The organism is Kitasatospora phosalacinea (assembly GCF_030268885.1).
Taxonomy (GTDB): Bacteria; Actinomycetota; Actinomycetes; order Streptomycetales; family Streptomycetaceae; genus Kitasatospora; species Kitasatospora phosalacinea_C.
This window is the reverse complement of sequence record NZ_BSSA01000001.1, coordinates 733,811-791,029: the sequence shown is the minus strand read 5'-3', so window position 1 is coordinate 791,029 and position 57,219 is coordinate 733,811. Positions and strand designations below refer to the sequence as shown.

Here is a 57,219-nt window from a genome sequence, read left to right as displayed (position 1 = left end):
TGGCGACCCAGAGCGCGTCCGGCCCGTGGTCGACGGCGACCTTGTCGTTCCACTCGCGCACCGCGTCGACGGTGCGGTGGCTGAGCGCACGCAGCGACTCGCCGCCGGGGAAGGCCGCGGCCGAGGCGTGGTCCTGGACGGTGCGCCAGAGCGGTTCGCCCGCCAGTTCGGCCAGCGGGCGGCCGGTCCAGTCGCCGTAGTGGCACTCGCCGAGCCGCTCGTCGAGCGCGGGGGCGGCCAGGTCGGGACGGGCCGCGGCGAGCGGCTCCAGGGTCTGTCGGCAGCGCTCCAGCGGGCTGCTGACCAGGCGGGCGATCGGGAGCCCGGCGAGCCGCCCGGGCAGGGCGGCGGCCTGGGCCCGCCCGGTGTCGTCCAGGTCGACTCCGGGCGTCCATCCGGCGAGGATCCCGGCGGAGTTGGCGGTGGACCGGCCGTGGCGGACGAGCAGCAGGGTGGGCATACCTGAAGGGTACGGGGTCGAACCCGCCCCGCGGGCCGCCGCTTCGGGTCACAATGGCCAGCATGATCGTGGATTGCGGCATCTACCGGGACGGGAAGCGCACCCAGGGCCCCGCGGACTTCTCGGACGCCCTGGCGGAGGTCCGCGCGGCCGGTGACGGCTTCCTGTGGATCGGCCTGGCGGACCCGACCGCGGCGGAGTTCGACCACGTCGCCGACGAGTTCGGCCTGCACCCGCTGGCGGTGGAGGACGCGGTGACCGCGCACCAGCGCCCGAAGGTCGACATCTACCGGGACTCGGTGTTCACCGTCCTGAAGACCGCCGCGTACCACCAGGAGAACGAGACGGTCTCGATCGGCGAGCTGATGATCTTCCTCGGCGACTCGTACGTGATGACCGTCCGGCACGGCCCGGAGAGCCCGCTCAAGGACCTGCGCAGCCGGTTGGAGGCCCAGCCCGAACTGCTCGCGCACGGGCCCGCCACCGTGCTGTACGCGGTCTGCGACCTGGTCGTCGACCAGTACCTCGACGTGGCGACCGAGTTGCAGACCGACCTGGACGAACTGGAGGAGGCGATCTTCTCCCCCGGGCGCTCGCGCGGCGCGGCCGAGCGGATCTACGGCTTCAAGCGGCAGGTGGTGGGCTTCCGCAAGGCCACCTTCCCGCTGATGGAGCCCGCGCTGCGGCTGACCCGGGCCGGCTCCGACGTGCAGGTGCCGTTCGTCGCCGCCGAACTGCGCCCGTACTTCCGGGACGTGGCGGACCACCTGGCCAAGGTCAACGAAGTGGTGGAGGGACTGGACCGGCTGCTGTCCGACATCCTGTCCGCCAACCTGGCGCAGGTCAGCGTGCAGCAGAACGACGACATGCGGAAGATCTCCGCCTGGGCCGCGCTGGCCGCCGTACCGACCATGATCGCGGGCATCTACGGGATGAACTTCGAGCACATGCCGGAGCTGCGCCAGGCCTGGGGCTACCCCGCCGTGCTGACCCTGATGGCGGGCGTCTGCATCGGTCTGCACCGGCTGTTCAAGCGGGCGGGCTGGCTGTAGGGACGCCGGAGGGAGCGCCGTGGTCACGGCCGCGGGACGGCCGCGACCACGGGTCGGGTGACCGCAGGCCGGGACTCCTGGCGACGACGGGCGGCCACCAGGGTGCCCGCGCCGAGCGCGATCGCGGTGGCACCGCCGACGGCGAGGGCGCCCACCGGGGCGGCGGTGCCGGTGGAGGCGAGGTCGGCGGCGGTGCCGCCGGTGCCGTTGCCGCCCTGCCCGGCCGCTGCGTCCCGGGCGCGGGCCTCGGCGAGTCCCATGGTCAGGAACGCGCTCAGCGCCTCCGGGGTACCGGCGTCCAGCGCCGCGCCCGCGGCCTTCCGAACCTCCGGGCCGCCGACCGACATCGCCTTCGAGACCTGCAGCAGGTAGTCGGCGGACCGGAGGCGCGGCGCGGGTCGGCGGGTCAGCGGGTGCGGGCCGGGGAGCGGCGGAGGCGTGGGGCGCGGAGCAGTAGGAGGGCGGCTCCGGGGAGCAGGAGGGCGTCGACGCAGATCAGCAGGAGGTTCCAGGCGCCGTCGACGCCGTGCTGATGGGTGGGGGCGTCGTCGTCCGCGGGGGTGGCGGGTCGGTCGCCGGGGGCGGCGGCGGTTCCGACGCCGAAAGCGGTCGTGCCGGAGACCTCGCGACCGCCGTCCAGGACGAGCCGGTAGGTGACCTGGTAGCTGCCCCGGGCGTCGATGCGGACCGGGGTGACCAGGCGGTGGCCGTCCAGCCGGGGCGGGCCGTCGGTGACGGAGGTGCCGTCGGGCCCGTTGACCTGGAGGTAGACCGTTCCCGGTCGGAAGTCGTCGCCGGAGAAGGTCAGCGCGACCTCCGCCGGAGCCCGGTCCTGGGCGCTGCCGTCGGCCGGGGTGACGCCCGCCAGCCGTACCGGCTGGCGGGCGCTGACCCAGAGGAGTCCGAGCAGGAGCAGTACGACGACCCCGGTGCCGAGAGCCATGGTGCGCCGGAAGGACCTGGGCGAGCCGGTGCCGGTCACGCGTGCGCCGCAACCTCGTGGCGGCGGACGGCGTGCTGGCAGCTGCACGTCATCTCGGACAGTTCCTGGCGGTTGGGCCGCAGGTGGTAGTACATGCCGATGACCATCGGGATGAAGACGATCGTGTTGTAGAAGAGGTGCAACTCAACTCGGGGGAAGACCAGTTGCAGCACCGAGGTCGGTACCGCCTTGCCGAACAGGAAGTGCCCGGTCTGCGCCTGCAGCAGCAGGAGCAGGTGCTCGATGTGGTGCCAGAACTGGATCCCCAGCGCCACCGTCCACCAGGTGCGGCCCCGCCCGATGAACCCGGGACGCAGCAGGAACAGTCCGACGAGCATGACCAGGGCGTAGCCGTAGTGCATCCACTCGGAGGTCACCAGCCACGGGAACTGGTACCCGAGCAGGCCCTTGGACTTCGGGACCGGCCAGCCGAGGCCCCAGATCTGGTACGCCTGGGCGATGTGCTCGGCCCAGTGGCCGAGCACCACCAGCATGAAGATGTTCAGTGCGGCGCGGTGCGACCCGTGGTTCAGGTGGCCGAGTGGTCCTCTCGGGCCGGTCGCGGTCGGTGCGGTGCGTGTGGTCATGGGTCGGGACTCCCACGGGATGAGGGGGCAGGGGGGGTGTCTCGGGGCACGCCGGGGCGTGTCGCGCGCGCCCAAGCCTGGTGGCCCCGCAGCGGGTTCCGCTTCTCTCAGCGTGCCCAGGTTCCCCGTCCGGCGGGGGCGGCCGACGGCCGGAGGACCTGGGTGAGTTCGGCGGTGCACATCATGTAGCCGTCGGGGGTGGGGAGCCGGTCGAGGTAGTGGGCGAGGTCGGCGCCCAGGGAGAAGACCCGGACCGGGGTGCCGGCGGCCCGGGCGGCCTCGACGACCCGGCGGACGCCGTCGAGGACGGCGGGGTGGCGGGTCTGGTAGGAGTCGGCGACGAGGTGGTTGCCGCGGTCGGCGGCCAGGTAGAACTGGACCAGGTCCTTGACCCCGACGAACAGTTCGCTGGCGCCCGCGGCGCAGATCCCCGGGGTGGCGTGGACCGCGGCCGGGGTCTCGATGAAGGCGGAGAGCGGGACGGTCGGGGGCAGTTCCAGGTGCTCGCGCAGCTGGGCGTACTCGTCGGCGTCGTTGAGGAACGGGACGGAGAGGTGGACGCGCGCCGCCTGGTCGCCGAGCCGGGTGCGCAGCGTGTCGAGCATCCCGTGCAGGGCGTCCCGGTAGGGGGCCGAGCCGAGCAGCCACCGGGCGCCGTGCAGGCCCAGTTCGGGGTTGGGCTCGACGGCGACGGCGGACTGCTCGGTGACGCTGGCGGCGTGGTCGGAGCGCAGGTCGAGCAGGCGCAGCACGAGGCGCTGGCCGGGGATGAGCTCCTCGACGAAGGAGCAGAGGCGTTCGGCGAGGGCCCGCCCGTAACGGGCGACCTCGTCGGGGCCGCCGGCGAGGGCGTCGAGCGGACTCAGCCCGGCGGCGAGGCAGAGGAACTCCTCGCGGATGAAGAAGGTGTCGACGCGTCCGGCGTCCGGGCCGCAGGAGTTGACGGTCCGGATGTCCTGGAAGTCGGCGATGACCGCGCAGGCGGCGCCGAGGTCCGCCACGGTGGGGAGGGCGGCGCCCGACACGGGGGCGGGCGCCGGGGCCGGGTCGGGGTCGAGCAGGATCGAACCGTTCTCCAGGTCGAGGGTGACCTCGCCGACCAGGGCGGCGAGGTCGGCTTCGTCGACCCTGAGCACGGGGATGCCGCGGCCGCGGCAGAGGGACTGCATGTGGCCGGTCTGGCCGCCCCCGCCGCAGACCACGGCCCCGGCCGTGACGATGGCGTCGTACAGGCCCGCTTCCAGGTGGGGGGCGATCAGGATGGTCCCCTCCTGGGGGCGCCCGGTGCGGTTGCAGGTGCCGCGCAGGGTGGCCCGGGTGCCGCCGGTGAGCATGAAGCCCTGGATCCGTCGCCCGTTCACTCAGTCCTCCGTGTCCTCGTCGCTGTCCGCGTTGTCGGTGATCCCCAGGTGACGGCGCAGTTGGCGCGGCGTCATGGAGACGTCGGTGAGCCTTCGGACGGCGGCCCGGGTGACCGCCGCGCGCAGGCGGCGGGGTCCGGGGTCGTCCGGGGTGGTGAGGGGGCCGACCAGGGCGTCCAGGCGGGCGTCGATCCGCTCGCGCCGGGCCCGGGCCGGGGTGGCCATCCTCCGCACCTCCAGGTTCACAGCCTCCTCGAACAGGGGGTCGGACGCTTCCTCGAACGTGCCGTCAGAGGCGCCGGATCCGGCCAACTCCCGGGCCGGAACAGGAACACCGGGGGCGGGGTCGTCCGCGGGTCCGGCGAGTTCCACCTGCTCGATGACGTGGGCGGCGACCGCGATGGAGTGGTTCTTGATGGCGGCGAGGTTGAAGGCGAAGGCGCCGGTGCGGCCGTTGCGCACGATCTCGTCGCCCTCGCGCAGCGGGCCGACCGCGGTGAGCGGGCCGCCGGGCTCCCCGGACGGCGTGAGCAGCACCCCGCGGTGGTCGACCTCCAGGCCGCGGCCGGTGCGCTCGTGCGGGGTGACCAGGCCGCGGCGCAGCAGGTTGCGCCACAGCGGTCCGGTGACCCGCCGGTAGTCGGTCTCCCGGCCGAAGTTGGCGACCACCAGGTCCGCCGGGACGGTCAGCTTCTCGTCGGCGCCGGCGACGGTGACCTCCAGGCGGCCGGACCCGATGGGGACGACCGTCCGGACGGCCCCGACCAGCAGGCGGACCGGGCCTGAGCGCACGGCCCGCTCGATGACGTCGAGGGTGTAGGGCACCGCGCCGACCCGGAGGGCGGCGATCGCGGTGCCGTACTCGTCCAGCAGGCAGCGCAGTTCGGCCGAGGGGATGCGTGCGAGGGCCTCGGGCAGGTGGGGTTCCCAGGCCTTGGCGACGCGTTCGGCGACCACGTCGGGGGCGGTGCCGGGGTGGTCGCGGGCAACGGCCTCGCAGGCCGTCGTCCATTCGGCGCGGACCCGCTCCAGGAACTCCTGGCGGCCGCGGTAGGGCTCCAGTAGCGTGCGGGGACAGGGCAGGCGCAGGACGCCGTGCTCGTGGCCGCCCGGGTAGGAGCGGAACATGGTGCCGCTGCGGGAGACCAGCGTGATGCTCCCGGTGTGGCCGCGGCGCAGCAGCAGGCCCGCCGAGTCGTAGGCGCTGAGCACCGTGCCGACGATGACCACGTCGGCCTCGGGCGGCAGCGCCTCCAGTCGGCGCACGCCGTCGGCCGAGTAGGGGTGGCGGACGAACCGCGGGTGGTCCAGCACCTCGCCGGCGAAGGGCAGTTCGCGTTCCTCCAGGCCGGTGGCGAGGACCACCTGCGCGGCGGGCAGCACGTGCTCGGTGCCGTCGCCCAGCCGGACCGACAGGTCGGCCCCGGCGGGGGTGGGCACCAGGTCGAACGCCTCGCCGTCGGTCTCGGTGAGCAGGACGCCGGGGGCGGCCTGGCGGGCGGCCTCGGCGAGCCGTTGCTCCAGGTAGTCCTGGAATATCCGCCGGGGTGCCGGGCCCGGCTCGGTGAACTCGTGGTCGGCCCAGTGCGCGGGCCAGTCACCGCGGTCGGCATCCCGGTTGGCCCAGTGGACGAAGTCGAGGACGTCCTCCCGGAACACCGACATCCGCCCGGCCTGGATGTTGAAGACGTAGTCCCAGGGGTTCCCGGAGCGGTGGTAGGCGACCCCCGCGGAGCGGTAGTCGGTGCGCCGCTCCAGCAGGACGACCTCGACGGGGCGGCGGGCGAAGCGGAGCATCCTGATGGCGGTGGCGGTGCCTGCCAGCCCGGCTCCCACCACCACGATCCTGGGGCGGTGCGCTGTGCGGGTCATGCTGAAGCCTTTCGGTCGCGGAGCGGGGGCCGGGCCGGGAACCGCCCGAGCGCCGCGTCGGGGGGACGCGGCGCTCGGGCGGTGCCGGGGACGGTGCGGGGGACGGCGGTCGGCCGGGGTCAGTCGGAGGCGGCCGTCGGGGAGGGGACGGCCGCGGGGGCGGCCGGGGCGGGGCGGCGGGCCCGCAGGACGACGCGGGACAGCAGGAGGCCGGGGACCACGCCGAGCGCGGCCACCACCAGGATCCAGACCGCGCTGGTGGACATCGCGGTGCCCAGGACGTGGGCGCGCACCCCGTCGCCGGTCCGGTCGACCAGCGTCAGGTACAGGGCACCGTACACCGCGATGCCCCCGACCTGGCCGAGTTGGACGATGGTGGTGAGCAGTCCACTGGCGTCCGCCGCCTTGTCCATCGGCACGTTGACCAGCGCCTGGGTGAGCAGCGGGCTGACCGACAGGCCCATGCCGACGCCGTTGAGGATCGTGCCGATCCACATCAGCGCGCCGCCGGAGCCGCCGTCCTGCATGGCGATCGCCACCAGGCCGTAGGAGAGCGCGGAGACCGCCAGGCCGCCCGGGGCGAGCAGGTGGTGGATCCGGGCGGGAAGCTTGCGCCAGTAGAACCCGGCCAGGCCGAAGGTGATCGACATCGGGAGGTAGGTCAGGCCGGCCCGCAGCGCGGTCTCGGCGAGGCCCTGCTGGAGGTGCAGGGTGAAGACGAACAGGAAGCCTCCGTAGGTGAGTTGGACGCACACCACGGTGATCATGGCGATCGACATGCCGGGGGCCCGCAGGACGGCGAGGTTGAGCAGCGGGTCGCCGCCGCGGGCCGCGATGCCCCGTTCGACCCGGACGAACACGGCGGCGAGCACGACCCCGGCGGCCATGCAGACGAACGTCCAGGCCGGCCAGTCCAGTTCGCGGCCGAGAACGGCGGGCAGCACCAGCAGGAACACCGCCGGGACGGCCAGGGCCAGGCCCTGCAGGTCCAGCTTGCGGCGCCCGGTCGGGGCGTCCTTCGGGAGCAGCCGCGGGACGAGCGCGATCAGGACCAGGCCGATCGGCACGTTGACCAGGAACACCGGGCGCCAGCTGGCGCCGAACAGGTCCGCGTTGACGATCACGCCGCCGAGGACGAGGCCGGCCACCGCGCCGGTCGACAGCACCGCGCCGTACGCGGACAGCGCCTTGGCGCGCGCCGGGCCCTGGAACTGCATCTGGATGACGCTCATGATCTGCGGCACCATGACCGCCGCGCTGGCGCCCTGGGCGAAGCGGAACACCACCAGCGTCGCGGCGTCGGGCGCGAAGGCGCAGCCCACCGAGGTGAGGGTGAACGCGACGACGCCCAGCAGGTACATCCGGCGCCGCCCGTACAGGTCACCCAGCCGGGCGCCGGTGATCAGCAGCATCGCGTAGGCGACCGTGTAGCCGCCGACGACCAGTTGCAGGGACGCGCCGGAGGCGTGCAGTTCGGTGCCGATCGAGGGCATGGCCACGTTGACGATGAAGACGTCGACCAGGCCCATGAACTGTCCGAGCAGCAGCAGTACCAGCATCATCCACCGCCGGTCGGACTCTGCGGCGGGTGCCGCGGTCGGCTGCGTCGCCGACCCTGCCGTGGTCATGGCTCTCTCCGTTCGGTCGTTCCGTTCCCGGGACGCGGCGGGGGCCGTCGGCCGGGCTCGGTCTACATACCGGCGACGGGGCCGGAACTCATCGCCGTTCGCGCGCGGACCCGCGCGGAAGTGGCGGGCGCTCGGGGCGGAATCCGTCCGGAGGTGCCCGGGGCACTCAGGGAGAAGTGCGCCCGGGTGCGCCGTGGCTAGGCTCCCGGACGCGAACCCGCACCGCGCCGGACACCGGTCATCGGGTCCACCATGCCTTCCCTGAAAGGGAGTTGAGCTCACATGATCTACGAACTGCGTGAGTACACCGCTGTCCCCGGCCGCCTGCCCGACCTGATCCGCCGGTTCAACGAGCACGCCGTGGAGCTGCTCGGCAAGCACGGGATGGAGGTGGTCTTCATCTCGCTCACCGAGTTCGGCCCGCAGACCATGGGCCAGGTCGTCTACGTGCTGCGGCACGACTCCTACGACGCGCTCGAGCGCAACTGGACGTCCTTCTTCGGCGACCCGCGGTGGATCGAGGCCAAGCGGCTCAGCGAGCTCGACGGCCCGCTGGTGGCCCGGCTCGACCGCCGAATCCTCACCCCCGCGCCGTTCGCGCCGTGACCGGGGCCGACCACCCCGCCGCCCTCCCCCGGACACCCCACCGGCGGGTCCCGCCGGACGCCCGAAAGGTTCGCCGATGACGCACGAGTGCCGTTCCCTCACCTTCTTCGAGTCCCTGTTCTACCTGTGGCGCGTCGGACCGGTCGTCGCGAGCGTGACGCTGGAGGGCCGGGTGGACGCGGAGGTCCTGGAACGGGCCCTGGAACTGCTCCAGCGCGACCACCCGCTGGTGCGCTGCTCCTTCCGCCGCACCCCGGACGCGGTCCTTGTCGAACTGGCCGACGACGGGCCCGGCCTGGAGCTCGTCGCCCCGGGCGACAACGGGCTCGCGCAGATCCTCAACACCGCGCTGCCGGACGACCGCCGGATCTACCGGGTCACGCTCGCCCAGGGGCCCGACTCCGCGGTGCTCAGCTTCGCCGGCGACCACGCCGGCAGCGACGCCCGGCTGAACACGCTGCTGCTGCACCGGCTGCTGGGCCACTACGCCGACCTGCTGCGCGGGGTGGAGCGCCCGCCGAGCGGACGGTCCGCGTTCGAGGGGTCGCTGGAGGAGGCGCTGCTCGCCGCGTACGAGCCGGGACCGGTGCGGCTGCCGCCGGCGGGCGAGCCGCCGCTGACCCTGCACGGGGCGGCCGACGCACCGGGCGAGCTGGCGGTGCGCGCCTTCGCCTTCGAGCCGGAGGTCACGGCCGCGCTGCTCGCCGCCGCCCGCCGGGAGGGCGTCTCGCTCACCAACCTGCTGGTCGGGGCGATGGCGTGCGCGGTGCGCTCCCGGTTCCCGGAGGCCGGGCCGCTGCCGGTGGCGCCCGCCTTCGCGGTCGACCTCCGCTCCCGGGTGGAGCCGCCGATCGCCCCGGACGCGCCGTTCTGCTGCGTGGCGCGGCTGGTCTGCTCCACCGGCGTCGGCCCGGACGACCGTCCCGCCGAGGTGGGGCGGCGGATCGGTGCGCAGCTCAAGGAGGCGCTGGCCCGGGAGGAGGTCCAGCACCGGCTGGTCTCCCAGCGCGAGGTGGGCGAGGCCACCCCGCTGCCGCCGATCTCGTTCATGGTCTCGAACATCGGCGTCATCGAGGAGTACCCGGTGCCGGAGGGCCTGCGGGTCACCGACAGCCGGTGGGCCACCACCTCGCGCGGGCCGGTGCCGACGCTGTTCGGCTCGACCGTGAACGGCCGGCTCACCCTCGACCTGGTCTACGACACGGCGTTCCACCGCACCGGAGTGATCGAGGAGCTGGCTAAGCAGTTCGAGGCGCTCCTGCTGGCCGGTCTGGACTGACGGCCCGGCCCCGCCCGCGCGGAAGGCCCCCGCTCCGGACCGGAGCGGGGGCCTTCCCGCGGTGCGCACCGCGCCCGGGGGTCAGTGCGCGGGCGCCAGCATCGCGCTGTTGTGGTAGGCGGCGATGTACCAGGAGCAGTCCTTCTTCTCCAGCACCCAGGTCGCGTTGATCTTGCGGGCGTCGGGGACCTCGCTCTCCCCGGCGAACAGGATGCCGGACTCGCTGACCACGATCGCCGCGGAGTCCCCGAGGAAACGGAGGCTGAGCTGCTTGTTGTAGGTCGAGCTGCCCTTGAGCATCCCCTCGAAGCCCTTGGCCATGCTCTCCCGGATCACCTCGCGGCTGCCGCGCAGCGAGCCGGGCAGGATGGCGGTCGCGTCCTCGTTGTAGTGGGCGACGAAGGCGTCGGCGTCGTTGGCCTCCCATGCCCGGTAGGTCGCGCCCAGCACGGCGTTGATCGCGGCCTCGTCTTCGGTACGGGTGACGGACATTGGAATCTCCCTCGGAGCAGGTCCGTCTGGCTGTTCCGACGGACTCACCCGTACATACCGGCGGCGCCCGCGGAACTCATCGCGGCGGGCGGGGTTTTTTCCGCGGGCCTGCACAACGTGGGAGAAGCCCGGTGCCGGGGGCGGGAAATAGCGTCGTGGCCAGGTGTTCGACGCTTCGGGCGGGAGGTCCAGGTGGGTAGTGGGTTGAAGACCAGGCCGGGGTTGGCGGTGCAGGCCGGGACGGTGCCGCTGGCGGTGCGGGTGGCGGTCGAGGCCGAGCGGCGCGGGCTGCCGTCGTTCCACTCCAGCGAGTTCTACGACCGCTCGGCGGTGGTGACGCTCGCCGCGGTCGCCGCGGCGACCTCGCGGATCCGTATCGGGTCGGCCATCGCCTGGGCGCTGGGGCGCACCCCGGTGGCCACCGCCACCGAGTTCCGCTCGCTGGCGGAGCTCGCGCCGGGCCGGGTGACGCTGGGGCTGGGCACCGGGAACCCGCAGGTGATCTCCGACTGGCACGGCCTCGACGAGGCCCGGCCCGCGGCCCGGCTGGCCGAGCTGGTGCCGCTCGTCCGGCGGATCTGGGAGGTCGGTACGGAGCCGGTAGACCACGAGGGCGCGTTCTACCGCTGCCGCATCCCGGTCGACCCGACGCTCCAGCCCTGGCCCCGGCCGACCGACCCGGCCGGGACGGAGCGCCCGCCGATCCTGCTGGCCGGCGGGCGGGGCCCGATGCTCCGGGCCGCGGGCGCGGTCGCCGACGGGCTGATGGGCCTGCCCCTGTGCAGCGCCGCCTTCACTGCGGAGGTGGTCCGGCCCGCCCTGGCGGCGGCCGCGGAGAAGGCCGGGCGGGAGCGCCCCGTCCCGATCACCGGGATGACCATCTGCGCGGTGAGCGAGGACCCGGCCCGGGCCCGGGCGCTCGCCGCGACCCAGCTGGCGGTGTTCGCGGCCCGCGCCTCGGCGGCCCCGCTGATCGCCTTCCACGGCTTCGGGTCCGAGGTCGCGGCGATCCGCGAGGCGCTCGGGCGGCGCGACATGCCGGGCGTGGCGGCGGCCGTCTCCGACCGGATGCTCGACACGCTGGCCGTCCACGGCACGCCCGCGGAGGCCAGGGAGCGGTTCGCGGCCGTCTTCGACGGCGTCTACGACGAGTCCCTGCTGTTCACCGCGGGCAAGGGCATGCCGGAGGGCGGCTTCGAGGACAGCCTGCTGGGCGCCTGCGAGGCGTTCGGGGACTGACCCGCCGCGCCTCCTCCGGGCGCGCGCACTCGGGCAATACCGAAGCAGCCCGGCCCCGCCGACCGCCCCTACGCTCGTGGCCACGGCACTGCCGCAGCCACGAGCGCAGGGGCGGGCCGCTGTCGCCGCCGCTGCCGCCGGCGCAGCCATCCAGCCACAGCCACAGCCACAGCCATCAGGAGGCCCCGTGAACATCTACCTGTCCGGCCAGGGGGGGTTCGCCGTCACCGTGGCGGAAGCCCTGGTCGAGGAGCACAAGATCGTGGGGGTGGCCGCGCCGCGCCAGCGTCGGCGGCTCGCCCCGGGCCAGGGCCCGGAGGACGACGCGAACCCGATGACCTGGGACCGGCTGCGGTCCTGGGCGTACCCGCGCGGCATCGACTGGACGCCGTCCACCGACCTGCGGGCGCACCACGTACCGGACTCCACCGACATCATCCTGGCCGCGCACTCGCACGCGTTCATCGGTCGCCGCACCCGGGCCCGCGCCCGGGTGGCCGCGATCGGCTACCACCCGAGCCTGCTGCCGCTGCACCGGGGCCGGGACGCGATCCGCTGGACGATCCGCGACGGCGACCGGGTGACCGGCGGCTCGGTCTACCACCTGACCGAGCGCACCGACGCGGGCCCGATCGCCGCCCAGGAGCACCTGCTCGTGCCGCCCGGCTCCACCGTCGAGTCGCTGTGGCGCGATCACCTGACGCCGCTCGGCGTGCGCCTGATCCTGCGGGTGGTGAACGACCTGGAGCGCGGCCACCGCGTCGAGGTCGAACAGGACGAGTCGCTGGCGAGCTGGGAGCCCGCAATGGGCGTCGCCCCGCTGTTCAAGCCCGAGCTGATCGAGCTGCCCGTCCCGGGCTCCGGCGCGGTGCGGGGAGACCGGTGGGCCCTGAACGGGTTCTGACCCCCCGTCGGCCCCTGCGCGCGGTACAGTCGTCCGGCCGTGCGGACACCACGGCCGTGGTGAGGGCCGGAAGGGGCGCGCGGTGACCGCAGGAGACGTTTTCGACCGCCGCCTCGCGCCGTACCGGTCGGAGCTGCTGGCGTACTGCTACCGGATGCTCGGCACCGTGCACGACGCCGAGGACCTGGTCCAGGAGACCTACCTGCGGGCCTGGCGGGCGCGCGAGCAGTACGACGAGGCCCGCAGTTCGCTGCGCACCTGGCTGTACCGGATCGCCACCAACGCCTGCCTGACCGCGCTCAAGGGCTCGGCCCGGCGGCCGCTGCCGTCCGGGCTGGGGTCGGAGAGCGACCCGCTCGACCCGCTGGTCCGCGGCGACGAGGTGCCCTGGCTGCAGCCGTTCCCGGACTCGCTGCTCGGCAGCGGCGACCCGGCCGGCACCGTGATCGGCCGCAGCAGCCTGAGACTGGCGTTCGCCGCCGCCCTGCAGCACCTGTCGGCCCGTCAGCGCGGCGCGCTCATCCTGCGGGACGCGCTCGGCTTCTCGGCGGCCGAGTCCGCGGACATCCTCGGCACCACGGTGGTGTCGGTCAACAGCTCCCTGCAGCGGGCCCGGGCCCGGCTCAAGGAGGCCGGGATCGAGCACGAGTCCCTCGGCGAACCGCTGGCGGCCGAGCAGCGGGCCTGGGTGGACCGCTACATGAAGGCCTTCGAGAACGCGGACGTGGAGAGCCTCAAGCGGCTGCTCACCGAGGACGTCCTGATGGAGATGCCGCCGATGCTCAACTGGTTCACCGGCCGGGACAGCTACGGCCGGTTCATGGACTGGGTGTTCGAGAAGTCCGGCACGGACTGGCACCTGGAGCGGATCGGCGCCAACGGCCAGCCGGGCTTCGCCGCCTACCGGCGCACCGAGGGGGGCTACCGGCTGCACACCCTCCAGGTGTTCACCGTCACCGCCGACGGCATCAGCCGCACCTCGGTGTTCCAGGACCCCGCGGTGTACGCCGCCTTCGGCCTGCCGACCGAGCTCGACGCGCACGGGCTGCCCCGCTCCTGAGCGGCGCTGTCGACGTCCGCCCGCTCCGTCGGCCGGACCCGTCCGCCCGGTCCGTCCCGCCGGTCCCAGAGGGCACGATGGGAGGAGTCCGCTCCCGGTGGTCCGTCCGACACTGGTGTCCCCTCCCGGATGCCCGCCCCCGTCGACGACGGCGCGCGGCTCGGGCCGGACCGAAGGAGCGACCCCCCATGAACGACCGTCTGAAGCGTTACCGGCTCCCGGAAGCCGCCCCCTCCCCCGAGCAGCGCGAGTGGCTCGCCCGGGTCGACCGGGTCGCCCCGGTGGTCGAGGCGCACCGGGACGCGGCCGAGCGCGACCGGAGGATGCCGCGGGAGGTCTACGAGGCCCTGCGCGACGCCGGGTTCACCCGGATGTGGGTCTCCCGGGCGTTCGGCGGCGAGCAGGTGTCGCTGACCTCCGGGATGCACGCCCTGGAGGCGCTGGCCCGGCTCGACGCCTCGGTGTCCTGGCAGATAGGCGTCCAGGGCGCCATCGGCCGGCTGTCCGACTACCTGCCGGAGGCGACCTCCCGGGAGCTGTTCCTGGAGAGCGGGGGCTTCGCGGTCGGCGGCGTGAAGCCCTCCGGCCTGGCCCAGCCGGTGGACGGCGGCTGGCTGCTGCGCGGCGAGTGGGCGATGGGCTCCGGCGCGGCGCACGCCGACTGGCTGGTGTGCACGGCGCTGGTCTGCGAGGACTGGCAGCCGGTGCAGACGCCGACCGGCCCGGACATCGTGATGCTGTACGTCCCCGCCTCCGAGGTCCGGGTCGAGGACACCTGGTACACCGTCGGCCTGCGCGGCACCGGCAGCAACCACTTCCGGGTCGAGGAGCGGTTCGTCTCCGACGCGTACGCCGTCCGCAAGGGCCGGATGGTCCAGGCCCCGCCGGAGCGGGACTCCCGGGCCTACCCCATCGGGTACTTCGACTTCGGCCCGTTCTCCACCGCGCCGGTGGCGCTCGGGGTGGCGCAGGACGCGCTGGACGCGTTCTGGACCACCGCCCACGCCAAGACCCCGGCCAGCGGCACCCGGAAGCTGGCCACCAACCACGTCGTCCAGGACCGGTTCGCGCGCGCCGAGGCGGCGCTGTACTCGGCCCGGCTGCTGCTGTTCGAGGCGGCCCGGCAGGTGGAGGAGTCCGGTACGGCCGGTGACGACCTCAGCTCGCTGGTCCGGCTCGCCTCGGCGACGGTCGGCGAGGCCGCGACGGCGGCTGTGGAGACCGCGTACACGCTGGCCGGGACGACCTCGCTGTACACCTCCAGCCGGTTGGAGCGGGCCTTCCGGGACGTCAACTCGGTCACCAAGCACATCGCGCTCTCCTACTCGCACTTCGAGACCGTGGGCGCCTACCTGCTCGGCGAGGAGCCGCTGGTGATGCGGCGCTAGCCGACGCGGCCGGGGCCGGCGGGGAACCGGGCAATACGCGAGAAGTCCGCCGTGCCCGGCCGCACCAGACTGGTCCCCCGCCACGCCGCCGCGATCGAGAGCCGAGGTGCCGCCCCATGAGCGACGACCCGTTGAGCGCACCGGGTCCCCGGACGGGGCGGTCCACCGCCCTGATCGGACCCGCCCTGTTCGGTCTCGGACTGGTGGTGAACGCTGCCGGGCTGGTGGTGAACCTGCGCCGCGACGGGCAGCCCCTGCACTGGTGGGCCGTCGCGTTCGTGGTGGCGAACCTGCTGTGGCTGCTGCACGAGATGCCCGTGACGCTCGGACGGCCGGACGCGCCGCCGCACGAGGTGGTCACCCTGGTGGTGTACGGCTGCACCCGGTTCACCACGGTCGCGGCGTCCGTCCTGGCGCCGGTCGCGTGGGACCGCGCCCTGCCGTGGCTGCCGGTGGCCGCCGCGCTCTACCTCGGCGGCATCGCGCTGCGGCTGGTCGCGATGCGCACCCTGGGCCGCTTCTACTCGCACTACGTGATCCGCCGCGACGACGACTCGATCGTCCGCACCGGTCCGTACCGGGTGATCCGGCACCCGGCGTACGCGGGCATGCTGACCGCCCACGTCGGTCTGGTGCTGTTCTTCCTGAACTGGCCCGCGGTGCTGGCGCTGGCCGCGTTGGCGGCCGTGCTCGCCTGGCGGATCCGGGTCGAGGAGCGGGCGCTGCTGGCCATCACCGCCTACCGCGACTACGCGTCCGGCCACTCCCGTCTGGTGCCGGGGCTGTGGTGAGCGCGGCGCTCGACGCCCCCCAGCTGACCTGCGAGGAACTGCTGACCACGACCCGCGCGGTGCGTCGCGGCCTGGACCTGGACCGGCCGGTGCCCCTGGAGGTGGTCAAGGACTGCCTGCGGATCGCCCTCCAGGCGCCGAACGGCTCCAACCGGCAGGACTGGCGCTGGATCGTCCTCGCCGACCCGGACCGGCGCGCCGAGGTCGCCGCGGTCTACCGGGCCGCCTTCCACCGGCGTTTCCCCGCACGGCCCGACCGGCCCGCGCCGACCGCCCGCTCCGTGGTCGGCGCGGGGCGCGAGCTGGCCGAGAAGCTGCACCGGGTGCCCGTCCTGCTGCTGCCCTGCCTGGAGCTGGGCGAGCGTCGGCTGACGGCCGACAACCAGGCCGGGGTGTGGGCCTCGCTGGCGCCCGCCACCTGGAGCTTCATGCTGGCCGCCCGCACCCGGGGGCTCGGTACCGTGCTGACCACCGTCCACCTGGACGCCGAGGCGGAGGTCGCCGCGCTGCTCGGCCTCCCGCCGGGCGTGCGGCAGGGCGGGTTGCTGCCCGTCGCGTACGCCCGCAAGACCCGGTTCCGGCCCGGACCGCGCCGACCGCTGGACGAGGTGCTGCACCTCGACGGCTGGAACGGGGCCCGCGGATGAGCGCCCCGGCCGACGCGGTGCCGCTCGAACCGCCCCGCGAACCGCGCCCGCCGCGCCTCCCCGACCCGCGCCTCGAACCGCACCTCGAACCGCCGCTCGGTCCGCTGCACGGCGCGGACCTGCTCGACGCGACCGTGACGGGGCACAAGTTCGCCCGGCTGGAGTCGATGCGGCAGGCCGGTTTCCCGGTGCCGGAGCTGTTCGGGCTGCCCGCCTCCGCGTTCGACCTGGCCACCGCCGGGCTGCGCGCCGGGCTCGCTCCCGCGCCGTCGGGCGGTGACCCGGCGGCCGTCCGCGCCTGGACGGACGCGGCCTGGGCGGCCGCCGCCGACCTGCGGGTGCCCGAGCCGCTGGCCGCCCGGGTGCTGGCGGCCTTCGACGCACTGGCCGGTCCGGACGGGCTGGTCGCGGTGCGCGCCTGCGTGGTGCCCGCGCCGGGCCTGCCGGGCGAGGACGACGAGGGCGATCCGTTCGCCGGGATGAGCGACAGCTTCCTGTACGTCCCGCGCGCCGACCTGCTGGACCGGGTGGCACGGTGCTGGGCGTCCGCCTACCGACCGCAGGCCGCGCACTACCGGCTGCACCGCGGCGGCGACCCGGCCGCCGTCCGGGTCGCGGTCGGCGTGCAGCGGATGGCCCCGGGCGTCCGGTCGTTCGTGGCGTTCACCCGCGACCCGCGGGACGGCGGCCGGCGGCACGTGGTGGCCGCCGCGCACGGGATCGGCGAGGGCGTCGTCCAGGAGCGCGCCGACGTCGACCACTTCTTCGTCGCCCGCCCCGGGGGCGGGGTCCGCTCCCGGCTCGCCCACAAGCGGCGGATGCTCGGCCCGCCCGTGCCCGGCGGCCCCGGCGGCCCCTCGCCGCTGGAGGTGCCCGCCGAACTGGCCGACGAGCCGGTGCTGGACGGGGCGCAGCTCGCGCGGGTCACCGCGGTGGCCGAGCGGATCGAGGAGCACTTCGGCGGCCCGCAGGACATCGAGGGGGCGTTCACCGCGGACGGCGGGCTCCACGTGCTGCAGGCCAGGCCGATGGTCCTGCCGGAACCGGGCGCGGCGCCGGTCCGGTGGAGCAACCACAACATCACCGAGAGCTACCCGGGGGTGTCCGGGGCCCTGACCTACAGCGTGGCCCGGGTGTTCTACCGGTCGATCTTCACCGACCTGTACCGGCGGATGGGCGTCCCCGAGGAGCGGCTGCGCACGCAGGCGCACCGCCTGGAGCGGATGGTCGGCCTGCACGGCGGCCGGGTCTTCTACCGGATCGACGACTGGTACGAACTCCACGGCCAGCTACGGGAGTTCGAGTTCGTCCGGGGCTGGTGGGAGCACGCCATGGGCCTGGCCGCCGACCCGCGGCGGCCGCTGGAGCCCGGCTGGCGCCGCCGCGCCCTCGCGCTCGCCCCGTCCACGGTGCGCCGCCTGCTGCGGCACCCCGCCGAGGTCCGCGGCCTGCTGCGCTGGTGGGACGCGCTCGCCGCGTCCGGCGCGGGGCTCGACGACTGGGGGCCGGAGGAGCTGGTCGCCTTCCACCGGCGGATGTGGGCGCAGGTCGGGGCGCGCTGGGGCACCACGCTGACGAACAGCTTCCTGACCATGCAGGTCACCGTCGTGCTGGACGCGCTGCTGCGGCGCTGGGCCGGACAGCGCGACCACGTGCTGATGACCGGCCTGCTCGCGGGCGGCCCGGAGAACCGGTCGCTGGCGGCGCTGCGCTCCGGGCTGGCGCTGGCCGAACTGGTCGGCGCGGATCCGCGGGCCCGGGCCCGGGTGCTCGGTGCCGGGGACGCCGCCGCCCGCCGGGAGGCGTGGGAGGAGCTGGTCGGCGGCGCGTACGGCCCCGGTCCGGCCCGGGCCGCCGCCGAGCACCTGCGGCGTTACGGCGACCGGGCGGCCGGCGACCTCAAGCTGGAGCTGCCGACGCCCCGCCAGGACCCGGGCATGGTGCTGGACATGGTGGCGCCGCTGGTCCGCCGGGGCCGCACCGTCGAGGGCAGCCGGGCCGACGAGCGGCGGGTGCGCGCGGCCGCCGAGGAACGGCTGCGGAGTTCCTGCCGGGGCCCGGTGCGCCGGGCCGTGCTGCGGGCGCTGGCCGCCCTGGTGCGCTCCATGGTCAAGGTGCGCGAGGACACCCGGTTCTGCCGCACCGAGCTGTACGGCCTGTCCCGGCGGATCCTGCTCCGGCTCGGCGCGCTGCTCGCCGGTGCCGGTCACCTGGACCGCGCCGAGGACGTGTTCGACCTCACGGTGGAGGAGGTGCTCGGCGCGTTCGACGGCACCCTGCCGGGCGCCCGGCCGCGCGAACTGGCGGCGCTGCGCCGGGCCGAACGGGAGCGCTGCGCACAGCGGCCCGCCCCCGCCACCGACCTGGTCACCGCGGCCGGGGTGCCGCTGGCCCCGGCCGTGCCCGCGGACGCCCCCGACGGGGCCGGCGGTCCGGGCCGGGAGCAGGACGGGAAGGACGGGGAGGACGGGGTGCTGCGCGGCCTGGCCTCCAGCGCGGGCCTGGTGCGGGCCCGCGCCCGGGTGGTGCTCGACCCGGACGTCTCCCCCGAGTCCTGCCGGGACGCGGTCCTGGTGGCCCGGGAGACCGATCCCGGCTGGCTGTTCCTGATGACCGCGGCGAAGGGCCTGGTGGTCGAGCGCGGCACGATGCTGTCGCACACCGCGATCACCGGCCGCCTGCTCGGGGTGCCGACGGTGGTGGCGGTGTCCGGTGCGACGACCCGGATCCCGGACGGCGCCTGGGTGGAACTCGACGGCGCCGCGGGCACGGTGCGGCTGGTGGAAGGACCGCACCGGTGACCGCCCGCCGGCTGGTCCGCTACCTGGCGGGCAGCTTCCCCCCGCTGTTCTACCTGCCCTACGCGCTGTCCTGGGCGCTGGGCGGCTCGGCGCTGTTCGTGCTGGCCGATCCGCACCTGGCGGGCCGGTGGCCGGGCCGGGCGACGGCGGCGACCGCGGCGAGCTTCGTGGTGCTGGTGCTGCTGATGCGCGCCGTGGACGACCTGCGCGACCTGGACTACGACCGGGTGCACAACCCGCGCCGCCCGCTGGCGTCCGGCGCGGTCCTGCCGCGGGACCTCGCCGTGCTGATCGCGGCGGGCGCCCTCGCCGTGCTCGCCCTGAACGCCCCGCGCGGGGCCGCGGTGACGGCGGCGGCCCTCGCGCCGCTCGGGTACGCGCTGCTCCTGCTGGGGCTGGACCTGCGCCGGGGGTGGCCCCCGGGCGACGACCTGGTGTTCGGCGCCCTGCTCGGCCTGCCGGTGCAACTGCTGCTCAACGGCTACCTGGGCGCGGGCGTGCTGCACGACGCCGGTTCGGCGCCCGGTCGGCACGACCTGCTGCCGGTCCTGGCCGCCGTCGCGGTGTTCGCGCACCTCGAGTACGGGCGCAAGCTGACCCGTCGCCCGGCACCGGGCGAACGCAGCTACGTCACCGCGTACGGGGTCGGCGGCACCGCCGCGGCGGCGCTGGCCGGGGCCGGGCTGTCGGTGGTCCTGGGCCTGCTGCTGACCCGGCCGTGGGCCGGTGGCGCGGGCGCCGGGCCGTGGGGGTGGCTGCTGCTGGCCCCGCTGGTCCTGGTGGCCCACGGCGCCCACCGGTTCTTCCGGCGGTCGGCGGTGCGCTGGCCCGCGGGGTCGGCGGCACTCTTCCTGATCTGCACCTTCCTGGCCTACCTGGCCGTCGCCCTGCTCGGAAAGGACGCGCGTTGAGTTCCGAGGCCCTCCCCGGCTTCCCGTTCCCCGCCTGCCCGGGGGCGCGCCCGCCGGCCCGGTACGCGCAGCTGGTGGCCGAACCCGGCCTGCCGCGGGTGCTGCTGCCCAGCGGTGTCGAGGCGCTGCTGGTCACCCGGTACGAGGAGGTCCGGACGGTGCTCTCGGACGACCGCTTCAGCCGGGAGGCGTTCCCGGGACGGCCGATGTTCGCCCGCTCCCCCGAGTCGATCTCCCTGGCGGTGAGCGACCCGCCGGTGCACACCCGGCGCCGCCGGGCCGTGCTGCCGGACTTCACCGCCCGGCAGGCCCGGCGGCTGGCGCCGCGGGTGCGCGAACTGGCCGAGCGGGCCTCGGACGGGCTGGCGGCGCTGCCGCAACCGGCCGACCTGGTCGAGGGGTTCACCGCGCCGTTCGCGCTGTCGGTGGTCACCGAACTGCTCGGCATGCCCGCCGCGGACGGACAGCGGCTGCGGCCCCTGATGGCCGCCATGACCTCGGTCGGCGGCCGGACGCCCGAGGAGGTCGCCGAGGCGCACCGGCAGGTGCAGGAGTACTTCGCCGACCTGGTCGACCAGCACGTGGCCCGGATCGCCGCGGGCCGTCCGGGGGCGGACGTGCTCAGCCGGCTGCTCACGGCGCCGCAGGACGGGCGGCTGAGCCGCCGGGAGGTCGTGGTGTTCGGCGCGGGCACGCTGATGGCGGGCTTCGAGACCACCGCCAACCAGCTCGCCATGACCGTGCTGACGGTCCTCCGGCGGCCGGGCCTGGCCGGGCGGCTGCGGTCCGATCCGGCGGCGCTGGAGCGCGCGGTGGAGGAGACGCTGCGCTGGAGCGCGCTGATCGGCACCGGCGGGGCGGCGCACGTGGCCCTGGCGGACGTCCGGGTCGGCGAGGTGCTGGTGCGGGCCGGCGAGGTGGTGGTGCCGCTGCACGACGCGGCCAACCAGGACGCCGCGGTGTTCGAACGACCGGAGGTGTTCGACCCGGGGCGGACGGACAACCCGCACCTCGCGTTCGGCCACGGCCGCCACCTGTGCCTGGGCGCCCCGCTGGCCCGCACCGAACTGCGCACCGGCCTCGCCGTCCTGCTGGACCGCTTCCCCGACCTGCGCCCGGCCGGGCCCGAGGAGTCGCTGCGCTGGCGGGAGGACGCGTTCATCCGCGGCCCGCTGGCCCTCCCCGTGCGCTGGGACGCCCCGTCCCGCCCGGCCGCGGGCGGTGGTGCCGGGTGAGGACGCCGGGGCTGTGGATCGCCGGTGTGGGCACGCACCTGCCACCGGTGGTGAGCGCCGAGGAGGCGGTCGCCCGCGGGTGGTACGACGCCGGGACGGCCGAGCGGAGCGGGTGGACGGGGGCCGCCGTGGCCGGTGAGCTGTCGGCCCCGGAGATGGCGGTGCTGGCGGCGACGGCGGCGCTGGAGCGTTCCGGTCACCCGCCGGACGACGTCGCGGTGCTGCTGCACGCCTCGACGATGGCGCAGGGGCCGGAGGCGTGGCCGCCGCAGAGTTACGTGCAGCGCCGCACGGTGGGCGGGGACGCCCCGGCGCTGGAGGTCCGGCAGGCGTGCAACGGGATGCTCGCCGGGATGGAGCTGGCCGCCCGTTGGCTGACCGCGGACGCCCGGCCGGCCGCGCTGGTGACCGGCGCGGACAACTTCGGGCTGCCGTTGATCGACCGCTGGCGCTACGCCGAGGGCGCGGGCACCGACCGGCTGTCGGTGCTCGGTGACGCGGGTGCCGCGGTGGTGCTCTCCCGGCGCGGCGGGTTCGCCCGGCTGCTGGCGGTGGGGACGCTGTCGGTGCCCGCGCTGGAGGAGATGTACCGCGGCGGTCTGCCGCTGTTCCCGCCGGAGCAGTCGCTCGGGCGGCCGGTGCGGATCGGCGAGCGGCTGCGGCGGTACCGGGAGACCGATCCGGCGTCGTCGGCCGCGGCCCGCCGGTCGCTCGACGCCGCGCGGCTCGCGCTGGGCACCCGCACCCTCGCCGAGGCGGGCGTCACCGCGGACCGGGTCACCCGGGCCACGCACGTGTTCTCCGGTGGCGCGGCGTACCTGGAGAGCGTGCTGGGCCCGCTGGGCATCGACGCCTCGCGGGGCCTGCTGGAGTTCGGCCGCACGGTGGGTCACCTGGCCACCTGCGACCACGTGGTGGGCCTGGAGCACCTGGTGCTGACCGGCGCGGTGGGGCCCGGCGACCACGTGCTGATGATGAGCAACGGCGGCGCCTCGCTGGCCTGCGCCGTCGTCGAACTGGTCGCCCGGCCCACCTGGGCCGGGCCCTGACCGCACGGCCGGGCCCCACACCCCTGTTCGCACCCGACCGGAAGGAACGTCCCGACGATGAACGACGGTCCCGATTCCCGCACCCTCGTCCTGGTGGGCGACCGCTTCGCGCCGTTCGCGGCCCACGGAGGCGTCACCACCGTCGGCGCCTTCCTCGCCGCGGTCCGCGCGGGCCGTTACGACGGTCCGGGCGGACCGGTGGTGGTGCGGGTCGGCCAGGGGGTGGACGAACGCGACCTCGCCCTGGTCCACAGTGCCGCCGGCCGGTCGGCGTCCGGCCGGGTGCAGGTGGAGCCGCACCCGGGGGGCGTGCTGCCGCAGGTGCGGGAGGTGCACAAGCGGGTGTCGCAGAACGTGCTGGTCGCGGACGTCCGGCAGGTCGCGGAGCACGTGTTCCGGGCCGCGTTGCGGCTGCACAACGACAACGAGCTGCTCCTGGACCACCAGGGCAGCCGGCACGTGCAGGGCATGGTCGCGGTGGAGGCGGCCCGGCAGCTGTTCCTGACGGTCAGCGAGCGCTACTACGCGGTGCACCGGCCGGAGCTGCGCTACAGCTACCTGCTGACCCAGCTCTCCACCCGGTTCGAGAGCCCGCTCTTCCCGGTCGACGCGACGGTCGAGGCGGTCGTCCTGCGCGCCGACCTGGCGGACCCGCAGCGGCTGTCCTTCGGTCACCGGATCGAGGTCCTGCAGGCGGGCCGGGTGACCAGTTCGACCCTGCTGGAGGCGGTCGCGCTGCCGGAGGGGCGCAGCGACGCGCGCGAGGACCGGTTGACCGACCGGGTGCTGGCGGGGGCGTTCGGGGCGGAGCGGGAGCCGGTCAGGTAGCGGACGTGCCACGGGCCGTACCGGACCACCGGGGGTGGTCCGGTACGGCCCGTGGTGGCCGTGCCCGGCGGGTCGGGGCGTGCCGGTCAGGCCTTGCGGGCCAGGCCGCACCACATCGGCATCGGACGCGGTCCGGCCTCCCCGGCCTCGGGCCGCCAGTCGGGCAGTTCGACCACACCGGGCTCGACCGGCTCCAGGCCGGCGAAGTACAGCTCGGCGGCCTCCTCCCTGGTCCGGCGGACGACCGACTCGCCCCACTGCTGGTTGAGCAGTTCGAAGGCCTCGTCCATCGCGGCGTCCTCGCCGACCCGGGCGAACTGGGAGAAGGCGACGTGGCTGCCGGACGGGACGGCGTCCACGATGCGCTTCATCAGCTCGGCGGGGCCCTGGTCGTCGGGGAAGAAGTGCAGGATGCCGAAGAGGATGACGCCGATCGGCCGGTCGAAGTCGAGGACGGTCCGCGCCTCGTCGAGGATGCGGTCGAGGTCCTTCACGTCCGCGTGCAGGTAGCGGACCTCGTCCTGCGGCAGGTCGGCCAGCAGGTGACGGGCGTGCGCCACCACGACCGGGTCCTTGTCCACGTAGACGGTGCGGGCGTCGGGGACGATGCTCCGGGCCACCTGGTGGGTGTTGTTCATCGTCGGCAGCCCGGTGCCGATGTCGAGGAACTGCCGGACGCCCTCTTCGGCGGCCAGGTGGCGGACGATCCGGACCAGTGCGCCGCGGGCCGCCTGGATGTCGACCCGGACGTCGCCGCCGGGCCAGGACGCGAACGCGTACTCGGCCGCGGCCCGGTCGGCCGGGAAGTTGGCGGTGCCGCCCAGCATCAGGTCGAACACCCGGGAGACGTGCGGGACCTCGGGGTCGACGCCCTCGATCTCACCGGGAGCCGCGTTTTCCACTGCCATTTCCGTTCCTTTCCGAAAGGCCGCGCCGAACGGGCGGCCGGGTGTTTTCCGGTGGCGTGAGAATTTTCCCGCCCGGGCCGTCCGCGGATTTCTCCGAGAATGCCCAGCGGGATTTCCGGCGCGGGGTCAGCCCTCCCGGAGCGCTTCGGCGATCCGCTCCCCGATCAGCACGGTGGTCAGCGCGGTGTTGGCACACACCATGGACGGCATCACCGAGGCGTCCGCCACGTGCAGGCCGGTGACGCCGCGGACGGCTCCGAACTGGTCCACCACCGCGTCGGGGTCGTCGGCCGGGCCCATCCGCAGGGTCCCGGCGGGGTTGAAGGCGGTGTCGACGGTCGTCCCGACGTACTCCCGCAGCCGTTCCTCGTCGTGGACGGCCTTCTCGTCCAGGGCCACCACCCTCTCGGCCTGCGCGCCGATCCCGGCCGAGTTCGCCAACTGCCAGCAGGTGCGCACCGCTTCGGCGAACAGGTCGTGGTCGCGCGGGTCGGTGAGGTAGCCGAGGTCGACGTGCGGGGCGGTGCGCGGGTCGGCGGAGGTCAGGGTGACCCGGCCGCGGGAGTGCGGGCGGCGGACCACCGCCATGATGCCGAACACCCCGTCGGTGCCCGCGTCGGCGCGCAGCCGCGGGAAGTGGTGGGCCAGGTTGAAGTGGTTGACCATCGCGTAGTACATGTCGTTGAAGCGCTCCGTGCCGGTGCCCGCGGCCGCGGCCGGCGCGGTGGTGCGCAGCACGATCTGGCCGGTGGAGGCCCGTTCGTCGGCCGCGCCGGGACGGGGTGCCAGGAAGACGCCGATCCGGGGCTGGTCGACCAGGCCCCCGCCGACGCCGGGCAGGTCCGCCCGGACGGGGACGCCGAGTTCCGCGAGGTGCCCGGCGGGGCCCACGCCGGAGCGCAGCAGGACCGCGGGCGAGCCGATCGCCCCCGCCGCGAGCACGACCCGGCGCGCCGTCAGGACGCGTTCGGTGTCGCCCTCCAGGATCCGCACGCCGCGGACGGCCCCGTCCTCGATCAGCACCCGGTCGACCAGGGCGTCGGGGACGACGGTCAAGTGGGGGCGGTCGACGGCGGGCCACAGGTAGGCCATGGCGGTGGAGACGCGTTCGCGGGCGTCGCGGCGGTTGGACGGGATGGGGCCGACGCCCGTGGACAGCGGGTGGTTGTGGTCGGCGGCGTAGGGGTGGCCCGCCTCCAGGCAGCCGTCGAGGAACAGGCGCTGCACCGTGGTGAGTTCCTCGGGGCGCCAGCGGCGCACCGGGATCGGGCCGCCGGTGCCGTGGTGCGGGTCGGCGCCGAAGTCGAGGTCGTCCTCCAGGGCGCGCAGCCGGGGCAGTGACTCGTCCCAACTCCAGGCCGGGTTGCCCAGGGCGGCCCACTCGTCGAGGTCGGCGGGGGTGGCGCGGATCATCACCGTGTTGCCGATCGCGGAGGAGCCGCCGGTGACCTTGCCCTGCGGGAGGGCGGTGCGGCGGTCGGCGGTGAGCCGGGCGGACAGGCCCCAGCCGTGCCGGGCCAGCGACATCGCGTTGCCGTTCAGCAGGTCGGCGGGGGTCTGCTCGCGGGTGGCGTAGTGCGGGCCGGCCTCGACGAGGGCCACCCGCCGGGAGCCGTCCTCGCTGAGCCGGGCCGCGACGACGGCCCCCGCGGTGCCCGCGCCCACCACGATGTCGTCGAAGGATTCTGAGGCGACCATGCGCTGCTCCCGGTTCGGTGCGGTCGAATTCCCGCACCGTATCGCCGGGCCGGTCGAGCGGACTTCTCGCGGGTTGCCCGCCGGGACGGGCCGGGAAATTCGTGCACGCGCCAACGGGTTCCGCGGGAGACTCGCGCGGCCGGGCACGCTCGGAGAAGTCCGGGCGGCCTCCGGCGGGTGACGCTCGGCGCGGGAGGTGGCGCCGTGCGGATGACAGCGGATCAGCGGCGGGAGACGGTGGTGCGGGTGGCGGTCGGGGTGTTCGCCCGGCGGGGCTTCCACGCCGCCACGACGACGGAGATCGCGGAGCGGGCCGGGGTGTCGCAGCCCTACCTGTTCCGGCTGTTCGCGACCAAGCGCGCGCTGTTCCTGGCCGCCGCCGACCTGTCGACGGGCGACGCCGCCCGGGCGTTCTCGGCCGCGGCCGAGAACGCCCGGGGCTCCGCCGCGCTGCGGGCCGGGGAGCGGGCCTGGCGGCGGATGGTCGGCGCCGGGAGCCCCTTCGCCTTCCAGTGGCAGTTGCACGCGGCGGCGGCCTCCGACCCGGTAATACGGGGCGCGGCGGCCCGGCACTGGGGGGCACTGTGGCGGACGGTGGCGGCGGCGACCGGCCTGCCCGACCCGGCGCTGGCCGCGTTCTTCGGCCGGGTCCTGCTGGTGGGCGCGACGACCGCGCTGCGGCCGGGGCCGGTGCCCGGCGGCGCCCCCGCGCCGCGTCCGGGGTCGGCGGTCACCAGCGCGACGGGACCCACTGGGCGTGGAACCCGTGCGGCACCCGCACCGGCAGCGGCACGGTCGCGACCGGCGGCCCGGTGAAGTCGGCGGTATCCACCACGGCCAGTTCGCTGCGGTCGGCGGCCGGGTCGTACACCAGGGTCAGCAGCCAGCCGTCCCCCTCCGGGGCCAGGGCGTGGCGCGGCACGAAGACCGCCTCGCCGCCCTGTCGGCCGTCGGCGAAGGCGTGCCGGTCGGTGCGGCCGGTGGTGAGGTCGTGCCGCAGCAGCGCGGGGCCGCACAGGGCCGCGCCGTCGCCGGGGACGAGTTCGACGGTGAAGGCGTAGCGGTACGGCAGTCCGGTGCGCCGCTCGTCGATGCGCGGGAACTCCTGCACCCGGCCGTCGAGCCGGTGCTCGACCACGGCGCCCTCGCGGGGGTCGAGGGTCCAGCGCCACAGCGCGGGCGCCGACTCGCTGGGGCGCAGCCGGTCGCGGTCGAAGGCCCGCTCGTGGCGGATCACGTCGACGGTGATCCGGCCGTCCGCGTCCTCGAAGGCGTTGACGGGGTGGAAGACGAAGCAGGGCGGGACGTCCAGCCACAGCGCGGCGGATCCCGGCCGGCCGCGGGGGACGATGCCGATCCGGGCGTCGCGGTCGGGCCGCCAGCTGTACGGCACGGGCGAGCCGGCCCGGGCCTCGGCGGGATCGTGGGCGACCGGCAGGTCGAACAGGACGGCGTGGCGCTCGGTGAGCGCGAAGGCGTGCATCCAGGGGCGGCCCTTGACCGGCACGGGCAGCGCCTCGCGGACCTTCCCCTCGACGTCGACGGTGAGCAGGAGGGCGCCGTCCCCGGCCGGGTCGACGGCGACGGCGTGCAGCTCGCCGGTGACCGGGTCGGTGAGCGGGTGGGCGCCGAACCCGCCGGGCAGGGTGCCGTCGAAGTCGGTGCGGGCGAGGGTGCGCAGCCCGGGGTCGAGGACGAGCGGCAGGGTGCCGCCGTCGGTGACGGCCAGGGTGCGGCCGGCGTGGTGGACCAGGTTGGCGTTGACGTGGCCGTCGAGGCCCCGGCGCGGTCCGGGGGTGGGCAGTTCGCCGAGTTCGCGGCTGACGGTGCCGTCGCGCAGCCAGCGGTTGCGGTACCAGTGGGCGCGGCCGCCGCCGAGGCGCAGTCCGTGCACCATGCCGGCGCCGGCGAAGGCGTGCTGGACGGCGGGGTCGTGCTCGCCGCGGGCGTTGGGGCCGATCCGCAGGAAGGTGCCGTCGAGCTCCGGCGGCAGGGTGCCGCGGACGGCCAGGTCGGCGTGCGCGGTCTCGTCGGCCACCGGCCGGTAGCCGGGTCCGAGCAGGTGGGTCGTGCTGTGCGGGTGGCTCTTCGTGGTGTGGCCGGTGGCGCTGGGCATGGTCGCCCCCTCCAGTCGATAGCACCGTTACATAACGCCGTCATTGATTAGGTTCACAGGCGGCTGACATACTGTCAAGGGTGAGTCCACGCAAGGTTGACCCCAATCTCGGCGCCCAGCTGATCGAGGCGGCGGCCCGACTGCTCAGCGAAGAGGGCCCGGCCGCCCTGTCCACCCGCAAGCTGGCGGCCACCGTCGGCACCTCGACCATGGCGGTGTACACCCACTTCGGCGGCATGGACGACCTGGTGCGGGCCGTGGTCCGTGAGGGCTTCACGCTGCTCAACCGACGGCTGGAGTCCGTCGAGGAGACCGACGACCCGGTCGCCGACGTGGTCGCGCTCGGCTGGGCGTACCGGGCCAACGCCCGCGAGCACCGGCACCTCTACAACGTGATGTTCGGCGGCTCCAGCCTCAGCGGCTTCTCCCTCACCGACGCCGACCGGCAGCACGGCCGCTACACCCTGGACGCCCTCGTCCGGGCGGTCAAGCGCTGCGTGGCCGCCGAGCGCTTCCTGCCCTCCGACCCGGAACTGGTGGCCCACCAGCTCTGGATCGCCCTGCACGGCCTGGTCACCCTCGACCTCGGCGGCTACCTGGTGGAGCCGTTCACCGCGGACACCTGCTTCGAGGCGCAGGTCTGCGCCATGGTCCTCGGCGCGGGCGACGACCCGGCGCGGGCCCGGGAGTCGGTGGCCCGGGGCGCGCTGCGGCCGGTCTGACGCCGCGGGCCCCGTACGGCGGAATGGCGGCGGGCCCGGACCTCCTGGGAGGTCCGGGCCCGCCGCCGTCGCGGGGCGGTGCGCGCTACGCGTTCCAGGGGGCCTTCGGCCACCAGATGTAGTCGAAGTTGCCGAGCAGCCGGACGTCCCAGTAGATCACCGTGAACGCGCCCGCCACCAGGAACGCGGTCGCGGTCAGCGTCGCCGCCCGGCCCGGCTTGGTGGCCAGCCAGCGCTGCACGGGCCGGCCGAGGGCGAAGGACAGCACCAGGAAGAGCACCGCCATCACCAGGACGTTGCCGATCGACTGGAGCGAGAACGCCACCGCCCCGTACAGCGGGTTGTGCTCCTGCGCCGCGTGCCGGAACAGGTTGCGGAACAGCGGGTAGGGGCGGCCGATCAGGAAGCCGCCGACCATCGCCCCGACCAGCACCAGGGGGGCGTTGGGGAACCGGCGGGCCACCCGGGCCAGCGGGTCGGGCAGGACCCCGGCCGCGGCCAGCCCGATCGCCACCATCGCCAGGCCGATCACGCCGAACACGATCATCGCCTGGAGGATCCGCGGCGAGATCGTCCCGTGCGTGGACGCGGTCGAGAACTGCGGCATGTGGGTGCCCACCAGCCCGACCAGCACGCCGTAGGCCGCGGAGACCGGCAGCATGCCGACCGTCACCCAGCCCAGTGGGCGCAGCGCGTGGACCAGTCGCTGGCGGCGGGTCAGGCTCATCTGCCCGACCAGCGGGCCGACCGCGCCGAACACCGCCACGTTGCAGGCCGTGAACGAGCCGGCCAGGCCGGAGACGAAGGCGAACAGCACGCCAGCGGCGATGCCGCTCAACGGGGTGGACTTGGCGTCGTGGCCCAGGAGGTGGTTGGCGGTGGTGAAGCCGATCTCGTCGTCGGCCAGCTTCGAGGACCAGGCGTAGGCGAGCAGCAGCCCGCCCAGCAGGCCCAGCAGGACGACCAGGGCGCGGCGGCGCGGGAACAGGCCGTTGACGAACAGTGAGGTGGCGCGCGGCGGCGCCTTCACCGTCCGGCCCGTGATGGTCTCGGTCACGTGGGATCTCCTCAGCTCACAGGGGCCGCGCCTGAGGGAGCGTCAGGGGCGGGTGGCGCGCGGGGCGTGACAGAGTGTCGTGGATCGCCCCTGCCCGGTGACTACTTCCGTGTTGCCCGGCATCGGCACGGTCGGAGAAGCCCGGCGCCGCACGGCGCCCAAGCATGTAACCGGAGAGCTGCGGCCATCCGGGCGCGCGGCGGGCGGGAGGCAGTGATGAGCGGAGGCTGGCGGGCGGTCCGACGACGCCTGTTGACACCGAGCCACGACGAGACGAAGTTGTCGACCAGGGGCTTCCACCTCAAGGACGAGGCGGCGCGGACCAACCTGGAGACCGTCGGCGGGACCTTCCTGGACGGCTACGCGATCGCCGTCGAGGCGCGCGACCAGGACGAGGCGCACCGTCGGCTGGAGCGGATCCCGGTGCGCTACCGGGGTTTCGCCTACGAGGGCGCGGCCATGGGCCTGGCCATGCTGGACGGCCTCCCGCTGCCCGGCACGGGCCGGGTCGCGGAGTTCCTGGCGGGCCACGGCGCGCCGCACGACTACATGGTGCACGTCGGGGTCGGCTGGGCGATGGCCCGGCTGCCCCGCTTCCGCTGGGCCTCGATCGCCCCCGCCGACCCGCTGCTGCGCTGGCTCGCCCTGGACGGCTACGGCTTCCACCAGGCGTACTTCCGCACCGCGCGGTACGTGCGCGCGCACCACCGGGAGGTCGACTTCCCCTGGCCCGGCGACGAGACCCGGCGCTACGCCGGGCGCGCCGTCGACCAGGGCATCGGCCGGGCCCTGTGGTTCATCGGCGGCACCGACTCGGCCGTGGTCGCCGACCTGGTCGACGGCTTCCAGGAGGACCGGCACGCCGACCTGTGGGCCGGGGTCGGCCTGGCCGCCTGCTACGCCGCCGGGGCCACCGACGCCGAACTCCGGCTGCTCCTGGACCGGGCCGGAGCGCACCGGCCCCACCTCGCCCAGGGGGCGGCCTTCGCGGCCACCGCCCGGGTCGAGTCCGGGCTGCTCACCGAGCACGCCGAGGCCGCCACCGCGGTGCTCTGCTGCCTCACCCCGCAGCAGGCCACCGCGGTGTGCGCGCAGACCCGTCCGCGGCCGGCCGTGGACGGCGCGCTGCCCGCCTACGAGGTGTGGCGGCGGGCGATCTCCGAACGGATCGCCAGCGGCACCACCGGAGCCCGCTCATGACCGCCGAACCCGCCGCCGGACCGACCCCGGCCACCGAACCCGCCACCGGACCGACCGGACCGACCCGGCGGCCCCCCGGGCCGTCCCGCGCGGCCACCCCGTTGCTCCTGGCCCGGATGGCCTCCGACCGGCTGTCCGTGATGACCGGGGCGGCCGCCGCGTACGGCGACGCGGTGCGCCTGCCGCTCGGCCCGAAGACCCTGTACTTCTTCAACCACCCCGACCACGTCCGCCGGGTGCTCACCGACAACCACGCCAACTACCACAAGGGCATCGGCCTGGTGCACGCCCGGCGCGCCCTCGGCGACGGGCTGCTGACCAGCGAGGGCGAGCTGTGGCGCGCCCAACGCAAGGTCATCCAGCCGGTGTTCCAGGCCCGCCGGATCAACCGGCAGGCCGGGGCGATCGCCGAGGAGGCGCTCCTGCTCGCCGAGCGGCTGCGCCGCACGGCGGGCACCGGCCCGGTGGACGTCCGGGAGGAGATGACCTCGCTCACCCTGGGCGTGCTCGGCCGCTCCCTGCTCGACGCCGACCTCGGCGCCTACGAGTCCATCGGCGAGGCGTTCGAGGTCGTCCAGGACCAGGCCATCTTCGAGATGATGAGCCTCGGTTCGGTGCCCTCCTGGGTGCCGCTGCCGCTCCAGCTCAGGTTCCGCCGGGCCCGCGCCGAGCTGGACCGGATCGTCGGCGAGCTCGCCGACGGGCGGGAGCGCCGACCGGAGTCCGACGGCACCCGCGACGACGTGCTCTCCCGACTCGTGGACGCCACCGCGGACGAGCGCGACCCGGTGGCGCGGCGGACCCGGATGCGCGACGAGCTGGTCACCCTGCTGCTGGCCGGCCACGACACCACCGCGAGCACCCTCAGCTGGACCCTGTACCTGCTCGACCGGCACCCGGAGGTCGGCGACCGGGTCCGCGCCGAGGTGGACGAGGTGCTCGGCGACCGGCTGCCGACCTTCGAGGACGTGCACCGGCTCACCTACACCTCGATGGTCCTGCAGGAGGTGATGCGGCTGTACCCGGCGGTGTGGCTGCTGCCCCGCAAGGCGCTCGCCGCGGACGAGGTCGGCGGCTTCCGGGTGCCCGCCGGGGCCGACGTCGTGCTCTGCCCGTACACCCTGCACCGGCACCCGGAGTTCTGGGATCAGCCCGACCGCTTCGACCCCGAGCGCTTCGCCAAGGGCCGGGCCGCGGGCCGCCACCGCTACGCCTACCTGCCGTTCGGTGCCGGGCCGCGGGTCTGCGTGGGCAGTGGCCTGGGGATGCTGGAGGCCACCGTGGTGCTCGCCGTCCTGCTCCGTCGGCTGCGGCTGTCCGTCGCACCGGGCCACCGGGTGCGGGCCGAGCCGATGCTGACCCTCCGGGTGAAGGGCGGCCTGCCGATGACGGTCCGCCCGCGCGACTGACCCACCCCGGTGGGAGGGCCCGGACCGCCGTCGGCGGTCCGGGCCCTCCTGCGTTCCCGCCCCCGCCCTCGCGGCGGGGCCGCCGGGCCTCCTCCCCGCGCACCCGCGCAGGGCGCGCGGGCACGCCGGACGCCCGGCCGGGGTCTCTCCCGGCCGGGCGTCGGAGCGGTGCGGACGGCCGCCGTCAGCCGGCGAGCCTGGCGAAGGCGCCGCCGTGGTAGAGCAGCGGGTCCTCGCGGGCGGAGCGGCCCGCCCCCAGCACGGTGCCGACGAAGATGGTGTGGTCACCCCCCTCGTGGACGTCGGCGAGCCGGCACTCCAGCCAGGCCTGGACGTGGTCCAGCACCGGCGCCCCGGTGTGGCGGCCGCGGGTGTGGCCGATCCCCTCGAACTCCCTCGCCCCGCGCGGACGCCGGTGGTCGGCGAAGTGCCGCGCCACCCACTCCTGGTCACGGGCGAGCACGGAGACCGCGAACGCCCCCTCGGCCAGCACGGCCGCGTGGACCGCCGCCGACTTCACCACGCACACCAGCACCTGGGCCGGTTCCAGCGAGACGGACGTGAAGGAGTTGGCCGTCATGCCGCACGGCGTCTCGCGGCCGGCGGTCAGGACGGTCACCCCGGTGGCGAAGCGCCCCAGCACCCCGCGCAGCGCCCGGGGATCGCGGACGTCGGACTCGGGCGCCTCCGCCGGGAGCGGGGGCAGGTCGAGCGCGCCGGGCAGCGGTGCGGAGGCGGACGGGAAGGAGGACATCGCGATCACCTCACGGTGGTGGTGCCGGTCAGGGAGGGCGCCGCCGTGCGGACGGCGTAGGGCTCCAGGGCGAGCCGCAGCGGCTCGGGCACCCTGGTCGGACGGGTGTCGGTGTTGGGGCCGCGCATGCAGGCGACCCGCTGCTGCCCGCGCGCGACCAGGTGCTCGGTGCCGTCCGGGGCGATCCGGACGTAGTCGAAGGTGAAGGCGACCTGGGTCTGGGTGAGGTCCGCGAGCCGCATCCGGATGGACAGCTCGTCGAAGGCGGTGATCTCCGCGAAGAACTCGCAGTCCACCTTGAGGGTGAACAGCTTGAGGTCGGCGCGGACGTCCGCGAGCACCTCGGGGGCCTTCTCCAGGAGGAACATCTCCCGGCAGCGCCCCTGCCAGCGCAGGTAGTTGACGTAGTAGACGTTGCCGACCAGGTTGGTCTCCTCGAAACCCACCAGGTGGCGGTACTCGTAGTAGTCCGGCGCGCTCACCGGTCCCCTCCTGCCAGGACGGTGAAGACCACCGGGTCGGCGACACCGTCCAGGGCCGTCACGAAGCTCACGATCCGGTGCGCGCCGCCGCGGAACGCCACCCAGCCGGCCGGGAGCCCGGGGGCGTCCTCCAGGCTGAGCGCGGCCACCGCGTGGCCCGCCTTGCGCAGCGTCTCCACCGCGCCCCACACCCTGGTCGCGGCCGTGCCGTGCGGCTCGCCGCGCTCGGCGGCCAGCAGTTCGGCCAGCGCCCCGCCGTCCGGGCCGAGCAGGCCCGCCCAGGTCTCGGCGGTCCGCTCGACGGCCGTCTCGACGTCGCAGCCGACGGCCCGGTCGGTGACCACCGTGAAGGTGACGCCCGCCGCGTGCGAGGAGGAGATCCGCTGCCCGCCGGTCAGTTCGGGCCGTCCGTCGGGGCGGTGGTGCACCTCGGTGGTGCGGCCGAGCGCCCAGCTCGCCGCCTCGGCGGTGCGTCGGCGCCGGTCGGCGACCGAGCCGCCGGAGCCCTCGCCGCCGGGCAGCACCACGCACCGCACCGGGTGGCCGAGCGCCGCCTCGACGCGCCGTTCCAGGAACGGGCCGAGCAGGGCGGGCAGCCAGGGCCCGGAGCCGTCCTGCTTGCGCACCGCCCGCAGCAGCAGGCCCTTCCAGCGCTCGACCAGCAGGCCCTGCGCGTCGCGGACATCGAGGTCGTAGAGGTAGCTGTCGCCGTCCCTGGAGCGCTCGCGGGCGTCCAGGAACAGTCGGCGGCCGGTGCGCACGGCGTCGGCCCCGGTGTCGGCCAGGTGCAGCCGCTCGACGCTGACCGGCAGCAGGGTCGCGTCGGGGACGCACGCCTGGATGGAGTGCATCATCGCGTCGCGGGTGCCCGGGTCGGCCAGCAGCAGCTCGCCGGAGTGGTAGCCGGCGAACCAGTCGGCGCGCGGGGTGTCGTCGATCTCGGCGAGGCAGTGCCGGGCCGCGAGGTCGCGGTAGCCGAGCAGCCGCTGGAAGCGGTCGCCCTGGAACAGGACCGGCCCGTACATCTCACCGGGGGTCAGCGGCAGCCGCGGCACCTCTTCGGTGACGGGTGCCGGCCCGTCCTCGGGGCGGGCCCCGCCGAAGCGGAGCACGGCCCGGAAGTGGTCGGCCCGGAAGCCGGTCTCGCCGCTGCGCACCACCGCCTCGACGGTGTCGGGCCCGGTGGCGAGGACGGCGACCCGCAGGGTGGTGGAGCCGTTCACCGGGACGACGACGGGCCGCAGGAACCGCATGTCCTCCAGCACCGGGACGCCCTGGTGGCCGGTCAGGGCGGTGGCGGCCTGGGTCATCGCCTCCATGCCGAGGACCGCGGGGAAGAGCAGGTCGCCGTCCAGCAGGTGGTCGGGCAGGTAGCGGTCGCCGCCGCCGGTGAGCTCGGCGTCCACGACCAGTTCGACGCCGGGGTAGTGCACCTGGGGGCGTTCCAGGAAGCGCAGCAGCGGCAGTTCGCCGCGCTCCAGGGTGATCGTCGGCAGGCCGCCCGCCCGGCCCATCACCACCAGCGCCGGGGCGGTGCCGGGGGTGGAGAGCAGGCGGCCGAGCAGGGCGACGCCGTCGTCGGCCGGGATCGGCTCGATGCCCTCGCGGACCAGCGCCTCCAGCACGCCGAGCCGCTCCCCCATGCCCGCGCCCGACCAGACCGACCACTCCAGGGCCAGGCAGCGGCAGTCCGGGTAGTCCTGCTGGAAGCGCACGGTCAGTTCGGTGAGCCAGTCGTTGGCGGTGGCGTAGTCGGCCTCGCCGCGCAGCCCGGCCCGGCCGATGATGCTGCCGAAGGTGACGAACAGGCGCAGCGCGGCCGGGTCGACGGCGGCGAGGACGGCCTCCACCCCGTCGATCTTGGTGGCGAGGGTGCGGCGGAAGGACGCCTCGTCGAGGGTGGCGAGCGACTGCGGTTCGTTGCGGCCCGCGCCGTGCAGCAGGCCGGTGACGGGGCCGAGCTCCCGGGTGATCTCGGCGACGGCGGCCTTGACCTGGTCGGCGGAGGTGACGTCGGCCCGGGCGTAGTGCACCCGGACCCCGGCGGCCGCCATCCGGGCCAGGTTGTCGGCGAGTTCGGTGTCCCGGGCGGGGTCGGAGCGGCCCATCAGGCCGATGGCGGCGCCGTTCGCCCCGGCGAGGGCGATGGCGCACTCGGCGGTGATGCCCTTGCCACCGCCGGTGACCAGCAGGACGTCCTGCTCGCCGAGCGCCTGGTGGGCGGGGTCGGGCCGGAGGTCGACGGCGCGCAGGACCGGCACCCGGCGGGTGCCGTCGGCGTCGTAGTGGACCTCGCTGAACGCGGTGGTGGCGGCGGTGTCGGCGGCGATCCGCCCGGCGATCCGCTCGGCCCGTTCGGGCGTCAGGTCGTCGTCGAGGGGCAGGGTGACGACGGTGACGGGGATGTCGGGGGCCTCCAGGTGGAGGGTCTTGGCGAGGCCGGCCGCGCCGCGGCGGTCGCCGACCGCGAGCAGCCGGGTGCCGGCGGCGCGCCGGGCCGGGTCGAGCGCGGCCCGGGCGGCGTCCAGCATCAGGCCGAGGTGGCGCTGGTCGCAGTCGCGGGGCAGGGCGAGCAGGACGCCGCCGCCGGGGCCGGTGGCGGTGAGCTGTTCGACCAGCGGTCCGGCCAGCGGGTGCCGGTCGGTGGCGAAGACCTCCCAGTGGCCGCCCGGTCCGGCCGCGGGGGCGGGCGGGGCGCTCTCGGTCAGGTCGACCAGGAACGGCCGCACCCAGGGCGCGACGCCGGGCGCGGCGGCCGGCTGGCGGTCGGCGTCCGACGACTGTTCGGCCAGCTCTTCGAGCAGTTCCGCGAGTTGGCCGAGCGTGGAGGTGGCGAAGGCGGTGGTGACCATCGGGGCGGTGATGCCGAGTTCCTGGGCGGCCTGGTTCATGATCTGGCCGACCGTGATCGAGCTGAGGTGGAGCTCGTCCAGCGGGTTGGCGGACGGGTCGACGGTCTCCACCGGCAGTTCGGCCCGCTCGGCGGCCAGCCGGATCAGCACCTCCAGGCTGGAGGCGCCCTCGCGGGCGGGGGCGGCGTCGGCGTGCTCGGCCGGGTCGGCGGTCCGGGGGGCCGCGGCCCGCTCGGCCTGCGCCAGCACGAACTCCTCGTCGCCGGACTCGCACGGGCTGGCGAAGAACCTGAACTCCTTGTCGAGCGGCAGCGGCCGGGTGAAGCGGTCCGCGAACAGCTGCTCGTGCCGGACGGGCGCGCCCATCGTCCAGGCGGCGGCGACGGTGCCGAGCAGTCCGGCCAGCGACAGCGCGTCGGCCTCGGTGGCGACCACGGGCACGGCGGGGAGGACGTCGGCGGCCAGCGACTTGAGGATCTGGCCGGGGCCGACCTCGATCAGCAGGTCCACCTCCGGGGCCATCGCCTGCAACGCCTCGGTGAAGCGCACCGGCTGGACGACCTGGCGGGTCAGCAGGTCGACCACGTCGGTGTCGGCGGGCAGCAGGCCGCCGGTGACGGTGGAGACCAGACCCGCGCCGACCGGGCCGAACGACTCCCGGGCCAGGTGGTCGGCGAGGCCGGCGGCGGCCGGGGCGACGTCCGGGGAGTGGAAGGCGTGCGAGACCTGGACCCGGCCGACCCCGACGCCCTGCTTCGCGGCCAGCGCGCAGACCCGTTCGACCGCGGCGGCCGGGCCGGAGACGACGGTCTGTCCGGGGCTGTTGTAGCCGGCGATCACCACGGGCTCGCCGACGATCAGCGCCTCGGCGAGCGCGGGGCCGGTGGCGAGGGCGGCCATGGTGCCGCCGCCGTCGCTGGCGGAGGCCATGATCCGGCCGCGGGCGGCGGCCGCGCGCAGCAGGGTGTCCTCGTCCATGGCGCCCGCCCAGTGCAGGGCGGTGAGTTCGCCGAGGCTGTGGCCGGTGGCCCGGACGGCCTGGATGCCCAGCAGGTCGAGCACCCGCAGGCCCGCCACCGAGGCGGCGACGATGCGGGGCTGGGCGACGTCGGTGGCGACCTGGTCGCCGTCGACGGGCAGGTCCAGGTGGTCGTACAGCTCCTCGACGGCGGAGAAGCGGCGGCGCAGCGCCCCGCCGTCGCCGCGGCGGCCGGCGCCCTGGCCGGGGAAAAGGAAGCCGATCCGGGGGGTGCGTCCGGCGCTGCCGAGGTAGAGGCCCTGGGCGGGGCTGAGGACCGAGCGGGCGCCGGAGTCGAGCAGCTGGACCAGTCCGGCGAACCGTTCCACGGCCTGTTCGGGCGAGGCGGCCAGCACGGCCGCGCGCAGCGGCCGGTCGGCCAGGTCGCGCTCCAGGGTGGCGGCCAGGTCGGCGAGTTCGGCGTAGGAGAGCTGCGCGCAGAACGCGCCCAGCCGGGTCGCCTTGGCGCGCAGTTCGGCCGGGTCGGCGCCGTCCAGCAGGAACAGTTCGGTGTCCTGGCGGGAGGCGACCAGGCGGCGGGCCGTGACGGGCACGGCGGTGCGCAGGACGCCGTCGGCGTGCTCGACGACGACGTGCGCGTTGATGCCGCCGAAGCCCATGGAGGAGATGCCGGCCCGGATCGGGGCGCCCTGGGGCCACAGTTCGGCCCGGTCGGGGACGCGCATCGCCGGTGCGGGGCCGGTGAGTTCGGCGTGCGGGTCGACGTGGCTGGTGGCGGGCGGGATGACCTGGTGGCGGACCGCCAGGATCGCTTTGAGCAGTCCGGCGACGCCGGCCGCGGCCTTGGTGTGGCCGAAGTTGCCCTTGACGGTGCTGAGCGCGGCGGGCGCGTCCGCACCGGCGGCCCGGCGGGCCTCGGAGAAGGCGCGCAGTTCGGTGGCGTCGCCGACCGCGGTGCCGGTGCCGTGGCCCTCGAAGTAGCCGACCGTCTCGATGCCGAAGCCCGCCGCGCGGTAGGCGCGTGCCAGGGCCAGCCGGTGGCCGCTGGCCTCGGGGCGGGTGATGCCGCCCTTGCCGTCGGAGGAGTAGCCCCAGCCGGGGATGGTGGCGTAGCGGAACCGGCCCTGGGCGCGGGCGTCCTCGTCGCGCATCAGGACGACCATGCCGCAGCCCTCGCCGGGCCAGAAGCCGTTGGAGCCCTTGTCGTAGACCCGCATCTCGCCGGTGGCCAGCGCGCCGGTCTTGGCGAAGCCGATGACCTCGAACGGGTCGATGCTCAGGTCGACGCCGCCGGCCACCGCGACGTCCATCCGGCCGTCGACGAGCGCGTCGCAGGCGGTGGAGACGGACAGCAGGGAGGAGGAGCAGGCGCCGTCGACGGTGAAGCCGCCGCCCTTGAAGTCGAAGTGGTTGCAGATCCGGCCGGCGATGGTGTTGGCCAGGCCGCCGGCCAGGGTGTCCTCGCCGATCGGCGGGAAGGCGCTCTTGTAGCGGACCTCCAGGCCGTCCAGGAAGGCCGCCAGCGCGGTGTCGTCCCAGCCCTGCTCGCGCAGCGCGGCGCCGACGGTGCGGCGCACGTAGGGCCAGCGCAGGCGCATCAGGTTGGCCCGGCTGAACTCGCCGGTGAGGGTGTTGCCGATGACGACGCCGGTGTTGGCGTCCTCCAGGCCCTCGCCGAACGGGAAGCCGGCGTCCTCCAGGGCGCGGGCGGCGGTGTCCAGGGCGAGCCAGTGGGTCATGTCGGTGGCGCGGAAGGTGCTGCCCGCGACGCGGTGGCGGACCCGGTCGAACTCGAAGCCCTCGATGACGGCGGCCTTGGCGCTGTAGAAGCGGTCGGGCGCGGCGGGGTCGGGCGAGTAGTAGTCCTCGGCGCGCATCCGCACGTCGGGCAGTCGGCGGAAGGCGCGGCGGCCCGCCAGCACGTTCTGCCACAACTGTTCGGGGCTGTCGGCGTCGGGGTAGCGGCAGGCCATGCCGACCACCGCGATCCGTCCGCGACCGGTCGGTCCGTCGCCCTCCCCGACCGCTCGGAGCTCTCTGTCCGTCACGCCGCCACCGCCTCGTTGCCCATGGGCCGCTCGGGTGCGGCCGACTGATCGGACGGGGCGCCGAGGGCGCCGTCCGCCTGCTTGCGCTTGTTGCGGAAGTGGGCCACCCACCAGCCGGCGCCGCGCAGGCCACAGACGAGGGTGGTGGCGAAGAACAGGGTGTAGACGACGTTGAAGAGCATCAGCACGCCGTAGACCATGGCCACCGAGGAGCCGAACATGAACTGGTTGCGGGGCTTGGCCGGGGTGGTGCCCGGGTCGGTGATCATGTAGTTGGTGTAGAGCACGAAGGCGACGCCGCTCATCGGGCCGAGCGCGGAGAAGATCGCCACGTCCCAGATCCAGTGGCGCAGCAGCGCCTGGATGACGAAGCCGCCGAGCCAGCCGACGATCAGCGGGACGCGCTTGGTCAGCATGGCGTTGATGACGGTGCCCGCGGTGGTGATGATCAGCGGGATGCCGATCCGGAAGAAGGTGTTGGCGTTCTCGGTGAACTCGTACGGCGGGGCGATGCTGACCCAGGAGCCGAACAGCACCAGCGCCATGGTGATGCCGAAGTTCGACGGGTTCATGAAGTGCCGCATCCGGCCGTACACGGGGGCCTGCAGGACGTGCTTGGCGGCGACGCCGATGAACACGGCGAGCAGGATCGGCATCAGCCGGTCGTTCGCGTAGAGCAGCATGTTCGCCGCGAGGGCGGTGATGTGCGAGGGCAGCAGGAACTCGTACAGGCCGCGCAGGCCGTTGCCGCGGAAGCGCGGGGCGCGCTCCTGGGCCCAGGCGCTGATCATCTCCAGCACGATCTCGACGGTGTAGCCGAACGGGGCGCAGATCAGTGGCCAGAGCCAGGGCTGTTCGAAGCCCAGCAGGGTGTAGCCGAAGATGTTGAAGACGGACATCGAGATGGCGAAGTTGCGCAGGGCCAGGTAGCGGGGGTCGCGGTTGGGCTGCTTCTTCGCGGGGCGGGGGCGGACGGCGTGGGCGGTGACGCCGGCGATGTCGGTCGCGGTCATCGGGCCGCCACCTCCTGGATGTCGTCGGTCAGCATGAGGGTGTGGCTCCCTGCGGTCAGGTGCTCGGTCTCGGTGTGGAGGCCGCCCGAGGTGTCGCGCCAGGTGATCTCGGCGGTGACGGGGCCGCTCTGGGCGCCGAGGCCGAAGCGGACGTCGAAGCTGCGGAAGCCGCCGTGGCCGCCGCCGCCGTCGAGCTGGCCGATCTGCTTCCTGCCGTCGGGGGTGGTGACGGTGACGACGGCCGCGTAGGCGGGGGTGCCGGTGGTGGCCAGGCCCCGGTCGGCGGCGGCGCCGTCGGTGGCGGGCCGGTACAGGTGCAGCGTCAGGTGGTGGCCGAGGGCCGGGGACTGGTTGGCGTAGAAGGCGGGCGGGCCCCACTGACGGGCGATGGCGAAGTCCAGGGCGCCGCTGCCGGTGGTGTCGGCGGTGGCGATGCCGCGGGTCGGGATCGGCACGTCGAGGCCGAGCTGCTTGCTGATGTTGGCGAACTTGCCGCCGGCGGTGCGGGCGTAGAAGGCCATCACCTCGTCGCCGGCCAGGTCGTCGCCGGGGCCGACGTTCGGCCAGATCTTGGGGTTGGAGAGCAGGTCGTCATTGGTCATGGCCATCTCCTGCAGCCACGGCCAGCGGTCGATGTCGCCCTTGACGAAGCCGTCGGCCTGCAGGATGTTCTGCTGGCCGTTGTTGAGGAAGTCGCCCATCTTGGCGTCCCAGCCCCAGCCGGTCCAGGCGACGCCGTTGTCGGCCGACTCCTGGGTGAACGGGGCGACGTGGTCGGTGAGTTGGCGTTTCATGTCGGCCTGGTCCTTCGCCCGGTTGATCCAGAGGAAGTTGCTCTCCTCCAGGCCCCAGGCGACGGTGATGTTGCTGACCATCATGTCGAAGCTGCCGTTGTCGTCGACGTCGCCGAAGTCGACGCCCATGCCCTTGAAGGAGCCCTTGCCGAGGACGAAGGACTTCGGGGTGGTGGGGGTGCGCTCGCCGGTGGCCTCCTCGAACCGGATCCGGCCCGGGGTGGAGACGTTGTGCAGCAGGTGGGCGTGGCCGAAGTCGTTGGCGATGTAGATCTCGGGCAGGCCGTCGCCGCTCAGGTCGGCACCGGCGACGGCGAGCGTCCAGCCGGTGGAGGCGTCGAAGGCGATGGCGTCCTTCTCCTCGATGAAGCGGGCGTCCGGTTCGGCGCCGGCGGTCGAGGAGTGGAAGCGCAGCACGTGGTCGCCGCCGGCGTTCTTCGCGCTGGACAGCGAGTCGTTCATCTGGACGTTGCGGATGCCGCGGGGGTCCAGGACGTCGGAGTCGGGGAAGTAGTTGCCGATGATGATCGACGGGTGGCCGCTGCCGTCCAGGTCGCCGACGTACGCGGCGTCGGTGTTCCAGCGCGGGCCGTGGTAGCGGCCGTCGAGGCTCTCCGAGGGGACGACCTCGCGCGGCACGTACGCCTCGGCGGCGGGTGCGGCGGCGTCGGACCGGGCCATGAACAGGACCGGGGTGCGGCCCCAGTAGGTGACCAGGAAGTCGTTGCGGCCGTCGCCGTTGAAGTCGCCGGGGGTGCATCCGGTGGGCGCCATGGTGTCGTCCATCGGGAGCGGCTTGCCGTCGAGGACGAACGGGGTGAACCGGTCGGCCTCGCGGGCGGTCGGGGTCCAGGTGACCACGACGGAGTCGGTGCGGGTGTCGACGATGCACATGCCGTCGGCGAGGCCGTGGCCGGTGACGTCGTTGATGGCGATGCTGGCGCCGACCGAGGAGATCCAGGCGCGGATCTTCTCGTAGGCCGGGTTCACCTTGCGGATCGTGTTCATCTGGCGCGACTCGTAACCCGGCGGCATCGCGATCGGCAGTTCCCTGAACTTGTAGGCCGCCGCCGCATCGTCACCGCCCGCGACCGCCACCGAGGAACGGATCACGAAGAACATCGAGGCGGCCACCAGAACGGTGACCAGCCCGGGTGCGAGTCTGCGGAATCGTCGTCGGTACGACATCCCAATTCCCTCCCGTGGGCGACGGTAAATTGACGGTCCGGGGCCGTCGCGAGCGAATTCGGCGACTATCCTCCGCCGGACCTGACACTCGAGGATGTCCCGCGCCGACAAAGCGTGCTTCTCTGACGTTGCCGGGGTTCCGCCGCCATACCCGGGTCGGCCGGTCGGGATTTCCGGGGGCGCCCGGGTGGGCAGTTTCGGAGAAGACCGGGCGCGGAGCGACTGAGAAACTCTGGGTGAGATCGGCCTCTTCGAATCCCCGTCTGGCGAGGTTTAATCCATGGTGCACACGTATGACGTGATAGTCGTCGGGTCCGGCTCGGCCGGCGCTGCCCTCGCGGCCCGGCTGAGCGAGGACCCGGGCCGTTCCGTGCTCCTCCTCGAGGCCGGTCCGGACTTCCCCGACCCGGCCGACATCCCCAAGGACGTCATCGACGGCAACGCGATGTCGATGAGCGCGCACGACTGGCGCTTCCGCGCCGAGATCCTGGACGGCCGGCGCATCATCTTCCCGCGCGGGAAGATCACCGGCGGCTCGTCCGCGGTGGGCGCGACGATCGCGCTGCGCGGCGTCCCGGAGAACTTCGAGCGCTGGGCGGCCGCGGGCAACCCGGCCTGGACGTACGAGCAGGTGCTGCCGTACTACCGGCGGCTGGAGGACGACCTGGACTTCTCCGACCGGTACCACGGCAGCGGCGGGCCGGTGCCGATCCGCCGCTTCCGGCCGCAGGAGATGACGCCGATGCAGGTCGCCTTCACCGAGGCGAGCCTGGCGGCCGGCTTCCCCGAGGTCGCCGACCACAACCACCCCGAGGCGACCGGCATCGGCCCGATCCCGTCCAACCGCCGCGACCCGCGCTACCGGGTCTCCACCGCGATGGCGTACCTGACCGACGACGTGCGGGGACGCCCCAACCTGACGGTGCTCGGCGGCGTCCTGGTGCACGAGGTGCTGTTCGACGGCGACCGCGCGGTGGGCGTCCTGGCGGCGGCGGCCGGGCGGGTGCCGGAGGAGCTCCGGGCACACAAGGTGGTGCTGTCCGCCGGCGCGGTCAACTCCCCGGCGCTGCTGATGCGTTCGGGGATCGGCCCGGCCGAGGACCTGACCCGCCTGGGCATCACGGTCCGGCTCGACCGGCCCGGCGTGGGCGCCCACCTGCAGGACCACCCGCGCACGGGCGTCTTCCTGCGGCCCAAGGACGGCACGGTCGCCACCGACGTGCCGTTCCTGCAGTCGATGGTGCGGACCACCTCCAAGGGCTCCGCGGACTTCAACGACATGCAGTACTACATGGTCAACCACTTCGACCTGACGCTCTTCCCGGAGCTGCAGATGCTGGCCCAGGCACCGATGATCTTCGGCGTGATGGTGGTGGACCAGCAACCGGAGTCGGTGGGCCGGCTGCGGCTGGCCTCCACCGACCCGGCGGCCGGGCCCGACATACAGCTGGACTTCCTCTCCACCGACCGCGACCTGGAGAAGATGGTGGAGGGCGTGCGCACCTGCTGGGAGCTGGCCAACCACCCCGGCATCGCCTCGATGGGCGACGGGTTCATCGTGCTGAGCGACCGGCTGGTCGAGAAGGACGCGATGATCGAGCAGTACGTCAGGACCAGTCTGGACAGCGGGTACCACCCGGTCGGCACGGCCCGGATGGGCACCGCCGAGGACGACGGCGCGGTGGTCGACCAGCGGCTGCGGGTGCACGGCACGCAGGGCCTGTACGTGGCCGACGCCTCGGTCATGCCGCACATCGTCAACTGCAACACCAACCTCACCTCGATCATGATCGGCGAGCGACTGGCGGACTGGCTCCGCGCCGAGTGACCCCGCCCGCACGACGACGGCCGCCCCGGTGCCCCGCGCACCGGGGCGGCCGTCGTCGTGCGGGCGGCGCCCCGGGCGGGGCCGCGGTGGACCGGCCCGCCCAGGGCAACCTGGGAGACGGAGGTGCGGTCCCATTCCTGCCACCATGGGAAAAACCGCGCGGCCGCCGCCGAAAAGGAATTCCGCGCACTGCCCCGTGAATTCCGGGGAATTCCGCGGGCCGGCCGCACCGCCGAAAGGGAGGGCGATCACCCATGACCGATCCGAACGTGCTGAGCACGGTCCGCGTCCCGCTGGTCGAGGAGGACGCGGCCGAGGGCCGCACGAAGGAGCTCTACGACGCGATCAAGTCGCGGATGGGCATCCCCTTCGTCCCGGACATGTTCCGGCTCGTCTCCACCCGCCCCGACCTGCTGGAGGTGGTGATCGCCGGCTACGGCGGGGTCTTCAACGACGGGGTGCTGCCGCGCGCGACCCGCGAGATGATCTCCGCCTGGAGTTCCAAGGTCAACGGCTGCCCGTACTGCGTCGGCACCCACAACTGGTTCCTGGCCCAGTTCGGCGGCTCGCAGGAGCTGGTCGACGCGATCGCGGACTCCCCCTCGGTGGAGGAGCTCCCGGTCGACGAGCGCACCAAGGTCCTGATGCGCCTGGTCACCAAGGTCGGCACCGGCGCCTTCCGGATCACCGACGAGGACTGGGACGCCACCGAGGCCGCGGGCTGGACCAACGGGGAGGTGCTGGAGGCGGTCTTCACCGCCGCCCTGTTCGCCTTCATCAACCGCCTGGTGGACGGCCTGGGCCTGGGCAACTCGGTGACCCGCAGCCGGATCGCCTCGCAGTCCGAGGACGCGACCGTCTCCGCGGAGCGCCTGGCGGAGGGCAGGTGAGCAGGCCCTCGCGCGCGGTCCTGCTGACCGGCGCCTCCTCCAGCACCGGCATGTCCTCCGGCACCGGCCGGGCCGCCGCCCTGCGGCTGCACCGGGCCGGCCTGCCGGTCTACGCCACCGCCCGGCGCCCGGAGGCGCTGGCCGACCTGGCCGCCGAGGGCATCCGGGTCCTGCAGCTGGACGTCAACGACGAGGAGTCGATGACCGCCGCGGTGGAGAAGATCGGCGCCGAGCACGGCGCCGTCGGCACCCTGATCAACAACGCGGCGTACAGCCTCAACGGCACCATCGGGGAGACCCCCGTCGACGAGGTGCGCCGGCAGTTCGAGACCAACCTCTTCGGGCTGTGCCGGCTGACCCAGCTGGTGCTGCCCGGGATGCGGGCCCAGGGCGGCGGGCGGGTGGTCATGATGTCGTCCATCTTCGGCCAGTTCGCCACCCCCGGCCGCGGCTACTACCAGGCCACCAAGCACGCCCTGGAGGCCGTCAGCGACTCGCTGCGCCTGGAGGTGGCCCGGGACGGCATCAAGGTGGTGCTGATCGAGCCGTCCCCGGTGCTCGGCGGGTTCGTGCCGACCTCGGTCGCCGACCTCGGCATGTCCGGGCAGGAGCGCAACGGCCTGTACGACGATTTCTGGCAGTACTTCGTCGACTGGCACGGCGCCTACCGGGAGACCGAGAACCCCAGCGGCCGCGGCCGGATGGCGGTGCGCGCGGAGACCGTGGCGAAGGTGATCGAGAAGGCCGTCACCAGCGACCGCCCGCGCATCCGCTACCGGATCGGGGTGCCGTCCCGGCTGCTGCCGCGGATGCGCTGGACCATCGGCGACGCGATGTTCGAACGCTTCGTCCGGGCGTTCTTCCCCGTCCCCTAGGGCGGGTCCGCACGGCCCCGCCCCGGGCCCGGACGTCCCGGGGCGGGGGACTGCGCAAGCGGGAAGAAGGACGGACCCGTTGCGGGTGTCACGATCGGGTGCAGCGCCGGTGGAAGACGTCGACCAGCCGAGGGAGGACTCGCGGATGCCTGCGGGGGACGAGGGACGGACGCACCGCGGTGGTACCGGCAACGGACCGGGGGGCGGGTCGTGAACGGCGGACGGCGGCTCGTCCAGGCCCCGCTCAGGGGCCTGTCCCTGCTCCAGGTCCGCCATCTGTCGACGGTGTCCTTCGGGGCGGCGACCGGCGACACGGCCAGGGTCTACCGGGACCTGGAACGCGACTTCGGGGTGCTCGCCCCGCCGGTGGCGCTGCACGCCCCGGTGCCCGAGCTGCTGACCGCCTGCTGGGCGGTCCTGCGCGAGACCATGCTGGTCGGGGGGCGCGCCCCGCGGGCGGCCAAGGAGGCGGTGGCGGCGGCCGTCTCGGCGGGCAACCGGTGCCCGTTCTGCACCACCGTGCACGGCACCATGCTCGACTCGCTGTCCGCCCGGCCCGTCCGGCGGCGCCGGGCCGACCGGGACGGGCCGAGCACCGAGGAAGTGACGGCGTGGGCCACCCGCGGGGGCGAGCCGCCGTTCCCGCCCGAGCTGCTCCCCGAACTGGCCGGGACCGCGCTCTGCCTGCAGTACCTCAACCGCGTGGTCAACGTCTTCCTGGGACCGTACCCGCTGCCACCGAACGCTCCCGAGCGGGCGCTCGGGCCGGTGCTCCGGGTCCTGGTCGGCCTGATGCGGGGCTCCGCCCGCACAGCCGTCGCACCGGGCGCCTCGCTGTCCCTGCTGCCGCCCGCCCCGCTGCCGCCGGACCTGGACTGGGCCGCCGCCGACCCGCGGATCAGCGCCGCGCTGGCCCGGGCCGCGGCGGCCGTGGAACGGACCGGCGCCGACCTGGTGCCCGCCGCGGTCCGGGCGGTGGTGGCGGCCGAGCTCGACCGCTGGGACGGCACCGACCCCGGCCTCGGCCGGGCCTGGCTGGGCGCCCCCCTGCGGGAACTGCCGCCGGACGAGCGCCCGGCGGGCGAGCTCGCCCTGCTCACCGCGCTGGCCTCCTACCGGGTGGACGAGCGGGTCGTCACCGCCGTCCGGCAGGCCGGGGCGGGCGACCGGGAGGTCCTCGCGACCTGCGCCTGGGCGGCCCTGCGGGCGGCCCGGCGGCGCGTCCGGCACCTCCTCCACGCGGACTGACCCCGGCCGCCCGGAGACCGGCACCCGGCTCTCCGACGGCTGACGCCCGACGTTCCCGAAGAACCGGCACCCGGAATTCCCCGCGCCACCCCGGGAGCCGTTGCGCGAATCCCCTCCTCCGTTCCGGCGCCCTGCCCGCTCCGGCGCGCTCCCGCACACGTCCCAGAACACGGCTCCACCGATTTCCACGCCCCCCGATCCGCCTCCTGAGAACGTCGCGCTCCCGCGACCGGAGGAGAGCAGCTGGAATTCCCGGAATCCTCCGGAACCTCGCCGACGATAATCGACGAACTTGGAGAGAAGCTGTGCAGACCGCTGTCGAACGTGCGATATCCACCATGTGGGAAAGATACGAGGAGCCACTCTCGCTCGACGAGATAGCGAACACGGCGATCCTCAGCAAGTTCTACTTCTCCCGGGTCTTCCGCAACCTCACCGGCACCTCGCCCGGGCGCTTCCTCTCCGCCGTCCGCCTGCACCAGGCGAAGACCATGCTGCTGGAGACCGACCTCAGCGTCACCGAGATCTCCTACCGCGTCGGGTACAACAGCCTCGGCACCTTCACCAGTCGCTTCACCCGCAGCGTCAGCCTCTCCCCCGCCCGCTACCGGACCATGGCCCGGGCCGGCCTGACCGAGCGCAGCGGACCGGCCCACCCCGACGGCGGCCGCCGCACCTGCACGGTGCAGGGCAGCATCCGCTCGCCGGAGACCGGCTGTCCGGTGCGGATCTACGTCGGCGCCTTCCGCGAGCCCATCGTCCAGGGCCGTCCGGTCGCCTGCGAGGTCCTGGAGGGGGCCGGCCCGTTCGCGCTGCGCGTTCCCGAGGGCGTCTGGTTCATCCGGGCGGCCGTGGTCGCCGCGAGCGACTTCCCGGCGCCGCCGTGGGAGCGGCGGCCGCTGCTGGTCGCCTCAGGTCCAGAACTCTGCGTGCGGCACGGGCACGACAGCCTCCCCGTCCGGCTGGTCGCGCGCCCGCTCACCCCGCTGGACCTGCCGATCCTGCTGGCGCTGCCGGAGCTCGACTCCCCGCGGCTGCCCGCGCCGCACGTCGCCGCGAACCGGGTGCCGTCGCTGACCGGGGCATGAGGCGCCGCCGCACGGCGGAGGGGCGGGACCACTGTCCGGTGGTCCCGCCCCTCCGCCGTGTTGTCGTCCACCGCGCCCGCCGCCCGGCTGCGTTCAGCGCCCGGCGAGCGGCTCCACCTCGGCCCGGGGCGGCGCGAACGGGCCCCAGGAGAACGCCTGCGCCCACTTCCCGGCCGGCTCGCCGGTCCACTCCAGGCCCTCGATCTGCGCCCGGGTGCGGCGGCCGGTCAGCGACCGGAACACGTCCACCGCGGGTCCGCTCAGCGTCGCGGCGGGGGCGCCCTCACCCACCTCCCAGGAGCGGCCGGGGACCTCGATCCGCAGCGCCGGCAGCCCGCCGCCGTGCACCGCCAGGCCGAAGCCCGTGGTGGACAGGTCCAGCGCGCCCCCGAAGGCGGGGTGGGCGGCCGGTTCGGCGGGCACGTCCAGCCCCAGCGCCAGCCGCAGGTCGAGCTCGTGCGAGAACACGTCGAGCAGCAGGATGCGGCGGCGCAGCTCCGGGCTGCGGTCCAGGGCCGCCCGGAGCGGTCCGTCCAGTTCCTCCCAGCGGTGGAGCAGTTCGGCCTGCGGCACGTCGGCCAGCGGGTCGAGGTCTATCTGGCTGTCCTCCAGGGCCACGAACGACTCACAGATGTGCACCAGGTGGCCCACCAGGTCCCGGGCGGTCCACTCGGGGCAGGCGGGCACGCGCAGGGCCGCCGGGTCGGGCGGGACGGCCAGCAGGCCCGTCACCGCCTCCCGGCAGTGGCGGTAGGCCGCGTACTGCTCCGCCGGGTCGTGCTGGGTCCGTTCAGCTGTCACGTTCGTCTCCTCCGGTCGCGGGGCACCGTGCGGTACCGCCGTGTCATGGGGCGGCCGGTCCGGCCGCGGTCCCCGCCTGGCGCCGGGTCAGCAGGCCCTGCCGGTGGAGCCAGTGGACGGTGTCGGCCATCGTCCGTTCGACCGGCCGGGGCGCGGGGCCGCCGGTGGTGGCGGTCTCCGCGACGGGCACGGCGTGGACGCAGGTGTAGGCCGCTCCGTACTCGGCCGGGACGTGCCAGGGCCACCAGCGCTGCAGGAGGTCGGCGAGCCGGGCCGCGGGGAGCATCGCCCGGCCGGGCAGCCGGGCGGCGGGCAGGGCGCGGCCGGTGGCGGTGCGCAGGGCCGCCAGGTAGTCGGCGGTGCTGAGGTAGCGGTTGGGGGTGAAGAGGCGGTCCGGGGCGTCCGCGGCCGGGCCGGTGGCGAGGCCGGCCAGGGCGGCGGCCGTGTCCCGCACGTCGCCGAGCGGGAAGCCGCCGGTGGGCCAGAGCGGCATCAGTCCGCGCAGCGCGTCGCGCAGTCGGCCGGTCTGGTCGCCGAGCCGGGGGTCGTGCGGTCCGAGCAGGGCGGGCGGGTAGACGATGCGGACCGGGGCGCCTTCGCTCCGGAGCAACCGGGCGGTGCGCTCACAGGCCGCCTTGCTGGCCAGGTAGGGCTCCGCCGGGCGCCCCACGGCGCTGTCGTCGTGCAGGGCGGGGTCGGCGCTGGGGAGCAGCGCGCCGACGGTGGACACGTGCACCACGGTGCCCGCGCCGGAGCGGACGGCGGCCCGCAGGACGGTCTCGGTGCCCCGCACGTTGGTGCGGGCGATGTCGTCGCGGCGCCTGCGGTCGAAGGAGTACACCGAGCCGAGGTGGACCACCGCGTCGGCGCCCCGGCACAGCCGGTCCGCCGCGGCCGGGTCGGTGACGTCGCCGACGACGGTCCGCCAGCTCTCCGGGTCGAGCCCGAGCGGTTCGAGCGCGGGCGCCGCCCGGGCCGGGTCGCGCACCAGCAGCCGCACCCGGGCCCCCGCGGCCACCAGGGCGGCCACGGTGTGCGCGCCGAGGAAGCCGGTGCCCCCGGTCACGGCGACCAGCGCCGCAGCCCGCCCTGGGGCGTTCACGCCCGCTCCCGCGGGGCGGCGTCGGCGGCGCGCTCGGCGTCCACCCGGACGTCCTCGGCGAAGGAGGCCATGAGCACGGGGACGGCCTCGGCCTGGAAGTCGACCTCGGAGTCGAACTCCTTGATCATTCCCTCCAGCACCAGCAACGACAGCAGCGGGAAGGCGAACTCGGCCGCGGCGAACACCCCGTGGTCGCGCTGGAGCTTGAACAGGCGGGGAGCGAACGCACCGAGTTCGAAGTCCTTGGAGAGGGCTCCGAAGGCCTCGTCCACCAGTTCGGTGACGGCGGTCCGGAAGCCCTCGCGGTCGAGGTCCGCGGGCAGCCGCGCGGCACTGTCCAGGACGATGTCGGCGCACTTCGGGCCGTTGCCCTGCGCCATGTTGAGGAAGAACCCGGCGAAGTAGCGCCGGACGGCGTCGGGCAGGCGCACCACGAACCCGGCGTCCAGGACGACCACCCGGCCCTCGCCGTCGAGGCAGAGGTTGCCGGGGTGCAGGTCGCAGTGGACCAGGCCGTCGACGAAGAGCATCCGGTAGACGGCCCGGAGCACGTCGCGGACCACCTCCCGGCGGCGTTCGGGGGTCATGCCGAGCGGCCGGAAGCGGCTGATGCCGGGGACGAACTCCATGGTGAGCACCCCGGGCCCGCACAGCTCCTCGACCGGTGCCGGGATCCGCAGGTCGGTGTGGTCGGCGAGGTTGGCGCGCAGCAGGAGCAGGGACTCGCGCTCGGCGGTGAAGTCGAGCTGGTGCAGGACGGCGGCGCCGAGCTGGCCGATCATCTCCTCGGCGGGCAGGTCCCGCATGCTCGGCAGCAGCCGTCCGGCGCGCGCGCCGAGCAGGGCCAGCCGCAGGTCGGCCTCCAGCACCGGGCGCAGGCCGTGCCGCTGCACCTTGACGGCGACCTCGGTGCCGTCGGCGAGCCGGGCCCGGTGGACGCTGGCGATGCTGCCGCAGGCCACCGGGTCCCACTCGAACTCGGCGAAGGCGTCGGCGAGTCCGGCCGCCGCGAGGGCCCGGGCCACCGCGGCGCGGCGCGGCGGGCGGACCTCGTCGGCCAGTTCGGCGAGCGCGTCGCACCAGCGTTCGGGGAGCAGGTCGCGCCGGGTGCTGACCAGCTGCCCCGCCTTGACGAAGAACGGGCCGAGCGCGGTCAGCAGCTCGGGCGCCCGCTCGGCCAGCCGGTCCCGGCCGGTCCGGGTCAGCAGCCGCGGCAGGGCGGCGATCAGGTGTCCGGCGAGGATCGACGCGGTGGCGCAGGCCCGTCCGGCCAGCAGCCACCCACTCACCCGTTGTTCCGGCACGGTGCCTCCAGGTCCCTCGGAGCGGACGGGCCGATCGGCCCGACTGCGAGGAAACCAGGCCGCCGAACGGTCGCTCTATACGCGATATTGCCCAATCCGCCCCGGGCCGCCGCCGGGCGCGACGAGGTGGGTCCGGGCGATGCCCAGCCAGTGGTCGGCGACCGGGCCGACGGCGGTCAGCGCGAGGTCGTCGCGGTGCCTGCGCCGGGTGACGAGCAGGCAGAAGTCGGCGGCCGGACCGGAGACCCGCTGGTCGGCGTCCTCGGGGCCGAAGGCCCACCGGACCCCGGACGGGGCGGTCAGCTCGAACCGGAACGGCTCGGCGGGGGGTTCCAGCCCGCGGGCCCGGTAGGCCAGGTCCCGGGCCCTGGTCCCCAGGAAGGCGACGTGGCCGATCCGGTCGGTGAAGGCGTACGGGACGCCCAGGGCCTCGTGGATGTCGTGGCCGTGCGCGAACAGCTCCGTCAGCGCGGCCGCGGCGAGCACGCTGGCCGGGAGCGGGTCGGCCAGCCAGGGCACCGGCTGGCGCCGGGGCACGGCGGCGAGCCCTTCCGCCGCGCCGGCGCGCCACCGGGCCCAGTGACGCAGGAGCTCGGGGACGGGCTCGGCGAGGCGTTCGGCGAGGGCGGCCGCGGTGCCGGCCGCGGCGTCCTCCCGGACGGCCGCGGTCTCGGCCTCGAAGGCGGCCGGGTCGCGCACCGCGAGGCCGACCAGGCGGCTGACCTGCGCCAGGTGCGCCACCTGGTGCCGGACCGTCCAGCCCGCAGCCGGGGTCGGCGCGGACCACTGCCCGGGCGGGAGCCCCGCCACCAGCCGGGCGAGTCCGGCGCCTTCCGCGGCCAGGTCGGCGCAGACGTCCTGCATTGCGGTCATGTCGGCATTCCCTTCCCCGGTGAAGCGCGTTCAATCCGATCCGGCGCCATTTTTCCGGGCGCACCGGGCGGCGCGCTTCTCCGCGTTTGCCGCCCGCATCCGGCACTGGACATTCAGGGACGTATAGGCTGCCCTCACCCTGGAGGGAGTTCCACTAGTTGCCCCACACCGCAATTCAGAAGGTGCGAGAGTTACCCACCAGCAAAACGATGTGTCTGCGCCGAAAACCGGCCGGGGCGCCCCCGGCCGGTCCCGACGAGCACCGGGGAGCACCGCTCCGAATGAGGGAGCCACCAGACCACTGAGCCTTCGTGGCAGCCGCCACACCCGGCACCGGGGCCGCACCGCCCGGGCCGGGTGGGCTGCTCACAGCCCCGTGAAGATCCGAGCAGGACCACACCGATCCGAGGCAAGGCGCGCGAAACCACCACGATTCCGAGCGGGGAGAGCCTAATGTCGATTGCGGCGGCAATAGAGCGCAGTATAGACGTCATGTGGCAAGAGCACGCCAATCCCATTTCCCTCGAACAGCTGGCGGAAATTGCCTCCTACAGCAAGTTCCATTACACCCGGATATTCAATCAGCTGACCGGGACGTCGCCCGGGAGGTTCCTCACCGCCATCAGAATTTTCATGGCCAAGAGATACCTGCTGGAAACCTCGGACAGCGTCACCGACATCACCTACCGAGTGGGCTACAACAGCCTGGGCACCTTCACCAGCCGCTTCACCCGCAGCGTCGGCATCTCGCCCACCCGCTACCGCTCGCTGGCCCAGGACGACGACCTGCCGGCGCTCGCCCCGCCGGCCGCGCCACCGGTCGCCCGGGGCGGCCACGGCCTGTCCTCCGTCACCGGGCAGCTCTACTTCCCGGCCGACGTCGGCCCGGTCAGGGTCTACGTGGGCGCGTTCAACACCCCGATCGTGGAGGGGTACCCGCAGGCGTGCGACGTCCTGGACGAGGCGAGACCGTTCCACCTGCAGGTCCCCGACGGCCTGTGGTTCATCCGGGCCGCCGCCGTGGCCCTGGAGGGCTCCTCCCGGCACCGGATCCGCCCGCCCCGACTGGTCGGATCGGGGTGGGCGGTCCGGGCCCGCGGCGGCCGCGCCTACAGCACCGACGTCCAGCTCCGCGAGGTGACCCAGCTCGACCTGCCGATCCTGCTGGCGCTCCCGGAACTCGACGGGACCGGACGTCCGACCCGGACGGCGGCCCGGGCGGATTCCCTCCCCGCCCCGGGCGAATGCTCCCCCACCGCAGGATCGCCATTCGCCGGTGCCCGTTCCGGCACGGCATGAACACACTCGGAATGCCCGGCCCCGGATTTCGGCGGCCGGGAATCGGACCGGTGCGCGGACGGCCCGTCGTCGCTCAGCCCAGTCGGTCGAGCACGGCCAGGATGTCGGCGGGCTCGGCGCGGGCGGTGTAATCCGCGTCGACGAAGGCCCAACGGATAGTTCCCGCACGGTCGATGACATAGGTCGCCGGGACGGGCAGGGTGCGCGGGTGACCGCCGTTGGAGCGGGCCAGGTCGATGCCGGAGCGGGCGTAGACGGCCGCGAGGTCGTCCGGCAGGTCGAAGGCGAGGCCGTACCGCGCGGCGGTCTCGCAGCCGAGGTCGCTCAGCACGTCGAAGGTCAGCCCGTCCTTCTCGGCCTGCGACAGCGACTCGTCCGGGAGTTGGGGCGAGACGGCGACGAGACGGGCCCCGCGGGCCGCAACGGCGTCGTGGTGCTGCTGCAGGGAGCGCAGCGCGAGGTTGCAGTAGGGGCACCACGCCCCCCGGTAGAAGGTGAGCACCACCGGGCCGTCGGCGAGCAGCCCGGCCAGGTCGACGCTCCGGCCGTCGGCCGAGGGCAGGGTGAAGTGCGGCGCCCGGGCACCGACGGCCAGGGCCCGGTCCGCCCGGCCGGAGTCGACCAGGTCCCGGGTCGCCCGGCGCATCACGGCGCGGACCTCGGCGGGGAGCTGCTGCTGACGCTGTTCGAAGAAGGCGCGCAGTTCGGCGTTGAGGCTCACGGTTCTCCACGGGGTGTCGGCCGGCCCGGGGCCGGTGCGGTGGACGGGGTGGTGCCTGCGGGGGCGCCCGGCGGGCGGCCGTCGCCCCGGCGCACCGGCACCCCGACCGCCCCAAGCTGGAACGCTCGTTCCAAGATAGCGGCGGCAGTGCTCCTCCGGTCAAGGGCCGCGGCGGATATCTTGGAACCATCGGTTCAAGAAGGGGCGGTGGAACGTGGCGGACGTCAAGCACTTCGATCCGGACGCGGCGCTGGACGCGGCGATGCGGCTCTTCTGGCAGCGGGGCACGGCCTCCACCGGGGTCCAGGACGTCGTCGACGCCACCGGCCTCAACCGATCCAGCCTGTACGCCACGTTCGGTAGCAAGCAGGAGCTGTACCGGGCGACCCTGGAACGCTACGTCCGGAGCCGCTCGCGGCTCCTGCTCGGCCCGCTGGAGGAGGACGGCGGCGGCCTGCCCGCCGTCCGCGAGTTCTTCGACCGGCTGATCGAGACCCGCTGCACCGGCGAGTTCGCCCGGTGGGGCTGCATGGTCTCCAACGCCCACGCGGGCGGCGAGAACGGCGATCCCGAGGTGGGGGCCGTCCTCGACCGGCAGCACCGGCAGCTGTGCGCCGCCCTGCGCACCGCCCTCGGCTCGGCGCAGCGGCAGGGGCAGCTCGCCGCGGGCACCGACCCGGAGTCCGCCGCCGACGTCCTGGCCCTCCTCGCGCACGGGGTGAACATCCGCTCGCGCGCCGGAGCGGACGCCCGGCAGCTCCGGGCCACCGTCACGGCGGCGATCGGGGCGGTCGCCCCCGGCGCCTGACCCGGGGGCGGTCCCGGGCGCGCCGTCAGGCCAGCCCGGCGCGCTCCAGCGCGTCGACGCCGGTGCGCAGGGCGGCGATGCGCTCCTCCAGCGTCCAGCCGGCCGGGGCGAGGGTGAGGGTGGTGACGCCCGCGGCGGCGTAGGCCTGCATGCGGTCGGCGATCCGGGCGGTGTCGCCGAGGAGGGCGGTGGCGTCGATGAAGTCGTGCGGGACGGCGGCCGCGGCGGCGGCCTTGTCACGGGCCAGGTAGTGGGTCTGGACCTCGTCGGCGGCCTGCTCGAAGCCCATCCGGCGGGCGAGCTGGCTGTAGAAGTTCTTCTCCTTGCTGCCCATGCCGCCGAGGTAGAGGGCGGTGTAGTCGCGCAGGGTGTCGGCGGCGGCCCGGACGTCCTCGCCGACGGCGATGTTGACGGTGGGGCAGAGGTCGAAGCCGTCGAGGGTGAGACCGGCCTTGGCCCGGCCCGCGGCGAGGGCGTCGGTGGAGAGGGCGGCGTGCTCGGGGGCGAAGAAGAGGCCGAGCCAGCCGTCGGCGATCTCGCCGGTGAGTTCGAGGTTCTTGGGGCCCATGGAGGCGATGTAGAGCGGGATGCGCTCGCGGACGGGGTGGACGGTGAGCTTGAGCGGCTTGCCGGGGCCGCCGGGCAGCGGGAGCGTCCAGTGGGCGCCGTCGTGGACCAGCCGCTCGCGGGACATCGCCTTGCGGACGATCTCCACGTACTCGCGGGTGCGGGCCAGCGGCCTGTCGAACTTGACGCCGTACCAGCCCTCGGAGACCTGCGGGCCGGAGACGCCGAGGCCGAGCCGGAAGCGGCCGCCGGAGAGGGTGTCCAGGGTGGCGGCGGTCATCGCGGTCATCGCGGGGGTGCGGGCCGGGATCTGGAAGATCGCCGAGCCGACGTCGATCCGCTCGGTCCTGGCGGCCACGTAGGACAGCACGGTCGCGGCGTCCGAGCCGTACGCCTCGGCGGCCCAGCAGACCGCGTAGCCGAGGCGGTCGGCCTCCTGGGCGACCGCGATGTTGTCGGCGTCCAGGCCGAGTCCCCAGTAACCGAGGTTGATCCCGAGTCGCATGTGCCCAAGCCTTCCAGTCCGGTGGTGCGGGTGAGCGTAGCCGCCCCGGCGGAGGTCGTGCTACCGACGGGTAGGGGTGGTGCGGGTCACACCGGGGAGCGTGCGGCGGCGCGGCGCGCGGGTGCTCCCGGGCGCCGGGGGGTTTCGCCGCTACCCTCACAGCACGTGGGGGGCGAGGCCCCCGACCTGCGCCGACACGATTGGCACAGCGGGCGTGACGGAGGGCGCGATGGAACAGCGACGGCTCGGCCGGACCGGCCTGCGGGTCTCCCGGCTCGGTCTGGGCACCCTCACCTGGGGCCGGGACACCGACGAGCACGAGGCCGCCGAGCAGTTGAAGGCGTTCGTGGACGCGGGCGGCACCCTGGTCGACACCGCCGACGTGTACGCGGACGGCGGCGCCGAGTACCTGCTGTCCCGGCTGACCGACGGCCTCGTCCCGCGCTCCGAGCTGGTGATCGCCACCAAGGCGGGCGCCCGGCCCGGTTCGCGCCGCCCCGACGCCTCCCGCGGCCACCTGCTGACCGCCCTGGACGCCTCGCTGCGCCGCCTGAACACCGACCACGTCGACCTGTGGCAGGTGTACGCGCACGATCCGGCCACCCCCACCGAGGAGACCCTGCACGCGCTCGACCTGGCGGTCTCCTCCGGCCGGGCCCGGTACGTCGGGGTCTGCCAGTACAGCGGCTGGCAGCTCGCCAAGTCCGCGGCCCGGCAGCACGCGGTGCCCGGCAGCACCCCGCTGGCCTCCGTCCAGCTGGAGTACTCGCTGCTGCAGCGCGGCATCGAGCGCGAGGCGCTGCCCGCCGCGCTGGACGCCGGGGTCGGCCTGCTGGCCTGCTCGCCGCTCGGCCGGGGCGTGCTGACCGGCAAGTACCGGCACGGCGTGCCCCCGGAGTCGCGCGGCGCCTCCCCGCA

General features: G+C 74.6%; 49 protein-coding genes (2 of these 49 only partly in view). 26 read left to right on the top strand and 23 right to left on the bottom strand.

Annotated elements, in window-relative coordinates; all coding sequences use genetic code 11:
* Positions 1–460: the 5' portion of a histidine phosphatase family protein gene (locus QSK52_RS03460; protein WP_285733349.1), read on the bottom strand. 254 nt of this gene lie to the left of the window's left edge; only the first 460 of its 714 coding nucleotides appear in the window; it begins with the start codon at positions 458–460; the stop codon falls past the left edge of the window.
* A gap of 62 nt (positions 461–522) precedes the next feature.
* Here QSK52_RS03460 and corA point away from each other — a divergent pair, with 62 nt between their 5' ends.
* Positions 523–1,512 carry a magnesium/cobalt transporter CorA gene (corA, locus tag QSK52_RS03455; RefSeq protein ID WP_352230260.1) on the top strand — a complete coding sequence of 330 codons (990 nt, stop codon included), beginning with the start codon at positions 523–525 and terminating at the stop codon, positions 1,510–1,512.
* Positions 1,513–1,535: 23 nt separating this feature from the next.
* Here the strand turns inward: corA and QSK52_RS03450 are convergent, their stop codons facing one another.
* The 6 genes from QSK52_RS03450 to QSK52_RS03425 all read right to left on the bottom strand — a co-directional run bounded on the left by QSK52_RS03450 (position 1,536) and on the right by QSK52_RS03425 (position 7,942).
* Complete coding sequence (locus QSK52_RS03450; protein ID WP_285733452.1) at positions 1,536–1,877, bottom strand: ALF repeat-containing protein; 342 nt, start codon at positions 1,875–1,877, stop codon at positions 1,536–1,538.
* Between the two features lie 41 nt (positions 1,878–1,918).
* Positions 1,919–2,494, bottom strand: coding sequence for a copper resistance CopC family protein (locus QSK52_RS03445; RefSeq protein WP_285733345.1), 576 nt, complete (start codon positions 2,492–2,494; stop codon positions 1,919–1,921).
* Positions 2,491–3,081, bottom strand: coding sequence for a hypothetical protein (locus QSK52_RS03440; protein ID WP_285733343.1), 591 nt, complete (start codon positions 3,079–3,081; stop codon positions 2,491–2,493). Before QSK52_RS03440 ends, QSK52_RS03445 begins: the two co-directional genes overlap by 4 nt.
* Before the next feature lie 107 nt (positions 3,082–3,188).
* Positions 3,189–4,442, bottom strand: coding sequence for a putative PEP-binding protein (locus tag QSK52_RS03435; RefSeq protein WP_285733340.1), 1,254 nt, complete (start codon positions 4,440–4,442; stop codon positions 3,189–3,191).
* Entirely contained in the window at positions 4,443–6,314 is a 1,872-nt protein-coding gene (locus QSK52_RS03430; protein ID WP_285733338.1) for an FAD/NAD(P)-binding protein, read from the bottom strand. It lies immediately after the preceding gene.
* A 119-nt stretch (positions 6,315–6,433) separates the two neighbouring features.
* On the bottom strand, positions 6,434–7,942 hold the full coding sequence (locus QSK52_RS03425) for an MFS transporter (RefSeq protein WP_285733336.1): 1,509 nt from the start codon (positions 7,940–7,942) through the stop codon (positions 6,434–6,436).
* A 282-nt stretch (positions 7,943–8,224) separates the two neighbouring features.
* Here QSK52_RS03425 and QSK52_RS03420 point away from each other — a divergent pair, with 282 nt between their 5' ends.
* Positions 8,225–8,548, top strand: coding sequence for an NIPSNAP family protein (locus QSK52_RS03420; RefSeq protein ID WP_285733335.1), 324 nt, complete (start codon positions 8,225–8,227; stop codon positions 8,546–8,548).
* Positions 8,549–8,624: 76 nt separating this feature from the next.
* Entirely contained in the window at positions 8,625–9,827 is a 1,203-nt protein-coding gene (locus QSK52_RS03415; protein ID WP_285733333.1) for a phthiocerol/phthiodiolone dimycocerosyl transferase family protein, read from the top strand.
* Between the two features lie 81 nt (positions 9,828–9,908).
* Here the strand turns inward: QSK52_RS03415 and QSK52_RS03410 are convergent, their stop codons facing one another.
* Positions 9,909–10,319 (bottom strand): SgcJ/EcaC family oxidoreductase, encoded by a 411-nt coding sequence (locus tag QSK52_RS03410; RefSeq protein WP_285733331.1) that lies wholly within the window; start codon positions 10,317–10,319, stop codon positions 9,909–9,911.
* Between the two features lie 204 nt (positions 10,320–10,523).
* On the opposite strand from QSK52_RS03410, the gene QSK52_RS03405 reads away from it, so the two are divergent.
* The 11 genes from QSK52_RS03405 to QSK52_RS03355 all read left to right on the top strand — a co-directional run bounded on the left by QSK52_RS03405 (position 10,524) and on the right by QSK52_RS03355 (position 23,172).
* Complete coding sequence (locus QSK52_RS03405) at positions 10,524–11,558, top strand: LLM class flavin-dependent oxidoreductase (protein WP_285733330.1); 1,035 nt, start codon at positions 10,524–10,526, stop codon at positions 11,556–11,558.
* Between the two features lie 187 nt (positions 11,559–11,745).
* The gene (locus QSK52_RS03400) at positions 11,746–12,462 is read left to right on the top strand and encodes a formyltransferase family protein (RefSeq protein ID WP_285733327.1); all 717 of its coding nucleotides are present in this window, start codon (positions 11,746–11,748) and stop codon (positions 12,460–12,462) included.
* 82 nt (positions 12,463–12,544) lie between these two features.
* Positions 12,545–13,522 (top strand): sigma-70 family RNA polymerase sigma factor, encoded by a 978-nt coding sequence (locus QSK52_RS03395; protein ID WP_285733325.1) that lies wholly within the window; start codon positions 12,545–12,547, stop codon positions 13,520–13,522.
* Between the two features lie 188 nt (positions 13,523–13,710).
* The gene (locus QSK52_RS03390) at positions 13,711–14,910 is read left to right on the top strand and encodes an acyl-CoA dehydrogenase family protein (protein WP_285733323.1); all 1,200 of its coding nucleotides are present in this window, start codon (positions 13,711–13,713) and stop codon (positions 14,908–14,910) included.
* Between the two features lie 116 nt (positions 14,911–15,026).
* Positions 15,027–15,701, top strand: a complete 675-nt coding sequence (locus QSK52_RS03385) for a methyltransferase family protein (RefSeq protein WP_285733321.1) — start codon at positions 15,027–15,029, stop codon at positions 15,699–15,701.
* Entirely contained in the window at positions 15,698–16,348 is a 651-nt protein-coding gene (locus QSK52_RS03380) for a nitroreductase family protein (protein WP_285733319.1), read from the top strand. The genes QSK52_RS03385 and QSK52_RS03380 overlap by 4 nt, the downstream gene beginning before the upstream one ends.
* A complete protein-coding gene (locus QSK52_RS03375; protein ID WP_285733317.1) occupies positions 16,345–19,149 on the top strand; it encodes a PEP/pyruvate-binding domain-containing protein in 2,805 nt (934 codons plus the stop codon). Before QSK52_RS03380 ends, QSK52_RS03375 begins: the two co-directional genes overlap by 4 nt.
* Entirely contained in the window at positions 19,146–20,060 is a 915-nt protein-coding gene (locus QSK52_RS03370; RefSeq protein WP_285733315.1) for a hypothetical protein, read from the top strand. Before QSK52_RS03375 ends, QSK52_RS03370 begins: the two co-directional genes overlap by 4 nt.
* The gene (locus tag QSK52_RS03365; protein WP_285733314.1) at positions 20,057–21,295 is read left to right on the top strand and encodes a cytochrome P450; all 1,239 of its coding nucleotides are present in this window, start codon (positions 20,057–20,059) and stop codon (positions 21,293–21,295) included. Before QSK52_RS03370 ends, QSK52_RS03365 begins: the two co-directional genes overlap by 4 nt.
* A 26-nt stretch (positions 21,296–21,321) precedes the next feature.
* Complete coding sequence (locus tag QSK52_RS03360) at positions 21,322–22,344, top strand: ketoacyl-ACP synthase III family protein (protein WP_285733311.1); 1,023 nt, start codon at positions 21,322–21,324, stop codon at positions 22,342–22,344.
* 57 nt (positions 22,345–22,401) lie between these two features.
* On the top strand, positions 22,402–23,172 hold the full coding sequence (locus QSK52_RS03355; protein WP_285733309.1) for an AfsA-related hotdog domain-containing protein: 771 nt from the start codon (positions 22,402–22,404) through the stop codon (positions 23,170–23,172).
* Between the two features lie 86 nt (positions 23,173–23,258).
* Here QSK52_RS03355 and QSK52_RS03350 read toward each other — a convergent pair whose 3' ends face one another.
* Positions 23,259–24,080 carry an SAM-dependent methyltransferase gene (locus QSK52_RS03350; RefSeq protein ID WP_285733306.1) on the bottom strand — a complete coding sequence of 274 codons (822 nt, stop codon included), beginning with the start codon at positions 24,078–24,080 and terminating at the stop codon, positions 23,259–23,261.
* A gap of 126 nt (positions 24,081–24,206) precedes the next feature.
* The gene (locus QSK52_RS03345; protein ID WP_285733304.1) at positions 24,207–25,778 is read right to left on the bottom strand and encodes a GMC family oxidoreductase; all 1,572 of its coding nucleotides are present in this window, start codon (positions 25,776–25,778) and stop codon (positions 24,207–24,209) included.
* A 210-nt stretch (positions 25,779–25,988) separates the two neighbouring features.
* Here QSK52_RS03345 and QSK52_RS03340 point away from each other — a divergent pair, with 210 nt between their 5' ends.
* Positions 25,989–26,594, top strand: coding sequence for a TetR/AcrR family transcriptional regulator (locus QSK52_RS03340; protein ID WP_285733301.1), 606 nt, complete (start codon positions 25,989–25,991; stop codon positions 26,592–26,594).
* Here QSK52_RS03340 and QSK52_RS03335 read toward each other — a convergent pair.
* Complete coding sequence (locus tag QSK52_RS03335; protein ID WP_285733298.1) at positions 26,509–27,894, bottom strand: carotenoid oxygenase family protein; 1,386 nt, start codon at positions 27,892–27,894, stop codon at positions 26,509–26,511. The genes QSK52_RS03340 and QSK52_RS03335 overlap by 86 nt on opposite strands.
* 80 nt (positions 27,895–27,974) lie before the next feature.
* On the opposite strand from QSK52_RS03335, the gene QSK52_RS03330 reads away from it, so the two are divergent.
* Complete coding sequence (locus QSK52_RS03330; protein ID WP_285733296.1) at positions 27,975–28,616, top strand: TetR/AcrR family transcriptional regulator; 642 nt, start codon at positions 27,975–27,977, stop codon at positions 28,614–28,616.
* A gap of 85 nt (positions 28,617–28,701) precedes the next feature.
* On the opposite strand, the gene QSK52_RS03325 is transcribed toward QSK52_RS03330, so the two are convergent.
* Positions 28,702–29,673, bottom strand: a complete 972-nt coding sequence (locus QSK52_RS03325; RefSeq protein ID WP_285733294.1) for a hypothetical protein — start codon at positions 29,671–29,673, stop codon at positions 28,702–28,704.
* 216 nt (positions 29,674–29,889) lie between these two features.
* Between QSK52_RS03325 and QSK52_RS03320 the strand changes: the two genes are divergently transcribed.
* Positions 29,890–30,873, top strand: coding sequence for a DUF1702 family protein (locus QSK52_RS03320; RefSeq protein ID WP_285733292.1), 984 nt, complete (start codon positions 29,890–29,892; stop codon positions 30,871–30,873).
* Positions 30,874–30,989: 116 nt separating this feature from the next.
* Positions 30,990–32,282, top strand: coding sequence for a cytochrome P450 (locus QSK52_RS03315; protein WP_285733450.1), 1,293 nt, complete (start codon positions 30,990–30,992; stop codon positions 32,280–32,282).
* Positions 32,283–32,466: 184 nt separating this feature from the next.
* On the opposite strand, the gene QSK52_RS03310 is transcribed toward QSK52_RS03315, so the two are convergent.
* The 5 genes from QSK52_RS03310 to QSK52_RS03290 are packed head-to-tail and all read right to left on the bottom strand — an operon-like array spanning position 32,467 to position 42,392.
* A complete protein-coding gene (locus QSK52_RS03310) occupies positions 32,467–33,036 on the bottom strand; it encodes a flavin reductase family protein (protein ID WP_352230259.1) in 570 nt (189 codons plus the stop codon).
* A 5-nt stretch (positions 33,037–33,041) separates the two neighbouring features.
* A complete protein-coding gene (locus tag QSK52_RS03305) occupies positions 33,042–33,518 on the bottom strand; it encodes an acyl-CoA thioesterase (protein WP_285733247.1) in 477 nt (158 codons plus the stop codon).
* A complete protein-coding gene (locus QSK52_RS03300) occupies positions 33,515–39,397 on the bottom strand; it encodes a type I polyketide synthase (RefSeq protein ID WP_285733245.1) in 5,883 nt (1,960 codons plus the stop codon). Before QSK52_RS03300 ends, QSK52_RS03305 begins: the two co-directional genes overlap by 4 nt.
* Positions 39,394–40,410, bottom strand: a complete 1,017-nt coding sequence (locus QSK52_RS03295; RefSeq protein WP_285733243.1) for an enediyne biosynthesis protein — start codon at positions 40,408–40,410, stop codon at positions 39,394–39,396. The genes QSK52_RS03300 and QSK52_RS03295 overlap by 4 nt, the downstream gene beginning before the upstream one ends.
* Entirely contained in the window at positions 40,407–42,392 is a 1,986-nt protein-coding gene (locus QSK52_RS03290) for an ASPIC/UnbV domain-containing protein (RefSeq protein WP_285733242.1), read from the bottom strand. Before QSK52_RS03290 ends, QSK52_RS03295 begins: the two co-directional genes overlap by 4 nt.
* 280 nt (positions 42,393–42,672) lie before the next feature.
* Between QSK52_RS03290 and QSK52_RS03285 the strand changes: the two genes are divergently transcribed.
* From QSK52_RS03285 to QSK52_RS03265, 5 genes are all read left to right on the top strand, one after another.
* Entirely contained in the window at positions 42,673–44,220 is a 1,548-nt protein-coding gene (locus QSK52_RS03285) for a GMC family oxidoreductase (RefSeq protein ID WP_285733240.1), read from the top strand.
* Positions 44,221–44,474: 254 nt separating this feature from the next.
* Positions 44,475–45,110, top strand: coding sequence for a carboxymuconolactone decarboxylase family protein (locus QSK52_RS03280; RefSeq protein WP_285733238.1), 636 nt, complete (start codon positions 44,475–44,477; stop codon positions 45,108–45,110).
* Entirely contained in the window at positions 45,107–45,985 is an 879-nt protein-coding gene (locus QSK52_RS03275) for an SDR family NAD(P)-dependent oxidoreductase (RefSeq protein ID WP_285733236.1), read from the top strand. The genes QSK52_RS03280 and QSK52_RS03275 overlap by 4 nt, the downstream gene beginning before the upstream one ends.
* Before the next feature lie 210 nt (positions 45,986–46,195).
* On the top strand, positions 46,196–47,233 hold the full coding sequence (locus QSK52_RS03270; RefSeq protein WP_285733234.1) for a carboxymuconolactone decarboxylase: 1,038 nt from the start codon (positions 46,196–46,198) through the stop codon (positions 47,231–47,233).
* Positions 47,234–47,571: 338 nt separating this feature from the next.
* The gene (locus QSK52_RS03265) at positions 47,572–48,321 is read left to right on the top strand and encodes a helix-turn-helix transcriptional regulator (RefSeq protein ID WP_285733233.1); all 750 of its coding nucleotides are present in this window, start codon (positions 47,572–47,574) and stop codon (positions 48,319–48,321) included.
* Positions 48,322–48,414: 93 nt separating this feature from the next.
* Here QSK52_RS03265 and QSK52_RS03260 read toward each other — a convergent pair whose 3' ends face one another.
* The 4 genes from QSK52_RS03260 to QSK52_RS03245 all read right to left on the bottom strand — a co-directional run bounded on the left by QSK52_RS03260 (position 48,415) and on the right by QSK52_RS03245 (position 52,401).
* On the bottom strand, positions 48,415–49,122 hold the full coding sequence (locus QSK52_RS03260) for a maleylpyruvate isomerase family mycothiol-dependent enzyme (protein WP_285733232.1): 708 nt from the start codon (positions 49,120–49,122) through the stop codon (positions 48,415–48,417).
* Positions 49,123–49,165: 43 nt separating this feature from the next.
* Positions 49,166–50,224, bottom strand: a complete 1,059-nt coding sequence (locus QSK52_RS03255) for an SDR family NAD(P)-dependent oxidoreductase (protein WP_285733230.1) — start codon at positions 50,222–50,224, stop codon at positions 49,166–49,168.
* On the bottom strand, positions 50,221–51,513 hold the full coding sequence (locus tag QSK52_RS03250; protein WP_285733227.1) for an ABC1 kinase family protein: 1,293 nt from the start codon (positions 51,511–51,513) through the stop codon (positions 50,221–50,223). Before QSK52_RS03250 ends, QSK52_RS03255 begins: the two co-directional genes overlap by 4 nt.
* A gap of 90 nt (positions 51,514–51,603) precedes the next feature.
* Positions 51,604–52,401 (bottom strand): TIGR03084 family metal-binding protein, encoded by a 798-nt coding sequence (locus tag QSK52_RS03245; protein ID WP_285733225.1) that lies wholly within the window; start codon positions 52,399–52,401, stop codon positions 51,604–51,606.
* Positions 52,402–52,854: 453 nt separating this feature from the next.
* Between QSK52_RS03245 and QSK52_RS03240 the strand changes: the two genes are divergently transcribed.
* Complete coding sequence (locus tag QSK52_RS03240; protein WP_352230258.1) at positions 52,855–53,700, top strand: helix-turn-helix transcriptional regulator; 846 nt, start codon at positions 52,855–52,857, stop codon at positions 53,698–53,700.
* A gap of 73 nt (positions 53,701–53,773) precedes the next feature.
* Here QSK52_RS03240 and QSK52_RS03235 read toward each other — a convergent pair whose 3' ends face one another.
* Complete coding sequence (locus QSK52_RS03235) at positions 53,774–54,421, bottom strand: peroxiredoxin-like family protein (RefSeq protein ID WP_285733221.1); 648 nt, start codon at positions 54,419–54,421, stop codon at positions 53,774–53,776.
* Between the two features lie 214 nt (positions 54,422–54,635).
* Here QSK52_RS03235 and QSK52_RS03230 point away from each other — a divergent pair, with 214 nt between their 5' ends.
* Positions 54,636–55,229: a TetR/AcrR family transcriptional regulator gene (locus QSK52_RS03230; RefSeq protein WP_285733219.1), complete on the top strand. Its 594-nt coding sequence runs from the start codon at positions 54,636–54,638 to the stop codon at positions 55,227–55,229.
* 25 nt (positions 55,230–55,254) lie between these two features.
* Here QSK52_RS03230 and QSK52_RS03225 read toward each other — a convergent pair whose 3' ends face one another.
* Positions 55,255–56,301 (bottom strand): LLM class F420-dependent oxidoreductase, encoded by a 1,047-nt coding sequence (locus QSK52_RS03225; RefSeq protein ID WP_285733217.1) that lies wholly within the window; start codon positions 56,299–56,301, stop codon positions 55,255–55,257.
* 229 nt (positions 56,302–56,530) lie between these two features.
* On the opposite strand from QSK52_RS03225, the gene QSK52_RS03220 reads away from it, so the two are divergent.
* Positions 56,531–57,219, top strand: partial view of an aldo/keto reductase gene (locus QSK52_RS03220; protein ID WP_285733215.1) — the 5' portion only. It continues 289 nt past the right edge of the window; the window shows 689 of its 978 coding nt (coding positions 1–689); its start codon is at positions 56,531–56,533; its stop codon lies off the right edge, out of view.

Bases quoted from the DNA above. Each gene is read 5' to 3' on its own strand.
- corA (WP_352230260.1), top strand. From the start codon at position 523: ATGATCGTGGATTGCGGCATCTACCGGGACGGGAAGCGCACCCAGGGC.
- QSK52_RS03440 (WP_285733343.1), bottom strand. From the start codon at position 3,081: ATGACCACACGCACCGCACCGACCGCGACCGGCCCGAGAGGACCACTC.
- QSK52_RS03430 (WP_285733338.1), bottom strand. From the start codon at position 6,314: ATGACCCGCACAGCGCACCGCCCCAGGATCGTGGTGGTGGGAGCCGGG.
- QSK52_RS03425 (WP_285733336.1), bottom strand. From the start codon at position 7,942: ATGACCACGGCAGGGTCGGCGACGCAGCCGACCGCGGCACCCGCCGCA.
- QSK52_RS03420 (WP_285733335.1), top strand. From the start codon at position 8,225: ATGATCTACGAACTGCGTGAGTACACCGCTGTCCCCGGCCGCCTGCCC.
- QSK52_RS03415 (WP_285733333.1), top strand. From the start codon at position 8,625: ATGACGCACGAGTGCCGTTCCCTCACCTTCTTCGAGTCCCTGTTCTAC.
- QSK52_RS03410 (WP_285733331.1), bottom strand. From the start codon at position 10,319: ATGTCCGTCACCCGTACCGAAGACGAGGCCGCGATCAACGCCGTGCTG.
- QSK52_RS03390 (WP_285733323.1), top strand. From the start codon at position 13,711: ATGAACGACCGTCTGAAGCGTTACCGGCTCCCGGAAGCCGCCCCCTCC.
- QSK52_RS03385 (WP_285733321.1), top strand. From the start codon at position 15,027: ATGAGCGACGACCCGTTGAGCGCACCGGGTCCCCGGACGGGGCGGTCC.
- QSK52_RS03375 (WP_285733317.1), top strand. From the start codon at position 16,345: ATGAGCGCCCCGGCCGACGCGGTGCCGCTCGAACCGCCCCGCGAACCG.
- QSK52_RS03355 (WP_285733309.1), top strand. From the start codon at position 22,402: ATGAACGACGGTCCCGATTCCCGCACCCTCGTCCTGGTGGGCGACCGC.
- QSK52_RS03350 (WP_285733306.1), bottom strand. From the start codon at position 24,080: ATGGCAGTGGAAAACGCGGCTCCCGGTGAGATCGAGGGCGTCGACCCC.
- QSK52_RS03345 (WP_285733304.1), bottom strand. From the start codon at position 25,778: ATGGTCGCCTCAGAATCCTTCGACGACATCGTGGTGGGCGCGGGCACC.
- QSK52_RS03340 (WP_285733301.1), top strand. From the start codon at position 25,989: ATGACAGCGGATCAGCGGCGGGAGACGGTGGTGCGGGTGGCGGTCGGG.
- QSK52_RS03335 (WP_285733298.1), bottom strand. From the start codon at position 27,894: ATGCCCAGCGCCACCGGCCACACCACGAAGAGCCACCCGCACAGCACG.
- QSK52_RS03320 (WP_285733292.1), top strand. From the start codon at position 29,890: ATGAGCGGAGGCTGGCGGGCGGTCCGACGACGCCTGTTGACACCGAGC.
- QSK52_RS03315 (WP_285733450.1), top strand. From the start codon at position 30,990: ATGGCCTCCGACCGGCTGTCCGTGATGACCGGGGCGGCCGCCGCGTAC.
- QSK52_RS03310 (WP_352230259.1), bottom strand. From the start codon at position 33,036: ATGTCCTCCTTCCCGTCCGCCTCCGCACCGCTGCCCGGCGCGCTCGAC.
- QSK52_RS03295 (WP_285733243.1), bottom strand. From the start codon at position 40,410: ATGACCGCGACCGACATCGCCGGCGTCACCGCCCACGCCGTCCGCCCC.
- QSK52_RS03290 (WP_285733242.1), bottom strand. From the start codon at position 42,392: ATGTCGTACCGACGACGATTCCGCAGACTCGCACCCGGGCTGGTCACC.
- QSK52_RS03285 (WP_285733240.1), top strand. From the start codon at position 42,673: ATGGTGCACACGTATGACGTGATAGTCGTCGGGTCCGGCTCGGCCGGC.
- QSK52_RS03280 (WP_285733238.1), top strand. From the start codon at position 44,475: ATGACCGATCCGAACGTGCTGAGCACGGTCCGCGTCCCGCTGGTCGAG.
- QSK52_RS03265 (WP_285733233.1), top strand. From the start codon at position 47,572: ATGTGGGAAAGATACGAGGAGCCACTCTCGCTCGACGAGATAGCGAAC.
- QSK52_RS03245 (WP_285733225.1), bottom strand. From the start codon at position 52,401: ATGACCGCAATGCAGGACGTCTGCGCCGACCTGGCCGCGGAAGGCGCC.
- QSK52_RS03240 (WP_352230258.1), top strand. From the start codon at position 52,855: ATGTCGATTGCGGCGGCAATAGAGCGCAGTATAGACGTCATGTGGCAA.
- QSK52_RS03225 (WP_285733217.1), bottom strand. From the start codon at position 56,301: ATGCGACTCGGGATCAACCTCGGTTACTGGGGACTCGGCCTGGACGCC.